General features: G+C 44.4%; 54 protein-coding genes and 1 riboswitch (2 of these 55 cut by a window edge). Of the genes, 22 read left to right on the top strand and 32 right to left on the bottom strand.

Annotated elements, in window-relative coordinates:
* The 4 genes from phnW to MSG35_RS11750 all read left to right on the top strand — a co-directional run.
* Positions 1 to 80 carry the 3' portion of a 2-aminoethylphosphonate--pyruvate transaminase gene (gene phnW, locus MSG35_RS11765; RefSeq protein ID WP_048608835.1) on the top strand. 1024 nt of this gene lie to the left of the window's left edge, so the window shows 80 of its 1104 coding nt (coding positions 1025–1104); its start codon lies beyond the left edge, outside the window; its stop codon occupies positions 78 to 80.
* Positions 80 to 1501, top strand: a complete 1422-nt coding sequence (locus MSG35_RS11760) for an aspartate aminotransferase family protein (protein WP_248384000.1) — start codon at positions 80 to 82, stop codon at positions 1499 to 1501. Before phnW ends, MSG35_RS11760 begins: the two co-directional genes overlap by 1 nt.
* Before the next feature lie 84 nt (positions 1502 to 1585).
* Positions 1586 to 2404, top strand: coding sequence for a phosphonoacetaldehyde hydrolase (phnX, locus tag MSG35_RS11755; protein WP_048608839.1), 819 nt, complete (start codon positions 1586 to 1588; stop codon positions 2402 to 2404).
* Positions 2405 to 2744: 340 nt separating this feature from the next.
* The gene (locus tag MSG35_RS11750; RefSeq protein WP_248383999.1) at positions 2745 to 3812 is read left to right on the top strand and encodes an OmpA family protein; all 1068 of its coding nucleotides are present in this window, start codon (positions 2745 to 2747) and stop codon (positions 3810 to 3812) included.
* 134 nt (positions 3813 to 3946) lie between these two features.
* On the opposite strand, the gene MSG35_RS11745 is transcribed toward MSG35_RS11750, so the two are convergent.
* Positions 3947 to 4345 (bottom strand): OsmC family protein, encoded by a 399-nt coding sequence (locus MSG35_RS11745; RefSeq protein WP_017068628.1) that lies wholly within the window; start codon positions 4343 to 4345, stop codon positions 3947 to 3949.
* Positions 4346 to 4546: 201 nt separating this feature from the next.
* Here MSG35_RS11745 and msrB point away from each other — a divergent pair, with 201 nt between their 5' ends.
* The gene (gene msrB, locus MSG35_RS11740; protein WP_248383998.1) at positions 4547 to 5689 is read left to right on the top strand and encodes a peptide-methionine (R)-S-oxide reductase MsrB; all 1143 of its coding nucleotides are present in this window, start codon (positions 4547 to 4549) and stop codon (positions 5687 to 5689) included.
* A 112-nt stretch (positions 5690 to 5801) separates the two neighbouring features.
* Here msrB and MSG35_RS11735 read toward each other — a convergent pair whose 3' ends face one another.
* Positions 5802 to 7169, bottom strand: a complete 1368-nt coding sequence (locus tag MSG35_RS11735; protein ID WP_248383997.1) for a TrkH family potassium uptake protein — start codon at positions 7167 to 7169, stop codon at positions 5802 to 5804.
* A gap of 19 nt (positions 7170 to 7188) precedes the next feature.
* On the bottom strand, positions 7189 to 7845 hold the full coding sequence (locus MSG35_RS11730; RefSeq protein ID WP_048612923.1) for a TrkA family potassium uptake protein: 657 nt from the start codon (positions 7843 to 7845) through the stop codon (positions 7189 to 7191).
* Between the two features lie 186 nt (positions 7846 to 8031).
* Here MSG35_RS11730 and MSG35_RS11725 point away from each other — a divergent pair, with 186 nt between their 5' ends.
* The 3 genes from MSG35_RS11725 (at position 8032) to MSG35_RS11715 (ending at position 12265) form a co-directional block, all read left to right on the top strand.
* Positions 8032 to 9165 carry a mechanosensitive ion channel family protein gene (locus tag MSG35_RS11725; protein WP_050650742.1) on the top strand — a complete coding sequence of 378 codons (1134 nt, stop codon included), beginning with the start codon at positions 8032 to 8034 and terminating at the stop codon, positions 9163 to 9165.
* 124 nt (positions 9166 to 9289) lie between these two features.
* Positions 9290 to 10825 carry a mannose-1-phosphate guanylyltransferase/mannose-6-phosphate isomerase gene (locus MSG35_RS11720; RefSeq protein WP_248384364.1) on the top strand — a complete coding sequence of 512 codons (1536 nt, stop codon included), beginning with the start codon at positions 9290 to 9292 and terminating at the stop codon, positions 10823 to 10825.
* A gap of 15 nt (positions 10826 to 10840) precedes the next feature.
* Positions 10841 to 12265 (top strand): phosphomannomutase CpsG, encoded by a 1425-nt coding sequence (locus MSG35_RS11715; protein ID WP_248383996.1) that lies wholly within the window; start codon positions 10841 to 10843, stop codon positions 12263 to 12265.
* Between the two features lie 109 nt (positions 12266 to 12374).
* Here MSG35_RS11715 and aroG read toward each other — a convergent pair whose 3' ends face one another.
* The 4 genes from aroG to MSG35_RS11695 form a co-directional block, all read right to left on the bottom strand.
* Complete coding sequence (aroG, locus tag MSG35_RS11710) at positions 12375 to 13427, bottom strand: 3-deoxy-7-phosphoheptulonate synthase AroG (RefSeq protein WP_248383995.1); 1053 nt, start codon at positions 13425 to 13427, stop codon at positions 12375 to 12377.
* A 313-nt stretch (positions 13428 to 13740) separates the two neighbouring features.
* The gene (locus MSG35_RS11705; RefSeq protein ID WP_248383994.1) at positions 13741 to 13956 is read right to left on the bottom strand and encodes a DUF3820 family protein; all 216 of its coding nucleotides are present in this window, start codon (positions 13954 to 13956) and stop codon (positions 13741 to 13743) included.
* Between the two features lie 12 nt (positions 13957 to 13968).
* Positions 13969 to 14640: a DUF3313 domain-containing protein gene (locus MSG35_RS11700; RefSeq protein ID WP_248383993.1), complete on the bottom strand. Its 672-nt coding sequence runs from the start codon at positions 14638 to 14640 to the stop codon at positions 13969 to 13971.
* Between the two features lie 100 nt (positions 14641 to 14740).
* Positions 14741 to 15094: a hypothetical protein gene (locus MSG35_RS11695; RefSeq protein ID WP_017061749.1), complete on the bottom strand. Its 354-nt coding sequence runs from the start codon at positions 15092 to 15094 to the stop codon at positions 14741 to 14743.
* 323 nt (positions 15095 to 15417) lie between these two features.
* Positions 15418 to 15507: riboswitch (cyclic di-GMP riboswitch) on the top strand.
* A gap of 72 nt (positions 15508 to 15579) precedes the next feature.
* On the opposite strand from MSG35_RS11695, the gene gbpA reads away from it, so the two are divergent.
* A complete protein-coding gene (gene gbpA, locus MSG35_RS11690) occupies positions 15580 to 17046 on the top strand; it encodes an N-acetylglucosamine-binding protein GbpA (protein WP_248383992.1) in 1467 nt (488 codons plus the stop codon).
* 106 nt (positions 17047 to 17152) lie between these two features.
* Here the strand turns inward: gbpA and cyoE are convergent, their stop codons facing one another.
* Genes cyoE through MSG35_RS11670 form a run of 4 tightly spaced genes read right to left on the bottom strand, consistent with a single transcriptional unit; the run spans position 17153 to position 20667 of the window.
* Positions 17153 to 18130 carry a heme o synthase gene (gene cyoE, locus MSG35_RS11685; protein ID WP_248383991.1) on the bottom strand — a complete coding sequence of 326 codons (978 nt, stop codon included), beginning with the start codon at positions 18128 to 18130 and terminating at the stop codon, positions 17153 to 17155.
* Positions 18120 to 19172: a COX15/CtaA family protein gene (locus tag MSG35_RS11680; protein WP_248383990.1), complete on the bottom strand. Its 1053-nt coding sequence runs from the start codon at positions 19170 to 19172 to the stop codon at positions 18120 to 18122. Before MSG35_RS11680 ends, cyoE begins: the two co-directional genes overlap by 11 nt.
* 60 nt (positions 19173 to 19232) lie before the next feature.
* Positions 19233 to 19841: a hypothetical protein gene (locus MSG35_RS11675; RefSeq protein WP_248383989.1), complete on the bottom strand. Its 609-nt coding sequence runs from the start codon at positions 19839 to 19841 to the stop codon at positions 19233 to 19235.
* Positions 19834 to 20667, bottom strand: a complete 834-nt coding sequence (locus MSG35_RS11670) for an SURF1 family protein (RefSeq protein ID WP_248383988.1) — start codon at positions 20665 to 20667, stop codon at positions 19834 to 19836. The genes MSG35_RS11675 and MSG35_RS11670 overlap by 8 nt, the downstream gene beginning before the upstream one ends.
* 1 nt (position 20668) lies before the next feature.
* Here MSG35_RS11670 and MSG35_RS11665 point away from each other — a divergent pair, with 1 nt between their 5' ends.
* Complete coding sequence (locus MSG35_RS11665) at positions 20669 to 20899, top strand: DUF2909 family protein (protein WP_017064837.1); 231 nt, start codon at positions 20669 to 20671, stop codon at positions 20897 to 20899.
* A gap of 19 nt (positions 20900 to 20918) precedes the next feature.
* On the opposite strand, the gene MSG35_RS11660 is transcribed toward MSG35_RS11665, so the two are convergent.
* From MSG35_RS11660 to coxB, 4 genes are read right to left on the bottom strand one after another with little or no spacing between them, the layout of a single operon-like run.
* Positions 20919 to 21803, bottom strand: coding sequence for a cytochrome c oxidase subunit 3 (locus MSG35_RS11660; protein ID WP_248383987.1), 885 nt, complete (start codon positions 21801 to 21803; stop codon positions 20919 to 20921).
* Between the two features lie 38 nt (positions 21804 to 21841).
* The gene (locus MSG35_RS11655; protein WP_248383986.1) at positions 21842 to 22516 is read right to left on the bottom strand and encodes a cytochrome c oxidase assembly protein; all 675 of its coding nucleotides are present in this window, start codon (positions 22514 to 22516) and stop codon (positions 21842 to 21844) included.
* Positions 22517 to 22527: 11 nt separating this feature from the next.
* Entirely contained in the window at positions 22528 to 24189 is a 1662-nt protein-coding gene (gene ctaD / locus MSG35_RS11650; RefSeq protein WP_248383985.1) for a cytochrome c oxidase subunit I, read from the bottom strand.
* On the bottom strand, positions 24186 to 25403 hold the full coding sequence (gene coxB / locus MSG35_RS11645) for a cytochrome c oxidase subunit II (protein ID WP_248383984.1): 1218 nt from the start codon (positions 25401 to 25403) through the stop codon (positions 24186 to 24188). The genes ctaD and coxB overlap by 4 nt, the downstream gene beginning before the upstream one ends.
* Before the next feature lie 452 nt (positions 25404 to 25855).
* On the opposite strand from coxB, the gene MSG35_RS11640 reads away from it, so the two are divergent.
* Positions 25856 to 27562, top strand: coding sequence for a phospho-sugar mutase (locus MSG35_RS11640; RefSeq protein WP_248383983.1), 1707 nt, complete (start codon positions 25856 to 25858; stop codon positions 27560 to 27562).
* A gap of 107 nt (positions 27563 to 27669) precedes the next feature.
* On the opposite strand, the gene MSG35_RS11635 is transcribed toward MSG35_RS11640, so the two are convergent.
* From MSG35_RS11635 to yegD, 4 genes are all read right to left on the bottom strand, one after another.
* Positions 27670 to 28302 (bottom strand): LysE family translocator, encoded by a 633-nt coding sequence (locus MSG35_RS11635; RefSeq protein WP_193842099.1) that lies wholly within the window; start codon positions 28300 to 28302, stop codon positions 27670 to 27672.
* A 150-nt stretch (positions 28303 to 28452) separates the two neighbouring features.
* Positions 28453 to 29085, bottom strand: coding sequence for a fumarylacetoacetate hydrolase family protein (locus MSG35_RS11630; protein ID WP_248383982.1), 633 nt, complete (start codon positions 29083 to 29085; stop codon positions 28453 to 28455).
* Positions 29086 to 29445: 360 nt separating this feature from the next.
* Positions 29446 to 30567, bottom strand: a complete 1122-nt coding sequence (locus MSG35_RS11625) for a porin (protein ID WP_248383981.1) — start codon at positions 30565 to 30567, stop codon at positions 29446 to 29448.
* Positions 30568 to 31057: 490 nt separating this feature from the next.
* Complete coding sequence (gene yegD, locus MSG35_RS11620; RefSeq protein ID WP_248383980.1) at positions 31058 to 32410, bottom strand: molecular chaperone; 1353 nt, start codon at positions 32408 to 32410, stop codon at positions 31058 to 31060.
* Positions 32411 to 32569: 159 nt separating this feature from the next.
* Here yegD and MSG35_RS11615 point away from each other — a divergent pair, with 159 nt between their 5' ends.
* Positions 32570 to 32878 (top strand): DUF1289 domain-containing protein, encoded by a 309-nt coding sequence (locus MSG35_RS11615; RefSeq protein ID WP_248383979.1) that lies wholly within the window; start codon positions 32570 to 32572, stop codon positions 32876 to 32878.
* 116 nt (positions 32879 to 32994) lie between these two features.
* Here MSG35_RS11615 and MSG35_RS11610 read toward each other — a convergent pair whose 3' ends face one another.
* Entirely contained in the window at positions 32995 to 33345 is a 351-nt protein-coding gene (locus MSG35_RS11610; RefSeq protein WP_248383978.1) for a HopJ type III effector protein, read from the bottom strand.
* 193 nt (positions 33346 to 33538) lie between these two features.
* Here MSG35_RS11610 and MSG35_RS11605 point away from each other — a divergent pair, with 193 nt between their 5' ends.
* Positions 33539 to 34198 (top strand): PilZ domain-containing protein, encoded by a 660-nt coding sequence (locus MSG35_RS11605; RefSeq protein WP_050650724.1) that lies wholly within the window; start codon positions 33539 to 33541, stop codon positions 34196 to 34198.
* A 118-nt stretch (positions 34199 to 34316) separates the two neighbouring features.
* Here the strand turns inward: MSG35_RS11605 and luxQ are convergent, their stop codons facing one another.
* The 5 genes from luxQ to MSG35_RS11580 all read right to left on the bottom strand — a co-directional run bounded on the left by luxQ (position 34317) and on the right by MSG35_RS11580 (position 39521).
* Positions 34317 to 36890 carry a quorum-sensing autoinducer 2 sensor kinase/phosphatase LuxQ gene (gene luxQ / locus MSG35_RS11600; protein WP_248383977.1) on the bottom strand — a complete coding sequence of 858 codons (2574 nt, stop codon included), beginning with the start codon at positions 36888 to 36890 and terminating at the stop codon, positions 34317 to 34319.
* Positions 36890 to 37984, bottom strand: a complete 1095-nt coding sequence (locus tag MSG35_RS11595; protein ID WP_122082712.1) for an autoinducer 2-binding periplasmic protein LuxP — start codon at positions 37982 to 37984, stop codon at positions 36890 to 36892. Before MSG35_RS11595 ends, luxQ begins: the two co-directional genes overlap by 1 nt.
* Before the next feature lie 308 nt (positions 37985 to 38292).
* Positions 38293 to 38607, bottom strand: a complete 315-nt coding sequence (locus tag MSG35_RS11590; RefSeq protein WP_050621727.1) for a GIY-YIG nuclease family protein — start codon at positions 38605 to 38607, stop codon at positions 38293 to 38295.
* Positions 38608 to 39264: a YceH family protein gene (locus MSG35_RS11585; RefSeq protein WP_248383976.1), complete on the bottom strand. Its 657-nt coding sequence runs from the start codon at positions 39262 to 39264 to the stop codon at positions 38608 to 38610.
* Positions 39265 to 39320: 56 nt separating this feature from the next.
* A complete protein-coding gene (locus tag MSG35_RS11580; RefSeq protein WP_048659067.1) occupies positions 39321 to 39521 on the bottom strand; it encodes a hypothetical protein in 201 nt (66 codons plus the stop codon).
* Positions 39522 to 39716: 195 nt separating this feature from the next.
* Between MSG35_RS11580 and MSG35_RS11575 the strand changes: the two genes are divergently transcribed.
* The 3 genes from MSG35_RS11575 to MSG35_RS11565 all read left to right on the top strand — a co-directional run bounded on the left by MSG35_RS11575 (position 39717) and on the right by MSG35_RS11565 (position 41257).
* Positions 39717 to 40031: a DUF496 family protein gene (locus MSG35_RS11575; RefSeq protein ID WP_004730049.1), complete on the top strand. Its 315-nt coding sequence runs from the start codon at positions 39717 to 39719 to the stop codon at positions 40029 to 40031.
* Positions 40032 to 40229: 198 nt separating this feature from the next.
* Positions 40230 to 40856 (top strand): D-Ala-D-Ala carboxypeptidase family metallohydrolase, encoded by a 627-nt coding sequence (locus MSG35_RS11570; RefSeq protein ID WP_050052414.1) that lies wholly within the window; start codon positions 40230 to 40232, stop codon positions 40854 to 40856.
* Between the two features lie 164 nt (positions 40857 to 41020).
* Complete coding sequence (locus MSG35_RS11565; RefSeq protein WP_048608901.1) at positions 41021 to 41257, top strand: hypothetical protein; 237 nt, start codon at positions 41021 to 41023, stop codon at positions 41255 to 41257.
* A gap of 32 nt (positions 41258 to 41289) precedes the next feature.
* Here MSG35_RS11565 and MSG35_RS11560 read toward each other — a convergent pair whose 3' ends face one another.
* Positions 41290 to 43854: an ATP-binding protein gene (locus MSG35_RS11560; RefSeq protein ID WP_248384363.1), complete on the bottom strand. Its 2565-nt coding sequence runs from the start codon at positions 43852 to 43854 to the stop codon at positions 41290 to 41292.
* Between the two features lie 893 nt (positions 43855 to 44747).
* Here MSG35_RS11560 and MSG35_RS11555 point away from each other — a divergent pair.
* Positions 44748 to 46184 carry a glyceraldehyde-3-phosphate dehydrogenase gene (locus tag MSG35_RS11555; RefSeq protein ID WP_050621730.1) on the top strand — a complete coding sequence of 479 codons (1437 nt, stop codon included), beginning with the start codon at positions 44748 to 44750 and terminating at the stop codon, positions 46182 to 46184.
* 239 nt (positions 46185 to 46423) lie between these two features.
* On the opposite strand, the gene MSG35_RS11550 is transcribed toward MSG35_RS11555, so the two are convergent.
* Together MSG35_RS11550 and hcp are read right to left on the bottom strand one after the other, a co-directional pair.
* The gene (locus MSG35_RS11550) at positions 46424 to 47479 is read right to left on the bottom strand and encodes a hybrid-cluster NAD(P)-dependent oxidoreductase (protein ID WP_248383975.1); all 1056 of its coding nucleotides are present in this window, start codon (positions 47477 to 47479) and stop codon (positions 46424 to 46426) included.
* A 120-nt stretch (positions 47480 to 47599) separates the two neighbouring features.
* Complete coding sequence (gene hcp, locus MSG35_RS11545) at positions 47600 to 49261, bottom strand: hydroxylamine reductase (protein ID WP_248338596.1); 1662 nt, start codon at positions 49259 to 49261, stop codon at positions 47600 to 47602.
* Between the two features lie 273 nt (positions 49262 to 49534).
* Here hcp and MSG35_RS11540 point away from each other — a divergent pair, with 273 nt between their 5' ends.
* Positions 49535 to 49765, top strand: a complete 231-nt coding sequence (locus MSG35_RS11540; RefSeq protein WP_248383974.1) for a hypothetical protein — start codon at positions 49535 to 49537, stop codon at positions 49763 to 49765.
* 53 nt (positions 49766 to 49818) lie between these two features.
* Entirely contained in the window at positions 49819 to 50982 is a 1164-nt protein-coding gene (locus MSG35_RS11535) for an alpha/beta fold hydrolase (RefSeq protein ID WP_248383973.1), read from the top strand.
* 392 nt (positions 50983 to 51374) lie between these two features.
* Here the strand turns inward: MSG35_RS11535 and MSG35_RS11530 are convergent, their stop codons facing one another.
* From MSG35_RS11530 to MSG35_RS11520, 3 genes are all read right to left on the bottom strand, one after another.
* Positions 51375 to 51989 (bottom strand): LysE family translocator, encoded by a 615-nt coding sequence (locus MSG35_RS11530; RefSeq protein WP_017061779.1) that lies wholly within the window; start codon positions 51987 to 51989, stop codon positions 51375 to 51377.
* Between the two features lie 126 nt (positions 51990 to 52115).
* The gene (locus MSG35_RS11525; protein ID WP_017070979.1) at positions 52116 to 53036 is read right to left on the bottom strand and encodes a LysR family transcriptional regulator; all 921 of its coding nucleotides are present in this window, start codon (positions 53034 to 53036) and stop codon (positions 52116 to 52118) included.
* Complete coding sequence (locus MSG35_RS11520; RefSeq protein WP_248383972.1) at positions 53030 to 53491, bottom strand: Lrp/AsnC family transcriptional regulator; 462 nt, start codon at positions 53489 to 53491, stop codon at positions 53030 to 53032. The genes MSG35_RS11525 and MSG35_RS11520 overlap by 7 nt, the downstream gene beginning before the upstream one ends.
* 254 nt (positions 53492 to 53745) lie before the next feature.
* Here MSG35_RS11520 and yjeH point away from each other — a divergent pair, with 254 nt between their 5' ends.
* Complete coding sequence (gene yjeH / locus MSG35_RS11515; protein WP_248383971.1) at positions 53746 to 55011, top strand: L-methionine/branched-chain amino acid transporter; 1266 nt, start codon at positions 53746 to 53748, stop codon at positions 55009 to 55011.
* 16 nt (positions 55012 to 55027) lie between these two features.
* Here the strand turns inward: yjeH and MSG35_RS11510 are convergent, their stop codons facing one another.
* Positions 55028 to 56485 carry a PLP-dependent aminotransferase family protein gene (locus MSG35_RS11510; protein WP_248383970.1) on the bottom strand — a complete coding sequence of 486 codons (1458 nt, stop codon included), beginning with the start codon at positions 56483 to 56485 and terminating at the stop codon, positions 55028 to 55030.
* Between the two features lie 90 nt (positions 56486 to 56575).
* Between MSG35_RS11510 and MSG35_RS11505 the strand changes: the two genes are divergently transcribed.
* Positions 56576 to 57235, top strand: a complete 660-nt coding sequence (locus tag MSG35_RS11505) for a pyridoxamine 5'-phosphate oxidase family protein (protein WP_248383969.1) — start codon at positions 56576 to 56578, stop codon at positions 57233 to 57235.
* An 82-nt stretch (positions 57236 to 57317) separates the two neighbouring features.
* Positions 57318 to 57394, top strand: partial view of an urea transporter gene (locus MSG35_RS11500; protein WP_248383968.1) — the start only. 880 nt of this gene lie beyond the right edge of the window; the window shows 77 of its 957 coding nt (coding positions 1–77); its start codon is at positions 57318 to 57320; the stop codon falls past the right edge of the window.

The following is a 57394-nucleotide window of genomic DNA, read 5'->3' as shown; positions in this document are numbered from 1 at the left end:
ACATCGGTGAAGTGTACCCGTCAGACATTGAAGCTCTCATTGGCGCAGTGAAAAACGCTATGTACTGGGACATCAAATAATGACGACGACCAATCAAGAGCCGATTCTAAAGGCCACACACTTTCGAAGCGAAGGCGATGTGAACACCACGCCAGCACGCGAAAAATGGAACGAATCGCTAAACGATGATGCGACTCAAGCGATGTTAAAACGTGACTCTGACGTGTTTCTTCATCAAGCCATGTCAACGCCTTGCCTAGACACACTTGAAGCAGCCGAAGGCATCTACATTCAAGATGCGACGGGCAAAAAGTACATGGACTTTCACGGGAATAATGTTCATCAACTAGGCTATGGTAATCCCCACATCATCAATAAAGTGACTCAGCAAATGGCGTCGTTGCCATTTTCACCACGTCGCTTCACCAATGAAACTGCGGTTCAGTGTGCTGAGAAACTCACACAGATCTGCGGTGGTGATTTGAATCGCGTGTTGTTTGCTCCCGGTGGCACATCAGTGATCAGCATGGCGCTAAAACTTGCTCGACATGTCACCAACAATTTCAAAGTAGTGTCATTGTGGGACTCATTCCATGGCGCGTCACTCGATGCCATTTCAGTGGGTGGCGAAGCTTGTTTCCGCGAAGGCATGGGGCCATTAATGGCTGGCGTAGAACGCATTCCACCAGCGGTTTCCTATCGTGGTGCTTTTCCGCTTCGCGGGCAAAGCGCAGGCGGTGAAAGTGAGGCTGCATGTGATGTGCACTACGCCGATTACCTTGAGTATGTGATTGAAAAAGAAGGTGGCATTGGTGCCTTCATTGCCGAAGCAGTGCGTAACACAGACGTTCAAGTACCAAGCAAAGCTTACTGGAAGCGCATCCGTGAGATCTGCGATAAGCATAACGTCATGTTGATCATCGACGATATTCCAAACGGTATGGGTCGCAGTGGCGAATGGTTCACTCACCAAGCTTTTGATATCGAGCCTGACATTCTTTGTATCGGTAAAGGTTTTGGCGGCGGCTTAGTACCAATCGCAGCCATGATCACTAAAGACAAATACAACACGGCAGCGCAAGTTTCTCTTGGGCACTACACCCATGAAAAAAGCCCAATTGGTTGCGCGGCAGCACTCGCCACCATGGAAGTGATTGAGCAAGAAAACCTACTTGAAAAAGTACAAGCGGACAGCGCATTCGTGCGTGAACAACTGCTTCAAATGAAAGTGAAGTACCCAGTCATTGGTGACGTTCGCGGCATCGGCCTGCTCTGGGGGGTGGAATTGGTCACCGATCATATCACCAAAACCCGAGCTTTCGATGAAGCGGAAGCAGTACTTTACCAATGTCTAAACGATGGCCTGAGTTTCAAGGTGTCACAAGGTAATGTGATTCAGTTGAGCCCACCATTGATCATCAGTCGAAGCGAACTAGAAGTCGCTCTGTCTGTATTTGAAAAAGCGATAGCAAAAGTCTGCAAAGACTTCGAGTACCTTTAAACCATCATCTAACCAATAACTTAAAACAATCATTCATCTCCCAGAACAACTTGAGCTGGGAGAGAACAGAAATAGGACACGACTATGAACACAACATCACCTATCCAAGCGGTTATCTTTGACTGGGCTGGCACTATCGTTGATTTTGGATCATTTGCTCCAACCAGTATTTTCGTTGAAGCATTCAGACAAGGTTTCGACTTTGATATCGACTTAGCAGAAGCGCGTGAACCTATGGGGATCGGAAAATGGGACCACATCCAAGCAGTGGGTCGAATTCCAGCTGTTGACGCTCGTTGGAAGGCTCAGTTCGGACGCTCGATGACAAGTGAAGACGTTGACGCGATCTACGCGGCATTCATGCCTCTTCAAAAAGCGAAAGTAGCCGATCACGCAGCACCTATTTTGAATGCGATAGAAGTGGTCAATAACCTTAAAGAGAAGAACGTGAAGATCGGCTCTTGTTCAGGTTATCCACGTGAAGTGATGGATGTTTTAATTCCTGCCGCTGCAGATTACGGTTACCGACCAGATAACGTGGTAGCGACCGATGACTTACCTCAAGGTGGTCGCCCTGCTCCATTTATGGCACTGAAAAACGTAATCGACCTAGGTGTAACTAGCGTTGCTGCGTGTGTAAAAGTAGACGACGCAGCACCGGGGATCGATGAAGGTCACAACGCAGGCATGTGGACAGTTGGACTTGTATTATCGGGGAACGAAGCAGGGTTAACGTATCAAGAATATTTAGATGCAGACGAGACAACACTTGCGGCTGCACGTGAAAAAGCAAGCGTTAAGCTAAACAAATCAAACCCACACTACCTAATCGATACCATTGCAGACCTACCTGGTGTCATTGCAGACATTGAAAAACGTTTGTTAGCCGGAGAGCGCCCATAACTCCTGTAACTTCCGCAAATCAGGGCCTATAGCCCAATAATCCGCACACATAAAAAGAAACCTCGTATCACCTAAAAATGATACGAGGTTTCTTCGTTTCCAATATTTGAGACAACAATTAATTGACAAAAACCTCTGTAAATAGCACCTTAAATATATAAATTTCAACAACTTCATTGACTCCAATAAGCAACTACACTAACAATGTAACAACAGTTCCAAGATAGGTTCGACCTGAATCTACGCCTTGAACGACTTACTGCTGCAGTGTCCCAATCAGTAAGTCGTCGCTTTAAAGGCTCATTCAGATAACAATAAGAGTTAATCCAAGGATAAGATTATGAAAAGACTGTCAAAAATCATGTGTGCAGTAATAGCTGCTTCAGGTTTCGCTGCTGCTCCATCAATTGCCGCAACGACATACGTAGGCGCAAAAGTTGGCATGGGTTGGCTAGATAGCGCTTGTGTCGACAACGTTGATTGTGAAGATGATTCAGTTGCTGGCGGTATTTACGGTGGTTACAACTTTACCGATAACATTGCTCTAGAATTGAATGCAGATTATTTAGGTGATTATGACACCAGCTTTAACAACAACGGAACGCCTAAAACATACAGCGATTCTATCGTAGCCATTTCTTTGAGCCCAATGTATCGATTAGCGATTAAGCAAGAATTTGATATTTTCTTCAAAGCCGGTCCAGCTTACATCATGCACGATAACGAGGACGACGTTGTATTGGCCTTAGGTATCGGCGCAGAGAAGCAGCTATCAGACGACTGGGCCCTGAGAGTTGAGTACCAATACTTCGATGATTTTGATGATAAGATCATTCAAAACCTTAACTCCAACCTTGTGACTGTTGGCCTTAGCTACAACTTCGGTACAGGCAACACAACCGCAGCAGCGGCTGAAGCTTCTGCGGCGGCAGTGACTCAAGCACCTTCTGAGCCAATCACCGAGCCAGAAACTGTGGTTATTGAAGAAGAAGCAGCGGTAGTTGTTACTAAAGCGCAAACCGAGAGCTTCTCTCAAGGTACATTTGCGACTAACAGCACAGAGCTTTCAGAAGAAGGTAAAACAGCTGTACAGCCAATTGTTGAAGTCTTACAAGCGCACCCTCAATCGACCGTTAACATCGTTGGCCACACTGACTCAACTGGTGCGGCAGAATACAACATGATGATATCTAAGAAACGTGCAGCTGCGGTTGCCGCATACATCGAAGAGCAAGGCATTGAAGCAGAGCGTATTACGGCTTCTGGTGAAGGGGAAGAAAACCCAATCGCATCAAACGCTACCGCTGAAGGCCGTGCACAAAACCGCCGTGTGGAAGCAACTATCCCAAGCTTCGAATATCAAGAAGAAGTTCAAGTTGAAGAAGTTATCGTAGAAACAGCTGAATAATCGCACTCTACCTTGACCAAACTAATAAGGGCGGAGCACTTTAAGTGAGCCGCCCTTTTCTTTCCCTGGCTCTACTCATACGCCGTAAGCCGTAAGCCATAAAAATAGCCTAACTCAAACTGTAAACCAGAAGATTAGACAATTTCCCAGCTGTGAGTCATCTCTACACCAGCACCTAGCATTAGACATACTGAACAGTATTTTTCTAATGAATCCGCACAGACTTTAGCAACAAGCTCAGGATCAAGGTTGTCACCCGATACTTCAAAATGAATATTAATCACGGTAAAGATTTTTGGTGCGGTTTCACGACGTGTTGTTTCAAGTTTTGCATTACAGCCTGTGATGTTCTGGCCTGCAGATTTCAAACCATCAACCACATCAACAGAGCTACAACCACCAGCCGCCATTAACACCATTTCCATCGGGCTTGGCGCAGTTGCACCACCACTTCCATCCATCACGACAGAGTGACCTGATTGAGATTGACCTAGGAATTTAAAGCCTTCGACCCATTTAACTTCTGCTTGCATACTGTTCCTTAGATGACCGATAACCGCCATCACTGTCTATTATTTATTGTTAGTACCGACACCCTACTACTGGCGACATTTATGAGCAAGATTTTCTCAATGACATATTTTTTTCATGAATGATGCAATTTTTTCCATCTAAAACCTGTCTCTATTCGTACATTCAAAATCGAATGAGAAGAACGTCAAGATGAGGTATCTATGAATAAATTATCTAAAATATTGGTATCACTCGTGGTTGCGCTACCACTGATTTCGCTGTTTGTGAGCCAGACTGGCACTGCCAATACAATGGATAAAACAGCTAATTCAGGTAAAAGTGAAATCGCGACACTAGCTGGTGGTTGTTTTTGGTGTACAGAATCCGACCTAGAAAAGCTGACAGGCGTCACCGACGTTATCTCTGGGTATTCTGGTGGTGAACTAGAAAATCCAACCTACAAACAAGTATCCTCAGGCAAGTCTGGTCACATCGAAGTGATCAACGTGACTTACAACCCTGATGTTGTTAGCTATGAACAGGTTCTTGACCAATTCTTCAGACACATCGACCCAACCGATGACAAAGGCTCTTTTGTAGACCGAGGCCGTCATTATCGACCAGCTATTTTCTATCATAACCAAGCACAAAAAGATGTTGCTCAGAACTTCATGATGGAGATCGACAAAGCTAATATCTTTGGTGAACCACTAAAAACAGAACTGATTGAATTTGAAAAATTCTGGCCAGCGGAAGACTATCACCAAGACTATTACAAGAAGAGTAAAGTTCGTTATAACTACTACCGCTATGCTTCTGGCCGCGATCAGTACCTAGATAAGATCTTCGGTGACGATAGAAAAGAGAATCCGCAAACACTCCGTCAGATCATCGACAGAAAAAATGCGACAGCCAATGCTAAGACCTACGTTAAACCGTCTGATGCTGAGATTAAAGCCAAGCTAACGGCACTTCAATACGATGTAACGCAAGATGATGCGACAGAACGTCCGTTTGATAACAAATACTGGGATAACAAACAGGAAGGTATCTACGTTGATATCGTAACTGGAGAGCCATTGTTCTCTTCAAAAGACAAATACAAATCAGGTACAGGCTGGCCGAGCTTTACACAGCCAATCAGCGAGGCTTATGTCGTCACAACTACTGATTACAAACTGCTTTACCCAAGAACAGAGGTTCGCAGTAAGTTTGGCGATTCTCACCTGGGACATGTATTTAAAGATGGTCCAAAACCAACAGGGTTACGTTACTGCATGAACTCAGCCGCAATGCGCTTTATCCCAGCGGATAAATTAGCAGAAGAAGGCTATGAGGAATACGTTGAGATGTTTGAGGGATAAGCATTCAGCAATTAACGATAAGCCTATGACAACAAAGCCAGCATATCGCTGGCTTTGTTTTTATTGACAGAGCTTCATTTACAGAGCTTTATTTATTAGCCTGTTCATCTTATTAACCCGTTAACACCGTGTCTTCTGGGTATTTCAACAAGGAAGGTTCTGGGCGAGCTAACATATAAGCCAAGGTCAATGGACCGATACGTCCAATCACCATAACGACAATCATGATGTATTTACCAGGCTCAGTCAGGTTTGCGGTTAAGCCAGCTGTTAAACCAACCGTTGCAAATGCTGAAATCACCTCAAACATGACTCGATCAAACGCTGCCTTTTCAGTAAGCATTAACAAAAACATCGCGGTGGTTAATAACGCCCCACTTACCACAATAATGGCCAATGACTTTGTTACCGCTTGCCAAGTTACGGTTCGCTTAAACATCACTACATGCTTTTTCTGACGTAGGAACGTCCACGTTGCGACAAAGGCGACTGCAAAGGTCGAAACCTTAATACCACCACCTGTTGAGGTAGAACCTGCACCAATCAACATCAGTACAATCATTACCAGCAACGCAGGCTGTGTGTACTGAGACAAATCCACACTATTAAAGCCAGCAGTACGAGCACTTGCCGACTGAAAAAATGCGGCTAGCCACTGTCCTTGAGTCGATAACCCTTCCATGGTTGCTGAGTTATTTCTTTCCAACAGCCAGAACAATACCGTACCTACCAACAATAGAGTCGGAGTGGCGGTTAGCATAATCTTGGTGTGTAAATGAAGATGTCGAAAACCTTTACGCCAGTTACTCGATAGGTCGCCGACGACTGTGAAGCCTAGCCCGCCGAAAATAAACAAGCCAGCTAAGGTAAAGGTCACCAATGGATCATCAACAAAACTCATCATACTGTCTGAAAACAGTGCAAAACCTGCGTTGTTGAATGCAGATATCGCGTGAAAAAGTGCATAAAAGCTGCCCGTTGACCATCCCATCTCAGGCACCCAGCGGAAACAGAGCAATACAAAACCGATAAATTCAGCCACTAATGCAAAGATGATGATCTTCTTAACTAATTTACGAAGGTTAATCTTACGATCTTGGCCAAGCGCTTCTTTCGCGAGTGCTTGTTGTTTAAGGCTTAACCTAACACCAAACATGTAAAGCAGTACCGCAGATAGCGTCATCTGCCCTAACCCGCCGACTTGCATCAAGAACATCAGTAAGATTTTGCCCGCCAGGGTGAAATGCTCACCGGTATCGACAACACCTAATCCTGTCACGCTGATCGCCGAGGTTGCTGTAAACAGTGCATCCGTAAAACTTAGGCCTGTCACAGAGAATACAGGCATCGTCAACAATATTGCAGAGGGGATAAGTACGCCTAAGAAGCTCGTAAGGATAATCTTAGGTTCTGAGCCTTTACGTGGCTTTTTATCACTCTTAAGCGTGTAGAAAGTACCTTTTCGTTTTAACGAATTCATACTGTTACCTTATTGCCAATTACCAATTGCGTAGCTTTCTAGATAAGGTCTCTTTCGGCCCAGCGATGATCACCACATCCCCAATTTCTAAACTCACATCCAGTTCTGGTGCTTTAGTGAGGTTCGGTCCTCGCTTGAAGCCAAGTACCTCAACACCATTTTCTTTACACAGCTTAAGGTCACCAAGTTTCTTACCTAGCAACTTGGCACCGATAACAATCTCCGTCATCGCTAAACCGCTGCCAAGATCGATAAACTCAAGAACGCGTCTATCCAACATTTTACGCGCAACACGAATGCCCATATCTCGTTCAGGCATGATGATATGGTCAGCACCAATCTTAGAGAGAATCTTGCCGTGAAACTTATCGTTCGCCTTTACCCAAACAGCTTTTGCGCCTGACTCTTTTACCACCAGAGTAGTCAGAATACTGGAGTTCACATCAGAGCCAATCGACACCATCACCATGTCGTAATCGTCGAGTCTTAACTCTTTAACTGTCTCTTCGCTTGTACAGTTCGCAACAATCGCTTGTGAAACAAAAGCCGCTGCTTCTTTCACTCGCTCTTCATCAATATCGACGGCGAGTACCTGCGCCCCTGAACTTTGCAGCTCTTTGCAAACAGATAAACCAAATCGCCCTAAACCGATAACTGCATATTGTTTGTCGCTCATTTGAAATCCTGTTTAGAAATTTTAATTACACGGGATAGCCAAACCTACATTAGTTTCTATCTCAAAAAAAGTTAGTTCTGCAAGAATAAGGTTATACTATTGTCATAATCGCTTGATTTATAAAGGTAGAGAACAACTCGAGTTTCTGCTAATTTCCAATTCATAATTTCTGCGGCAGCACACACAATGAATGAATTCATAACCCAAGTACAAACCTACATCAACCAGAGCCATAGTGATTGGGCAAACAGCGTCCTATTCATCACTATTGCGAGTTTTCTCGCTTGGGTAGCTTGGCGAATTATCCATAATCGCTTAGAAATTCTGGTTCAAAAAACCCCATTTCACTGGGACGATCTACTGCTAGAAGCACTCAAAACCCCTGTCAGCACGTTACTTTGGTGTTGGCCTGCTACAGTATCCGTAGGGCTAATCCTTCAAGACCAGTTTGGCAATGAAATCAACTGGTTAAAAACACTTAAGCACATATTGATTATCTGTACCTTCGTTTGGTTTACCTTACGAATGATCACTAACACTGAAGCCTATGTCTTAGAGCAAAAAACCAGAGACGAAACCACAGTGCAAGCGATAGCGAAAGTCGCTCGCTTGTTCTTTATGGTGATGGGCGGCCTCACCATTATGCAGGCATTTGGGCTCAGTCTTTCCGGCTTACTCACCTTTGGTGGTGTTGGTGGCTTGATCGTCGGTTTAGCGGCTAAGGACTTACTGTCGAACTTCTTCGGTGGCATGATGATTTACTTCGACCGCCCTTTTAAAGTCGGTGATTGGATACGCTCTCCCGATCGTCAAATCGAAGGCACTGTCGAACGCATTGGTTGGCGCATGACCATCATTCGCACCTTTGATAAGCGTCCTTTGTACGTGCCGAATTCTGTGTTCAGTAACATTGTGGTCGAGAACCCATCAAGAATGTTGAACCGCAGAATCAATGAGACTTTTGGGCTGCGTTACCAAGATGCAAACAAACTGGCTCTGATTGTGGATGACGTAAAAGCCATGCTTGAAACGCACCCTGATATTGATGCCAAACAGACGCTGATCGTTAACTTTGATAAGTTTGGGCCGTCAACACTTAACTTCTTTATCTACACCTTCACAAAAACAGTCAACTGGGTGAGATACCACGAAGTTAAACAAGATGTCCTGTTGCAAGTGTTAGCGATTATTCATAAGCACAATGCAGATATCGCCTTCCCAACGCAAACGCTCAAAATCGATCCTCAGGGCTTTGGTGAAACTCACGCTTTTGGTGAGGCTCAAAGTATGATCACTTCCGCCCCGGAAGGTCATCAATAGCCAAGCCCATATTAATTGTCGAGAAGTAAGCTGGTTAATAATAAGTAAACTGGTTATCGATAAATAAACAGAGTGAAGCGTGGTAACATGGCGCAAGTATTCAAATGCACCTAATTACCACGCTATGATTTTACCTGTCATTCTAGCCGGCGGCTCCGGAAGTCGTCTCTGGCCACTGTCTCGCGAGCTTTACCCTAAGCAATTTCTCAATATTGCCGGTGAACAGTCAATGCTTCAGCAAACGCTTCAACGCCTGCAAGGTCTTGAAGAGCACTTGATGGATAGTAAATGCCGTGCCCCATTCATTATCTGTAATGAAGAACATCGCTTTATTGCCGCTGAACAAGCTCGGGCATCCAATATCCAACACAGTGGAATACTGTTAGAGCCAGTCGGTAGAAACACAGCCCCAGCTATTGCGCTTGCCGCCCTAAAGGCTTTAAGTAAACCACCGCTTAATGAACAAAGCACATCCGACCCTATCTTGTTAGTACTGGCTGCTGATCATCACATCGCGAAAACCTCTGAATTCCAACAAGCGATTAGTCGTGGTGTTGATTATGCAAAACAAGGCAAACTGGTGACATTCGGCATAACACCTGACGCCCCAGAGACTGGTTATGGCTATATCAAGCAGGGAGAGTCTCTTTCCTCCAGTATTAAAACTGATACTAATGGGATAAAGCAGCCAATCAATCACGCCTACGCCATAGAATGCTTTGTAGAAAAGCCAGACCTAGCAACTGCAGAGCAGTACATTGATTCGGGACAATACCTATGGAACAGTGGCATGTTCATGTTTAAGGCATCACGCTATGTTGAAGAACTCGCCGAACACCACCCTGAGATATTAGCGGCTTGTAAACTCGCTCTTGCAAAGCAAAATACCGACCTCGACTTTATCCGTATAGACGCTGAAGCATTCAAAAGCAGTCCGAGTGATTCAATCGATTACGCCGTGATGGAAAAGACCTCACACGCCGCGGTGATCCCGATGGATGTCGGTTGGAACGACATTGGCTCATGGTCCGCGATCTGGGATGTAAGCGAAAAAGATCAGTACAATAACGTCATTGAAGGTGATGTGTTGACCGTCGACTCTCAACACAACTACATCCATGCTGAAAATAAGCTGGTTGCTACGGTAGGCGTCGATAACCTGATTATTGTCGAAACCAAAGACGCTATATTGGTTGCGAAAAAAAACAAGGTTCAGGGTGTTAAATCGATTGTCAGCCAGCTGAATCAAGCAGATCGCACAGAACATCTTCATCACCGCGAAGTGTTTAGACCTTGGGGTAAATACGATGTAATCGATCTAGGCAAACGCGACAAAGTTAAACGTATCACCGTAAAACCCGGTCACAAGTTGTCGTTACAAATGCATCACCATAGAGCGGAACATTGGGTCGTAGTGGCGGGTACTGCGAAAGTGACCAACGATGAAAAAACCTATCTGGTTGAAGAAGATCAATCCACTTACATCCCTTTAGGCCATATTCACAGCCTAGAGAACCCAGGGGATCTCCCACTCGAGATGATTGAAGTACAAACAGGCAGTCATTTAAGTGAAGACGACATCATTCGATATCAAGACAGCTATGGGCGAGACGTGCGCAAGCAACAAGTCCACTCATCAAAGCACAACCAAACGAAATAAAACAGCGACAAATCGATGAAACCAACATTAGACCTGAGCTGCTTTAAGAACAACGATATCCGCGGCGTCATTGGTAAACAAATCAATGAGCCACTCGCCTACCTGCTCGGTAAGGCATTTGGCGAATACGTCCTGTCCGCTACGCCTGAAACCCCATTCGATGGCTTGGCGCAGGTAGTGATTGGTCGTGATAACCGCGAAACCTCCCTGTCATTACAAGAAACCATGACCAAAGGCTTGATCGAGTCAGGGATTACCGTGATTGACCTAGGTATGACTGGTACTGAAGAAGTTTACTTTGCGACTCGTCACCTAAAAGCGATTGGCGGAATACAAATTACAGCTAGCCACAACCCAATCAATTACAACGGTATGAAATTGGTCGGTGTAGACGCTAGCCCCATCAGTAAAGACAACGGCTTAGATCAAATTAAACAACGCATTGAGGTTCTAGAGCAAGAACCAGTCAACGATCTACCGATCAGCCATGTACAACCCTCTGATTCTTGTCGAACAGCCAGTATTCTTGCTCCGTACGTCGAGCACCTACTCTCGTACATAACCCCATCAAAGCTGTCACCGATGAAGATTGTGGTTAATGCTGGTAACGGTGTTGCAGGGCATGTTATCGATGATTTAGAGAAGCGATTCAACGAACTCCATGCTCCAATCACATTCATCAAGGTTCATCACTCTCCAGATGGAAAGTTCCCAAACGGTATTCCAAACCCCTTAATCAAAGAAAACCAGATTGCGACACGCGATGCCGTGTTGGCACACTCCGCAGATCTTGGCATCGCATGGGATGGAGACTTCGACCGATGCTTTTTCTTTGATGAGAAAGGTAATTACATCGAGGGTTATTACATTGTCGGGTTGCTTGCTGAAGCGTTCTTGGTCAAACAGTCTAACGCGACGGTATTACACGATATGCGCATGACATGGAACACGATTGAAGTCGCTAACACGCATGGTGGAAAAGCGATTGGAATTAAAGCGGGACACGCACTTATTAAAGAGAAGATGCGTGAAACAAATGCCGTCTATGGGGGTGAAATGAGTGCGCACCATTATTTTCGTGATTTTGGATATTGCGATTCAGGTATGATTCCTTGGCTATTGGTTATCGAGCTGATGTCGAAAACTCAACAATCGCTTCACCAGTTGACGAGTGCCAGTATGCATAGATTCCCCTCGTCGGGAGAGATCAATCGCAGAGTTTCAGACCCAGAGCAAGTCATGGCTTGTGTGTTATCGCACTACCGAGATAATGCCGTTGAGATAGATCACACAGACGGGATCAGCATCAATATGGGCACATGGCGCTTCAACTTGAGAAAGTCCAATACCGAGCCATTAATACGCCTCAACGTGGAAACCAAGCACGATAGAACTTTACTGTCACTTAAAGTCGACGAGTTACTGTCTTTTCTCATTTAAGAAAACTGACACTTTCAGTTTATAACTAAGAATTATAAAAAAGCCCTTACTAGCGATTACTAATAAGGGCTTTGAGTTTTCAATAGCTTAATCGCTGACTGTAATTAGTCTATTTGTTACGGCGAGCTTCAACAGCGTCTGCCAACTGGCGAAGTACTGTTTCAGTATCTGCCCAACCAATACATGCATCAGTAACAGATTGGCCGTAAGTTGCAGCTTTACCATCAACAAGATCTTGGCGACCTTCAACGAGGTGAGATTCAATCATCACACCAAAGATAGCTTTGTCACCGCCTGAGATTTGAGCACTAACATCATCAGATACGTTCATTTGACGCTTAAACTGCTTAGAACTGTTTGCGTGGCTGAAATCAATCATTACCTTTTGTGGAAGACCAGAAGCTGCTAGCTCTTCTTTAATCTTACCAACATGTTCTACGCTGTAGTTTGGCTCTTTACCACCACGTAGGATGATATGACAATCAGGGTTACCTGCTGTTTCAACGATAGCTGAGTGACCGTACTTAGTTACCGATAAGAAGTGGTGAGAAGCGCTAGCAGAGCGAATAGCATCTGTTGCAATCTTGATGTTGCCATCAGTACCATTCTTAAATCCAACTGGGCAAGATAAGCCAGAAGCCAGTTCGCGGTGAACTTGAGATTCTGTAGTACGTGCGCCGATTGCACCCCAGCTGATTAGGTCAGCAACGTATTGAGGCGTGATCATATCTAGGAATTCGCTTGCCGTTGGCATGCCCATGTCAGTTAGGTCCAGCAGTAGCTTACGTCCTAGACGAAGGCCATCATTTAGCTTGAACGTATCGTTCATGTACGGGTCATTAATTAGACCTTTCCAACCAACAGTTGTACGTGGCTTTTCAAAGTAAACACGCATTACGATTTCAAGGTTATCACCAAGTTCGTCGCGCAACACTTTCAAACGCTTACCGTACTCAAGCGCAGCTTCTGTGTCATGAATAGAACATGGACCTACAATAACAAGCAAGCGGTCATCGCTTTCATCTAAAATATTGTGGATCGCTTTGCGGCTTTCAAAGGTTGTAGAAGAAGCAACTTCTGTTGCTGGAAACTTTTCTAAAACAGCAACAGGGGGTAATAACTCTTTTACTTTGTTAATTCTTACATCATCAGTCTGGAACATTGCTTACTTCTTCCTTTTTTCTATCCTTGAGCTGAATGTACGTTGTCTCACGTCACTTTCTATCAGCACTAATCTTCTTGTTCCCTGTAACTTAACTAGTAAAAACTCTAGTTTCAATCACTAATTAAAAATAAACGCAATTTTTTTTGTGTTTTATATTTAAAACACCCTGTATACCATTATTTACACGCTATCGATTGCGTATTTTATAGCAAGGTAAGAAGAGCCGTCCTTCAAGCTTCATCATGCATGTGAAATTATGTCGAACTTAAAAACAAAAAAGCTCACGTGATCAGCGTGAGCTTTTATTTAATTACATTCTTTTCAATGGCTTGAGGACACTATCAAGCCCTTCAATTTTCAGAGCAAGGCACAGTTTTAATAAATCGCCGAGTTCGCCAGACGGGAATCCCTTTTTATCGAACCACAGCAAATATTCTTCAGGTAAGTCAATCAGTGTACGACCTGCGTACTTTCCAAATGGCATCTGCATTCGAGCCAACTTAATCAGGTTCTCTTTCTCTAGCATTATTCGCTCTTTCTATGCGTCATCTATGTTGTGTAGAGTATCACCTAAACGTTCAACCCAATAGTTGATCGCGTCTTTGGCATCATCCAGCGAATCAATCATGGTTGAAAAGTCTTTATTACCCGCTTCACGATCTATGGCTGCAAACAGTGGTGTGCCCTCTTGAGCATCACTGACCAATAACTCTACACTCGCACTCCCAACATTGGTGTGCTCACCAGTCGTGACCTTAGATATGGTTGACATCGCAAGGCCAAACGGCAGAACGCTGCTCGTTACAGCTAAGATCGGATTGGGCGTTTCAACGTTACTCAGAGCGATACTCAAGCGCAGCGTTTTTCCTGTCGGTTCATCGACAATCGTTTTATGAGGCGATATTTTCTCTTCCAAGCGTTCAACCATGTGCTCAGTGAGTTCCTGAATCTCTTCCTGATCCAACGAACCTTCTTCTGCTAAAACAAAAATTTGGTCGATCACTACGGAGTCATAATCATCTAACTTGGATTTCAAACGCTGTGCGTCACGTAGCCCAACCCTTGCCCAAATCAAGTCGACGCCTCCGTCAGGCCCAGCCTGAAAATCTTCGTAGCTGGTAAATTGAGTAGCGGTTCTAATTGGGCCGCCTGCACAACCAAGCAAGAAAATGCTGGTTGCAACAAGCAAAAGGACTTTTAAAGGGTTCATAACGCACTTAGTTAAAATTAAGGAATCTAACTAAGTATGCCATACCCTATGTGAAAAGGTTGTAGAAAAAGGGGGTTAAAAATCAGAGCTAACTCTAAAATTAATCATGTTGAACAGTGTGTGCGTACTCTACAATTACCTGATTTCCTTCGATATAAGCATTTTGGATCTCACCATCAACACTCATTCTACTTTTCAGATAGACCACTTTAGGCCCCGATTCATTACCCTCTTTTAGCGAAGGGAATACATTCCTTGGTTCCAAATGAAGTAAACGACAAAAGTGACTAATGAAAGACATGGTTAATGGCGTCTCCCCTCTTAGCACTCTAGAGAAATCAAGCTGGTTCATGCCTAGCTTTTTTGAAAACTCCATCTGCGTAATTCGCATTCTCGATTTTTGTGACATCCACGTTTGATACAACGCGTCTCTGTCTAGTTCTGTGAATTCCATACCGACTCCTTTATATAATTCATACCAATCAATTGTCCGGTTTTTCATACATGGCGTGTCAGGGTTCGGTTAGTGGAAACCAAAGGTTTGGTTTTGATATGCGTACAATTGTTGTACAGAGCAAAACGGAACAAGCCAAATTCATTCACAAAAACGATTAGAGCAAATACTTTCTTATTTTATATCAATAATTTATACATTAACGAACTAAACATATAGCAAGTTAATTTGTATTAAGAATTAAAAGTTCGAGATTAGCATTCCACATTTAAATCGATTGATTCGCATTTATAAAACTGGTTGGCTACATTTCGGTTGCTCAAACGCACTTCTGGCAAACTATTTGAAAGAATAGGACGCAAAGCCACCGGTCTGTCGACAAATATTCTGTCTATGATAGCGGGGCCGCCACTTAATAGGATTTAAGTGTAAATGCATGCCGGAGTGTTCTCTTTTTTGTCGGCCAAATACAGTAAGGACAAATAATGAAACAACTCCCAAAAAAATCACTCATCGCGCTATCGCTTCTTAGCGTAAGCGGTGCAAGCTTCGGTCACGGTTATGTCTCGGCATACAACAATGGCGTAGCTGAGAGCCGTGTTGCCCTATGTAAGTTCCCTGCGAGTGATACGCAAGAGAAAAACACCAACTGTGGTGGTATCCAATACGAACCACAAAGTGTAGAAGGCCCTGAAGGCTTCCCAGAAGTTGGCCCTGTTGATGGGAAAATCGCCAGTGCGCAATCTTCTTTAGCAGCAGCACTAGACGAACAAAAGGCAGACCGCTGGGTTAAACGCCCTATCAAGTCTGGTTCTCAATACTTCGAGTGGACATTCACAGCTAACCACAAGACTCGCAATTGGAAATATTACATTACTCAACCCAACTGGAATCCAAACCAGCCGTTGGCTCGCAGCTCTTTTGACTTAACGCCATTCTGTGTTGTTGAAGGCAATATGGAACAGCCACCGATGCAAGTCAGTCACTTGTGTAATGTGCCAGAGCGTGAAGGTTATCAAGTGATCCTTGCCGTATGGGATGTAGGTGACACTGCAGCGGCTTTCTACAACGTTATCGATGTGAAATTTGATGGCGACGGCCCTATCATTCCTGATTGGGATCAAGGCGGTCAAATCAACCCAACACAAGACCTGAATGTTGGTGACGCTGTTTATACGCGTGTATTCGACCAGTCTGGTGAGAACGCTTCATACAGCACTGAGCTTGTGATTGAAACTTCTGAACAAGGCAAAGCCAATAACTGGTCTTACGCGCTTGCTTCTAAGATCAACCAAGAGCAGACGCAAATCAAAGCAGGTCAATTGAATGACCAAGGCGATTTCGCACCCGTTTACGGCACGAATCCTGTTTATCTAAAAGCAGGCTCTGGCTTTAACAGTGTCGAAATCGGCTACAAGATTGATACTCCAGAACCCGAGCATGATCTTGAAATCTCGGGCTTAGAATCAGAGTACATTATCGATGAGAGCCAACCTACTCAGCTTGATCTTACGTTAGCGGCAACAGGCGATATCCAAGCTGAGCTTACCGTGTACAACCATCACCGTGAAGCACTTGCATCTCAGAAATCGGACCTAACAGACGGACAAGTTGAAGATGTTCAACTGACTCTTTCTAAGTCAGAAGCTGGCCACCACATGCTTGTGGTTGTGACGAAAGATGACCAAGGTAACTTAGTGGATCAGAATACGCTTGATTTCCATCTAATGGATGAGCAAACACCGCCACCAGCGGGCGATTACGACTTTGTGTTCCCAGAAAGCATTGAATCTTACACTGCAGGAACAAAGGTTCTGAGCAGCGATGGTGGTGTGTATCAGTGTAAAGAGTTCCCATACTCTGGCTACTGTGTTCAATGGGCTCCAACAGCAACTCAGTACGAACCAGGTGTAGGTTCACACTGGCAAGATGCTTGGAACAAAGTGGACTAATTGTTAGCGAGTTACTTACTTTCAAGTATGTGGCTTGTGTAATTAGCCAAACAAAAACGGATGCCCAGAGCATCCGTTTTCTTATTCAGCAACAGCAGAAATGCGATTACCAAAGTAGATAGTGGTCTGCCAACAGAGCCACAAACAAGATCATGAGATGATAGATGGAGAACTTAAAGGTCTTCATCGCCATATTAGGCTCATCACGATATTTCAGTACCCAAGCGTGATAAACAAACCCGCCGTTGAGCACCAAAGAAGCGCTCAGATATATCCAGCTGCTCATGCCAACCAATACAGGCAATATACACACGATGCTAAGCAACAAGGTATAGAGCAGAATTGATGTTTTGGTGTAGGCGATCCCATGCGTCACAGGCAACATCGGGATGTTCACCTTAGCGTATTCATCACGACGATGAATCGCCAACGCCCAAAAGTGCGGAGGTGTCCAAATAAAGATGATCATCACCAACAACCAAGCGTTTGAATGCAGCTCATTGGTGACCGCCGTCCAGCCCAATAACGGAGGCATTGCACCTGCGATCCCTGCAATCACGATGTTTTGCGGCGTAGCCCGCTTCAAGTACATGGTATAAATCACCGCATAGCCTAATAAGCTCGCAAAGGTTAACCAAGCGGTCAGTTGATTAACCCACACCACTAATGTGACAAAGCCAAGTAAACCAATGCCTGCAGCAAAGCTGAACACCCGTACGCTGCTGAGTTCTCCTGACGGCAAAGGGCGTCGGTTTGTGCGAGTCATTTGCCCATCGATCTTTTTGTCGATCAAATGGTTAAATGCCGCTGCCGAGCCCGCCATCAACCCTATTCCGATCATTCCAAACAGAGTTTGCTGTAAAGGTAATCCGTTAGGCACCGCTAAACACATACCAACCAGTGCCGTCAGCAACATCAAAGCCACTACCTTGGGTTTGGTCAGCGTTAAATAAACTTTCCAAGTGGCTTTGTTTTTTGCAGCCATTTCGTTACCTAAAGCTGTGTCATTGTTGGCTGCTATCTTATGAGTTAAGTCTGCGTCTTGAACCACCACTTCATACTGTGTTGACGTTCTACTGACCATGATTACCTCCTTGTAATACACTGTTCTTCACCAAGCTCTCACTCGGTTTGCGTTGCCACACCACAAAATTGGTTACAACCATGCTGATGAGCAACATCGCTGCGACTAGGTTATGCAAAACCGCGACTGAGATTGGCAGATGAAACCATACATTACTGATCCCAAGGCTGATTTGAGTAAACAACACTATTGCGACAATCGCGCTCAGCTTTTGGTGAGGTGCTTGGCCAAACTTCCATAGCTGGTACACGACCATCAGCACAGTTAATGTCGCCACAATAGCCCCGAACCTGTGCATGACATGTATGGTGAGCCTCGCGGGATACTCCAACACGCCAAACTCATAGTTATCGTGTCCGTGTTGAGCAAAATCGAACGCATTTTTGAAATCGAGGTAGCTCATCCAGTTACCTTCACAAATAGGCAATTGGGTACACACCAAAGCGGCATAGTTTGACGATGTCCAACCACCAAGCAGTATCTGCCCAACCACAATAAGTAACCCAAACAGCGCCCAAAATTTAAGTGTTGGAGAATAAGCCTCGCCAAAACGGCTTTGGAATTGAGACAAACGACAATAGAGCAGACACAACAGTGACAGCAACGTGAAGCCCCCCATCAAATGCGCCATAACCACAACGGGCATCAACTTGAGAGTCACCGTCCACATTCCAAGCAAAGCCTGAAAGATCACAGTGGCTGAAATAAGCAAAGGAAGCCCAATCGAAGTAATATTCTTTTTAATACACCAAGCGACTACAACAAAGATAAGCAGCCCTAATGTTCCTGCAAAGTAGCGATGTATCATCTCTATCCACGCTTTGTCTGCTTCAAGAGCTCGCTCTGGAAATTGCAGATTGGCTTGACTCACCGCTTGGGTATCAGACGGAACGGTGATCTTACCGTAACAACCCGGCCAGTCAGGACAGCCAAGGCCAGCATCAGACAGGCGTGTATAAGCTCCGAGAACAATCACGGTAAGGGTTAACAAGATAGTTAATCTCATCACAAGCATCAGTAAATCAGGGGCTTTATTCTGCATCACTTATCTCCCTATACTTATTCCCTTTCGCTGCTTAAGCTCAAGCATTTGCGCCATCAACTACCCAACTCGTGACAGCTTAAGTAGCTTTCTTAAATCATGAATCATACCTTTGGATTGCCCGACTAACTGCGACGGTTCCGAAACGCTTTTGTACTCCATAACCAGCTGTCCTAACGGGTCAATAATGACAATGGAAGCCGGCGCAAACTCGGTACTTAACTGATCTCCACCAGCTAACAAAGACAAATCCGGCTTATCAAGCGAACCCGATAACGAGTTACCCTCAGATACAAAAACAACGGCCGTCACTCGCTCTTTGTTTTTCCCTAACGCTAAATAACTTTGATTCAAATAATGGAGTTGTTGTTCACACAAGCTTTCGCACTCCATCGGTGCGATATAGCCCACTAACCATCCCTCTCCAGTCATGGGTACCGTTACGCCGAAATCCGCTAGTGTAGTTCTTGGTTCGACCAATTCGCCCGAGTTAGTGACACCTGATGTGTACCAATTCTGGTCCAGCACAGCTTTGGCGATAATGGCTGGCAAAGCGAAAATTAAAACAAGTCCAATTAATACCAAGCGCCCTTTAGTACGACGGCTTCTGAGCTCAGCCATGTTTGCCTCGGTAATTTCCCTGTTCACTTGTGCTTGAGATTTATCCATCCTTATTCCTCGTGATAGGTGTTGCTTTTAGGTACCGATAGCCAATCAACATCGTCAAAAACAAAAGTACCGCAGCCATAACAAACCATTGAAATGAGTAACCAAAGTGCTTCTCAGATTTCATCGCCGTCGGTCGCCATAACAACTCATAAGGCCAGGAATCTAAGCTCTGAGGTTGGAAGACAAAAGGCAGCACTTCTTGTCCTGTGTACTCTGATAACGCTGTTATGTTGATGTTTTGAATTCTTTTAGGCGTTGTGTTTTCTAAACCCAACTCATGACTTAGAGGATTCACTGAACGAGTGTACAAACGCCCTGACATATTGGTTGGTAGTGTTATGTTTCCTAGTTGTGGAAGCTCTCTTCTGTCATTACTTGCCGCAACGAACCCCAGATCGATCAATAACTGCTTTTCAGCCACTAAGGAATTGTTTTCATCTTTAAAGCGAACCTCACCCAACATGTAAATCACATAGCCTACCGTTCCTTGATTAATCTGGTTGTCTAACAAAACCACTAAACCACTGGGTGTTTCCAGCTCCACGTCAACTCTCAAACCATTTAAAGACGGCAGTTCAGATGAGCCTTGCGCTTGTGTACGCGAGTCCTTCCATTCAGAGATAACCGTGTCCAATGACCTAGGCGATTGCTGCGCTCTTTCTGATAGCTTTTGTTCATAACGTAATTTCTCGTTACCACGATCGAGTTGCCACAAACCTAACTTGATTAAAGCGCCGACTGAAACCACAGTTAAAACAACCGCTATCCAAAAACCTTTACTGCGGAACTTGTGTTCATCATCAATCAATCGGTTTGGAGTTATCACTATGGCGTCATCTACCTTTGTTCTGTTATTTAAAGTCGTCTTGGTCGCTTTGCTGTTTTTTATCGCTTTCAATTTGATGAAAGGTCTAATCCAAATCGCCTCGGGCAAACACAATGGAAAAAGGCTCAGTCACTTCTTGGGGCGTCGTGTCATGTGGTCAGCCGTTGTCGTGCTACTTTTATTACTTGCTCTGGGATCAGGAGTGATAACTCCCAACCCTCGCCCCTATTAATCCCCTATAGGCTCAATCGTTAAAGCACATAAACAAACACAAACAGGCCTAACCAAACCACATCAACAAAGTGCCAATACCAACTGCCCGCTTGGAACGCAAAGTGGTCTTTCGGAGTGAAGTGGTCTTTCGCAACTCTTGCCAGTAACACAATCAAAAAAATCGTTCCCAAACAGACATGCAAACCATGGAATCCTGTCAATAAGAAGAAGGTATTGCCATAGATACCGGATTGAAGTGTCAGCCCCATCTCTTGATAAGCATGAAGGTACTCTTCAACTTGGAAGAACAGGAAGAAGCCAGCCAGAACGATGGTTATCTCTAGCCACACGATCAAAGCCATACGCTTATTTTGTTCAAGACTAATATGTGCCATGTGCAGCGTCACAGAGGAGAGCAGTAAAATAATAGTGTTCTTAAGAGGGATACCTTGCCAAGGCATGGCTTGTGTCGTTACGCCATCAGGGGTAATCGTTAGTGGCCATATTGATTGGAACATCGGCCACAATACTTCATGGGTCATTTCATTATTGCCCGCGCCACCAATCCAAGGCACAGAAATCATGCGAGCATAGAAAAGCGCGCCAAAGAAAGCGCCAAAGAACATGATTTCGGAGAAAATAAACCAACTCATTCCTTGTCTAAAAGAACGAGAAATCTGCTCAGAATAAACGCCACTTAATGATTCCGTGATCACATTACTAAACCAACCTGCGAGCATGTAAAGCAACACACAAAATCCGACTAACAGAACTGCTTTGCCAAACACGCCGCCAGCAGCGTCGGTGCCCATGTTTTGCACCGTCAAGCCAGCGCCAACCGCGACCAAAAACAGCGCGACGGCACCCACCAATGGCCAGTGGCTTTGATGTGGAACGAAATAAACTTCCTTTTTAGAACTCATCGCTCAACTCCTTATGTTGATACTGGTTCTGTAAATCCCTAGTTACTTGCGAGTGTGCTCGCTTTTGGTGAGCCAGATTGTAGTGTGGTCAATGTTGATGTGCTCACTTCAGGCTTACTTGCCTCTCCACTCACCTGACTCGTGATGTTAAACAGCGTATAAGAGAGCGTAAGCGTATGTATCGATTCTGGAACATCTGGCTCAATGTAAAATATCAACCCCATTTCTGCGCTCTTGTGCCCGTCCAATGGCTGCTGATTAAAGCAAAAGCATTCCATCTTATTGAAGTAGGTTGCCCCCATACCTGGAGAAACCGACGGTACGGCTTGGCCAACCAATGAGGCTCCAGAAAGGTTTTTGGCAATGTAGTTAGTTTGAACCACCTCACCAGGATGAACCTCTAACACTCGAACTTCAGGCGAAAACTGCCATGGCATATCTGGCTTGATGTGGGACATGAATTCGACTCGAACCGTACGAGAGTAGTCTGGCTGCATTCCCTGAGGTTGCACCGCTGAAACAGTATTAGTTTTACCATTGATGCCTAAGGCCTCACACATCACATCGTAGAGCGGCACCAAAGCGAAACCGAAGCCAAACATCGCAACCACGCTCAACACCAAGTAGCCCGTCAGCTTTTTGGTCGATCGCTTATTAGACAGGCGCTTAGGTTGTTTTTTATCTTGATTGGGATCGCTTTGCTTATCACTCATGGTTCTGCCCTCTAATCCACTTTCGGCGGATGAGTAAAGGTGTGGTGAGGCGCAGGGCTTGGTACTGTCCATTCAAGACCTTCAGCTCTATCCCAAGGCTTACTTGGCGCAGGCTCTCCCCCTCTTACGCATTTAATCGCTAGCCATAAGAAAATCAGCTGAGACAACCCAAACGCAAAACCACCAATCGACACGACTTGGTTAACGTCAGCAAACTGAATCGCATAATCAGGAATACGACGCGGCATACCCGCTAACCCTAAAAAGTGCATCGGGAAGAACAGTACATTGACTGAAATCACCGACGTCCAGAAATGCCACAGGCTGAGCTTGTGGTCGTACATATGTCCGGTCCACTTAGGCAGCCAATAATAGGCAGCAGCCATAATCGAGAACACGGCACCGGTTACCAGAACATAATGGAAGTGAGCCACAACAAAATAAGTATCGTGGTATTGGAAATCAGCTGGCACGATAGCGAGCATCAATCCAGATAACCCGCCAATCGTAAACAAAACAATGAAGGCAATCGCAAACAGCATTGGTGTTTCAAAGGTCAAAGCACCCCGCCACATGGTCGCCACCCAGTTGAAGACTTTCACACCGGTCGGCACCGCTATCAACATGGTGCAATACATGAAGAACAGTTCGGCAAATACTGGCATACCCGTGGTGAACATGTGGTGTGCCCAAACCAAGAATGACAACAGTGCGATACTACAGGTCGCATAAACCATCGAGTGATAACCAAACAGGCGCTTACCACTGAATGCAGGGATGATGGCTGAGACAATACCAAAAGATGGCAAGATCATGATGTACACTTCGGGGTGCCCAAAGAACCAGAATATGTGCTGGAACATCACTGGGTCCCCACCACCAGCGGCATCAAAGAAGCTAGTCCCAAAATACTTGTCAGTCAGTACCATAGTCACAGCCCCCGCGAGAACGGGCATCACGGCTATCAGCAAGAAAGCGGTAATTAACCATGTCCATACGAACATCGGTAGCTTGAACCAAGTCATACCCGGCGCTCTCATGTTCACTATGGTTACGATCACGTTAATCGCCCCCATGATCGAACTGATCCCCATAATATGAACTGAGAATACGAATAGCGCGGTACTGTCTGGGCCATAAGTTGTCGAGAGTGGCGCATAAAAGGTCCAACCAAAGCTCGGGCCGCCCCCTTCTGTAAACAAAGATCCGATTAAGATTAGAAACGCAAAAGGCAAGATCCAGAAACTGAGGTTGTTCATTCTCGGCAGCGCCATATCTGGTGCACCGATCATCATCGGAATCATCCAGTTAGCCAAACCCGTAAATGCAGGCATTACGGCACCGAATACCATGATTAAACCATGGACTGTAGTCATCTGATTGAAGAAATCTGGCTCAACAAGTTGTAAACCCGGTTGGAATAGCTCCGCACGGATCACCATTGCCATCGCGCCGCCAGTTAAGAACATCGCAAAGCTGAACCACAGGTATAATGTGCCTATGTCTTTATGATTGGTTGAATACAGCCAACGTGCCCACCCTTTTGGAGCGGCGTGAGAATCGTGATCATCCAGAGACAAGTCATTGCTGTCCAATGTGCCTTCCACAGAATGGCTCAAGGCCTGATCTTCTGCAGGCGCCGATTTCACCGGCTTATTGATTGGTGAACTCATAGCTGCTCCTTAGCATCACTTTGTGCTTCATCCGTTGAGCCCTGTTCGTCAGGTGCTTGGGCTCCGCCTTCTTGTTTAACCTTGTAAGCGTTAATATCTGAAGCCTGAACAATATCGCCCGTGTCATTACCCCATGCATTTCTTTGATAAGTCACTACCGCTGCGATCTCTTTCTCGGTTAACTGGTTATCGAAGGCTTGCATTGCCGAGCCTCCACGACCATAAACAATGGTGTCGATATGCACATCGACATCTCCTAGAGCAACTGGGCTACCTTTAATAGCTGGGAATGCACCAGGAATACCCTCACCGTTCGCTTGGTGGCAGACCGCGCATCGAGTTTTGTAAACCTCTTCACCGATGGTGTTCAGCTCTTCCAAAGAAAGTGACGCGTCTAATGCATCTTGAGCCGCCTGTTGTGCGGCTATCGCCAATTCTTTCTGTTCCGCCAGCCATGCATCAAACTCGTCTTCTTCCATGGCATGCACCACTATCGGCATAAAGCCATGTGCTCGGCCACACAGTTCAGCACACTGGCCACGATACACACCGGGTTCATCTATTTTTGTCCACGCTTCGTTAATGAACCCCGGGATAGTGTCTTTCTTAACGGCAAAGGCAGGAACCCACCACGAGTGAATCACATCGTCAGAGGTCATCAAGAAGCGAACTTTTCTATCAATAGGAAGAACTAATGGCTTATCAACCTCTAGCAGGTAATGAGCCCCTTTCACTTCAATGCCTTCGATTTCTTTGTCACTGGTCGCTAGAAGGCTGAAAAATTCGACGTCTTCACCAAAATAGCTGTAATGCCATTTCCATTGTGATCCAGTGATTTTAACGGTCAGATCTGATTGAGAGGTGTCTTCCATCGCTATTAAGGTTTTTGTGGCGGGTATCGCCATAGCGATGAGGATGATGATAGGGATGATGGTCCAAAGAATTTCGACTTTCGTGCTTTCGTGAAAATGGGCAGCAACTGCGCCCTTCGATTTCCTGTGCCTCAAAATCGAATAAAACATCACACCAAAAACAACAAAGGCAATCGCACAGCAGATGTAGAAGATCAGCATATGAAGTTCATACACCTTACCACTGATCTCAGTGACGCCTTGAGTCATATTGTAATCACTGCTTGCGTGCACTAAAGGCGATACTAAAAGCACAACAAAACTCTTCAAAAGCCACGCTAGCCTAACCAGTAATCTTTTCAAAAGATCTCTCCTTATCCTTCCTAATTGGATACTTGCGACCTAAATGTCGTTGCGAGCTGGACAACATTCATTGTTATTCCGGCTACACATGAAAAGGCTGAATCTCAATCTACAACTCACATGGAACTAGCCTGAGAGCAGGCTACTGACCTCATATATCCTAAGAACTAATACGGTTCAAAAGCGTTGGAGGTTTCCATGAAAGATTCAAAAACGGCGAATTTGTTAAATTTTGTTATATTTATGTAAAAGGCTAGTTAGTGATATCCAATTGTTCAAGGTAAGTTTACTTACTAAACAGTCAATTATTTGAAGTGGCTTAATCTACATGCCCTCTGCCGTTGGAATTTATTTTATATCGAGTTTTACGATTGCTTTCATGGAAATGATAATCAATATCACTTAAATTAAATCAACAGTAAGTCATACAGACATTAAAAGGTTTAGTGATTATGCAAGATGCAATGAATTGGTTAGCGAGAGACCCAGACCCAAGAACTCGTGAAGAACTTCAACACCTCATCGATGAGGGAATGCACAACGAACTTGAAGACCGTTTTACCCAACGATTAGAGTTCGGAACGGCAGGACTTAGAGGTAAAGTTGGATGCGGGCCAAATCGAATGAATCGTTTAGTCATACAGGAAACCGCAACCGGGCTCGGCCACTACTTAATCGAACATGTCGCTAATGCGACCATTCGCGGTGTGGTCGTCGGTTATGACGGCCGTTTAGATTCAAAGCAGTTCGCGATTGATACCGCTTCCGTACTCACGGCTTTAGGCATTAAGGTTTATCTAACCTCGAATGTCGCAGCGACCCCTATCGTTGCCTTTGGTATTGAGCACTTCAACGCCGCAGCTGCCGTTGTGGTGACGGCCAGCCACAACCCACCGGAATACAATGGTTTTAAGGTGTACTGGGAGAATGGCGCTCAAATCATTCCTCCTCACGATGCAGGCATTGCCGCTGAAATCGATATCGCATCAACTAAGCCGCTCCCTTTAATGAGCTTAAGTGATGCTGAAACACAAGGTAAGTTGGTGTGGTTGACTGAAGGCTACTATCAAACGTACCGCGCTGCGATCAATCAGAGCCCATACGTGAGTAAAGAGATCGAATCGGCGAACACCACCATCACCTATACCGCAATGCATGGTGTCGGCGCACAAATGGCTGAAGATCTACTTCATGATTCTGGTTTCCATAAGGTGTTCAGCGTCTCCGAGCAAAGAGAGCCCGATGGTAACTTCCCGACCGTCAACTTCCCGAATCCAGAAGAAAAAGGCGCGATGGATCTGGTGGTTAACTTAGCAAAAAGTGTCGATGCCGACATTGCTTGTGCCAATGATCCAGATGCAGACCGATTTGCCGTTGCAGTGAGAACAGATGGTGGCTCATACAAAATGCTAACAGGTGACCAAGTCGGCGTTCTATTCGCTCATTACTTATTGTCAAAACCTCACACCAAAAACCAATTAGTTGGTAACAGCATCGTCTCATCCACCTTGCTAGAAAAAGTGGCTCAATCCCATAGTGCGACTTATTTCCAAACGCTGACAGGTTTTAAATGGTTAGCGAATATTGGCATGCAATTGGAAGATGATCAGAACGAGTTCTTGTTCGCCTATGAAGAAGCATTAGGCTACACAATTGGTACTCAGGTACGAGACAAAGATGGGCTGTCTGCTATCGTCGTGTTTGCTCAATTGGTTGAGGAGTTAAAATCTCAAGGTCGAACGGTTTGGGATCTTCTCGCTCAGATTTCATTTGAACATGGGGTTCATACCAACGCTCAGCGAAGTATTGCACTAGACCCAGATTCACCATCGATTGGTTCTAAGCTCCGCTCGGCACAGCCTAAAGCAATCAACGGTGTCGCTATCTCTGTAATTGAAGATTTGCAGTCTTCTTTACGTTTCGTCATTGGAGGCAATACTGAAGCCATTAACCTGCCTGCAAGTGACGTACTCATCTATCACCTCGAGGATGGTTCACGCATTATCGTAAGACCTTCAGGCACAGAACCAAAAGTTAAGGTTTATTATGAGACGGTAACAAAGTTCGAAGGGACAGAAACCTATGACGACACTCGCCTACGCGGTGAGCAGTACATGGAGAAACTGATTGAACAACACCAACAAGAGTTGAATTCATAGCGATTTAGCGCGTTCAACATGTAACGGTTAAATATAAAAAATGGACGCTCGTAGCGTCCATTTTTTTCTCAGTAGCTAACCACGAGAAGATGTCTGATTTGATTCATCTACGAAGTAAAGAAAGAAGACAACATCCAGATAGCTAACACGATGAAAACTCCGCCCATCACTTTCTGTTGATAGGTACGAAACTTCGCGTTTTCTACGAGAGATTTACCAATCGTACCCACTAACGCCACCAACAAAAAGTTAAACGTTAAGCCGAGAACATTCAGTAATAAACCCAGAACAAGCATCTGCTGACCGGAAGTCGCTTCAATATTCGTCGACACAAACTGTGGTAAGAACATCACAAAGAAAACCAAGGCTTTTGGATTAAGCAGGTTACTGATTAGCGCTCTTTGGTAATAGGCTTTTGCAGCAAAATTATCGTTTAGCTCCGGCGCACTTCCCTGCTCTGTTCGCAGGCAGTCCCATCCCATCTTCAACAAGTACGCGCCGCCTAACAAATGTAGAGCTTTAAGCGCTATTGGGCTCATTGCGATCAACGCTGAAACACCCATTGCTGCCAATACTGTCAGAATGATTCCAGAAGTCGCGTTGCCTAAACTTGCGAACACACCAACCTTGCGGCCATAGCTCATACTTGAGCTCGCGATGAGTAACATATCAGGGCCAGGTAAAAGGAGAAGTGCAACAACGGCTGTCAGGTAAACAGGTAAGATGGCTAAGTCGATCATGGGTTTCAGTATTGATAAAAACGGAGACGGATTTTATATCAATTACTAACACCCTTCCAGATGCAATTGGTTGTAAGGTGGTAAACTGTACGAATTAAAAACTAACTTTAACCATTTAAACCAATTTATTAACTAAACATAGAGTATTAATTAACTCGCTACCCACTCAATCTCAATCAATGTCGTTTCACCACACTTTAGACGGCCAAGGAAGATATCACCTCGATGCACCTCACCAACACCTTTAGGTGTGCCTGTCATAACAACATCACCATCAAGCAAAGTCGTATAAGAAGATAACTCTTCGAGGATAGTTTGTGGAGAATAAAGCATCTGCTCTACGTGCCCTTTTTGAACGCGAACACAGTTAATAAATAGCTCTAGATTTAAGTCAGAGAGATCTAAGTTATCAATGGGTACAAAACGGCTCAAGACAGCGGAACCATCAAACGCCTTGGCGCGCTCCCAAGGTAGGCCTTTCGCTTTTAAGCTACTTTGTAATTCACGTTTGGTGAGATCTAGTCCTAAACCCACAGCGGAGTACTGGCCATTTTCAACGATAAAACAGATTTCTGCTTCGTAGTGCAGCGCTTCTTGATGAAAAGAAGACAGAGATGACGTAACACTGGTGCTCGGTTTATTGAAAACCACCATATAGTCTGGAATTGCGTTATTGAGTTCTTCGATGTGATCGACATAGTTACGCCCAACACACAGCACCTTAGTTGGGGTTGCTGTTCGTTTCGAATTCATCAACTGTTCCTGATCGACAACACTGCTCATAGTTTATCCCTGAACTATTTTTTGGAGTGAAGAGTTTAACGCATCATAAAATGAGAGTCTTCGACAAGATGGTTACCAATATCTAAATTCTGATCTTTAGCTCAATTAAATGATTTAAATACTTTTATCCGAAGATCGCAGCATATAAGAACTGATGACAAGCCCCATAGCTTCGTAGATCATAGCTACGTAGACAAGATGAATAGCAGGGGAACATGAAGGAAAAGCTAAAACAGGTGTGTATAGAACGAAAGAAGCCCTCTCAAACCAAAAGGCTCGAGAGGGCTTAGCATGGTGTCTAGGACAGTATCCTAAAAGGTAAACTTAAGGAGTAAACACTATGCTAAATAAGTCTTCGACTTATAGGTAGTAACGACCACCGATAGTCCACTTGTCATCAGTATTACGACCGTTGTCGTCGTTTAGGTCGAACTGGTAAGCAGCGTAACCAACAAACTTAGGAGTGAAGTTGTACTCAGTTTGAAGAGCCAGCTCTTCACGAGCTGTTTCTTTTGACTCGCCTGTAGCTACACGACCTTCAACCATCTCGTAGTTGACGATGAAGTTTAGGCTGTTGTCTAGTGCGTATGCAGCCAATAGCTCGTATGCGTCACTTTCAGCTAGAAGGCCAGACGCAGTGATCTTATCAGTGCCGACTGTTTCAGATGCTGATGTAGAGTTCATGAACTCGTTAGAAGCGTATACACCTGCTAGGTAAAGACCTTTACCATAAGAGCCGTATGCAGCAGAGAATACGTGAGATGATGCAGTTTCCGTCTCACCCATCATCTTGATGTCACCAGTGTTGTAACCGTAGCCAAGTTTAGCACCCATGATCTCGTAACCTAGAGTTACTTGAGTACGATCCTTAACTTCAGTGTTTAAACCGTATGTGTAAGATTCATCAGTAATGCCTGTAGCATCTGATTCTGTTACTGAGTAGATATCCGAAACAGTTTGAGTACCCTGCCAACCTAGACCGATAGTAACTTTACCAGCTTCACCTAGTTCAAAACCATTGCGGTAAGAAACCATTTTGTCTGCACGACCAGTACCGAACGCACCGTGGTTGTCGTAGATAAATTCGTTCGCGAATGCGATTGGCATATCAGCAACACCAGCTACGTCGTAGTAAGGAGCCCATTGAGTACCTACTACTGCGCGACCGAAGTCATCGTGAGTAAGACCGACGTAACCTAGACGAGTTGTAAACGTCTCTTCACCACCTTCAAGGTAGTTAAGTGCCCATTCGCCTTTAGCGTCAGCAGTAAAGCCGTTACTCAGTTCTTGAGTAGCGTTAAAGTTGATACGTGGTGAGTTAGCACCTACATCTGTATCGCCGTTCTCAGAACCATTTAGGTTTACTGAAACGTGGCCGCCAACTGAGAATGTTGTACCGTCTTCGTTGTAAAGTTCTACTGCAACTGCCTGTGTACCAAATACTGCACCAGAAATTGCTAGCGCTAAAAGTTTCTTATTCATTGTCATATCCATTATGTAACTGGGTGAGTTATTCACTAACAACCTCGTGCTTACGGAGAAGTTGTTACCTGCATTTAACAAGTAGCGAAACCCTAATATACGAATGACAAGAAAGTTGCATTAAAATATATAAAATAAAAAAAATCGCACTATAAAAAACAAAAATCTCTTTTAAAACAATTATGTAACACGGAAATTACTAGGATCTCTTTTCATTCTTTGAGATAAATACTTTGATTATTTTTGATTTTATAATCACTAAAAAAGCATTAAAAATCTAAACCCAAAGTAACTCATCAGACCATCGAGAGGCTCGCCTTTTTCTTTGAAACACTTTGTAACATGTAGAACTCAACTGAAATATTTAGCTTTGTGAAACAAATCCCAATATGAGCTAGAAAAAATCGTTCAATAGAAAGTTCATTAGAGAAAAACAAAAAAGGGCAACCAATCAGCGACTGGTTGCCCTTCATAACTCATCATTGAACTCTTATTTGAAGTAAACCTCAGCCCAACGAGCTAAACCTGCAGTTACTGAACCGAAGTAATTCCCACTCACAATCGGTACATTCGGCACAGCTTGTTGTACGGCTTCACGAAGTATCGGTGAACGAGCGGAACCACCCGTCATGTAGATTACGTCTGGCTTTTTCTGGCCTTGTTGAATCGCTTCTTTAACCAACTCAATCATCTTAGACTTTGGTGTTTCAATCGCTTCAACCATCTGTTCGACTGAGATATCTACCTCGACCAGTTCAGAGGCAACATTAATCGCAGCACGATATTGAGAGGATTCTGCCAGCGCAATCTTGGCCTCTTCCGCTCTACGCACAATACCGTAGCCCAAGGTATCGTGATAAACCTTCATCAAACGTTCTAGCTTTTGAGGCTCTGACGCTTCTTTACGAAGTAATTTCAATGCCGCTAAGTTTTCTCTTGAATAGAAATTCTTTTGAGCTTCAACATTATTAATCGCAATTGGATTCCAGAATTGCGTCAATGGCATATCGATACCCGAAATGCCTTTGCTGCCCATACCAAAAGGTGACATCAGTTGTTTGAACGCAAGATAGATATCGAGGTCATTACCCCCTACCCTTTGTCCACTGTGTGCCAACAAGCTCTGGGTACGGTCTGCTTTACCAGACCAACTAGGTCCCATTTCTAATAATGAGCAGTCAGTGGTACCACCGCCAATATCAACAACCAATACTGTTTGGTTTTCAGTTAATGTGCTTTCGTAATCAAGACCTGCGGCTACTGGCTCAAATTGAAAAGCGATATCAAGGAAACCAGCACGCTTAGCTGCGCGGGTGAGGATGTCTTCAGCTTGTCTGTTTGCTTCTTCACCACCTCGACCATGGAAGTTAATTGGTCGACCGATAACAGCTTGTTTGATCTGCTCTTGAGTCGTGAGTTCTGCTTGGTGTTTAATATTTGCCATCATGGCGCACACTAAATCTTCGAAGAAACTCACCTGCACATCATGCAGTCCACTCGCGCCAAGGAAAGACTTAGGGGATTTTACATAATAAACATCGCGAGGGTCTTCTAAATATAAGTCCAACGCAGCCTGACCAAATGCCATGTCTTCTGGCACTAAGTCGATACTCTCTTCTCTGTTCAGCGCAATCGCACGTCGTAATACTTGCTCACCGATCGCATCACTCGGCTTGATATTCAAATGGCGGAATAAATGTTCAGAAACACTCTCACGAGTAGGCGCAAGCACGGTTGAGGGAATATAGTGGTTGTTACCTTCGAGCGGTAACAGGCTTGGCTCTCCATTAACCATCGCCGCGACAGAACAGTTCGCTGTTCCATAATCAAATCCAATAAACATAATATCCCCCACTCAACAAAAGGGGCGAGATGCTACATGAAAAGCCTAAAAATTACGAGGTCATTTCTAAATTTAACTGAGTATTTTCTTAGCTTAACGGCTCTTCAAGAAGAAACAAATATGCTACATTTCAGCCCAAATGAATCACGGGTTAGAGAAATGAAAACACCTTGCCGAGCGGCTTGTAAAAATAATGGCGGAATGTGTAGTGGCTGCTTTCGAACAATGGATGAGATTATAGGCTGGAAAGGCTTATCTGAAGATGAACGAACGTCAGTCATGGATAACCTTACTTGTGCGAGTTCGACTCACCAATGTCCACAGTGTAATGAGCCAGCTCAATGTGATATTAGTGCAGGTAAAGATACGTGTTGGTGTTTTGACCTAGAAAAACGAGATACTAGCAATATTCCAAAGGCTGGAGTTTGTATGTGTCGTAAGTGCTTGTCTGCTTTGCCTGTTCAGTAGTTTAGAGCCCATTTAGTAAGTTACTAGATAGCAAGTTACTAGCCAGTTCAACATAGACAAAAAAAGCGAGAGGTTATTTTCTCGCTTCAAAATACTGAGATTTATTTGGTTAGTGTCTACTTCGCTTTTGCAATAAGCGCAGGTTGAGAAAACTGGATACCATTCCAGCCATGAACCATGAAGTTACGAATGTTTTGATGGTCGCTGTTCTCTGGAAAACCTAGCACGTCGTTACGATAAAATTGACCAAAACAAGCAAGTGTTTGCTCTGCTGACAGGCCTTGCTCTAAACCAAAAGCAAAAATCTTACACGAACCATTATTCTGCCCTGCAGCGTTCACTACCTCACCATTGCGAAATTCGCTCTCAGAAAAATCATAGTGAGCTTCGATCACTTGCATTGTATCTTCAAATTGCACGGTTTCTGGGGTTTCTGCCAGAGTATTCAACAACGTTTCCAGTTCCATTTACTATTTCTCCATCAAGTATATATCTGTCAGCAGTGTATCTTGTTTTACGACAAGAGTAAGCCGTTGTTTACTTGAGATAACGATTCCTTTTTTGTTGTACGCTGCTAATTACTTCAATGAAACTAATGACATAGTTTTATCAGGACGTTATATTATTTTATCAAACGATTAACATTGTTCAGTAACGAATATGCATAAAGATAAAAACTTAGAACTGTTCAGATACCTAAAGCCAGGTACAAAAACAGCAGGTGTATTGGAATTTGGCCCAGACGACTCAATCCAGATCAGTACGCTTTATATCGGACACAAAGAAGATCAGTACCTTATCCTAGAGCTTACGCAAAAAGCGACAGAAGCACTGACGCTGAGAAAGCTCACAAACGTTGATATTATTGTTCGTGCGATTACCGACACCGAACTTGGGCACATTGTCGCGTTCAAAACCAATGTACTGGCTCATATCACCTCTCCAGCACATCTAATCTTCCTTCGCCCACCCTCAAACTTTGCAACCAAGCCTATTCGTGAACACGAAAGGTATAAAGTACGTCTCAGCTGTGAAGTCACTTTTGATACCTTGTCGCTGGATGCCACACTGGTCGACTTTTCAGCGTCAGGCTGCGGTATCTATCTTACCCAGCAATCAGATATTGATGTCGGCTGGAAGATAAAAGTTAATTCTGACTTAAATGAGTACTTAGGTGACGATCTTGTCTACAAAGTGGTGAGTAAGAAAAGGCAAAGACAAGGCTGGCTGTTAGGTATCCAATTCCCTGAACACCTAGATATGAGTGATGAGTTAAAAACGCTACTGTTGGAACAAGCCTTTGTCTCAGGATCTATATAAAGATAGACTCGATATAAAGACAGACTCCATAGAAAGACAGACTCATCAAGGTTTGTGTGGTGACAACCAGTTAGCCACGCCTATTTAATAGAGTCCGTTCAGAGCACTAAGTTAAAGCCTAGTGCTCTGTGTCATTCCAGTATGAGTTTTTAAAATGAACAAACGCTTGGTGGAGCGACTCTTCTTTAATCGGTTTTACAATCACGTAATTCGCCCCTGCTGCCATAAAGCTGTCCCTTGTTGACTCTTGAGCATCAGCGGTACACGCATAAATTGGAGCTGACACACCAATCTCATCTCTAAGTTGCTGAGTGGTTTCAACACCACCGAGATTTGGAAGTTGGTTATCCATCAAGATCAAGTCATAGGTTATCGTCTTAGCCATCTCAATCGCTTCTAAGCCATCTTTTGCCCAAGTGACGACCATGCCATATTTCTTACAGAAAGCCTGCGCAATAAAGGCGTTGGTGTGATTGTCTTCCACCAGCAACACATTCAAAGGTCGACTAAACAACGCCTCTGGCTCAACCTCAGCTTGTTGCTTAGCATCGACTAATAGCGGCTTGGCGTGTACGACCACTGGAATTTCTATCGTGAACTCTGAGCCTTGACCTATAACGCTGCGAACTTGAATGTCCCCTTCCAGCATATCGACCAGATTTTTTACAATCGTAAGCCCTAAACCAGTACCGCCATATTCACGTGTCGTGGTCTCTTCAGCTTGAACAAAAGGTTCAAAAATAGCATCAATTTTGCTTTCATCAATACCAATTCCGGAATCTTGCACTCGAACGATTAAGCTGGCGTGATCAGAGTTAAAGATACTCTCGAGCTCAAAGCTGACAGAGATACCGCCTTGATGAGTGAATTTAAGGGCGTTGCTCAACAGATTAAACATGATCTGGTTGAGGCGTACCTGATCGGTGTTGATTTCGATGTCATCAACCAAGTGATTCACAATGGTAAATTCGACGGATTTATCTTCACACAGTGGGCGATAGATGCTGTCTAAGGTATTAACTAACTCCCCCAAACGGAAGTCTTTCTTTTGAATATTAAACTGCCCTTGCTCAATTTTTGAGAAGTCCAAGATATCGTTAAGTACCGCCAGTAAATGTTCCGCACTATTACATAGTACATCCACCTGCTCGCGGTTATCTTCATTGTGCATAGAGCGCTTGAGCAGCTGAGACACACCGAGGATACCGTTGAGCGGCGTGCGAATCTCGTGACTCATCTTAGCTAGGAAGTCTGCTCGCACGTTCGCAAGATGCTCAGCTTCTTCTCTTGCTCGATCGGCCTGTCTTTCCGCCTCGATAAGCTTAGTAATATCTTGCCCTTGTACCACCACACCTGTGATGCCGTGTTCCACACGAATAGCAGACATGTTCCAACGAAACACCTTTTCACCAATGGGTACGTTGATACCCGTCAGTTTAGAGCCTTGAACCACCATTTGAATATTAGGCAGCATACGATGCTCAAACTCTTGAGCGATTGGACCATAGTTGTCATCAGCATCGAACAGCGCCATACGAGCGGCGGGGTTCATCTGAATTAAGTCGCCTTTTTCAGACCAAACCAAGATAGGTGAATGAGCAAAGTTAAAGAGATCTTGGAACTTTTGATTCTGTTCCGATAAGCGCTCAAAGGTGTCTTCAAGGGTGCAACCAATATGGTGGAATTCGAAAATGTTAGAGCCATCAAACTTGTTGTACTCTTCGCCGTCACTTGCAGAGCGAGTGAAATCCATCAGCTTATCTAGCTCAGCAGCGACCCTTCTTTGAATCCAAGTTCGCGCAAAGAAAGACATCAATATGATCACCACAATCACCACGATGATCGCGCGCTGATAATTCTCTTCTAACGCAATGAAGTTATTGTTCTTTTGAACAGCTCGAATGATTAAAGGAGTTTCAACCGCGTTGATCTTAATGGTTGCGATGGTGACGAAATGACGCGGCAACTGTTCGTACATTTGATAATTGAGGATGTCAGTAATGGTGTAGCTTTCATCCCCACTGAATGTCGATGTCACCGGTGTACCGTGTGCTTCAATAACGATATTTTCGCAGTTACTGCCTTGTTGAATTGACTCAGCCAAAGAGAAGTTATTATCAAGCACAATGGCGATATAGAGCTGTCCAAGCACTTCCCCAGTAGCGTTATCAACAATGGGGGTACGGCGAGCCAACAAGTGACGCTTACCTATATCTGTCCTCAGTTTAATAAAATGCCAATTACTGCTGAACGAAACCTCATCAGAAATATGCTTTAAGTTAGACTCATCTAAACCATAGAATTGACCGTTGCCGTCTTCCCAAGCCAAACCATCGTGGGTAGAGACAAAGCGTAAATCTGGCGCATGGTCCGGTTCACGTTGGTCAACACCAAAGAAAAAGTAGCTCAGAGTCTCGTCATTACCCGTATCAAAATACTCTCTGAGAGTTTCACTGTGTGAGCTACTGTCTTGATGGATTTGCAGCACCGACAAACGATAATCAAACATGTTTTGGATCAGGCTTGAGGTTTGCTGAACCGTTCGATTCGTCTCTTGCTGTACGATGTTACTGCTGGTTTCATAATTATGAATAAGCACGCCAAGTGCCATCACGCCTATCACCAAAATAACGATACGCGTAATGAGTCTAGCTAAAGTGTTTCTAGGTGTACTGGCGTAGCTTTTCTTCATTATTGACCTGAGTACCTAAATGCTCGCTGTTTAAGTTCTGAAATACGTTCTGGGGAATCTTCCTTGGTCACAATTTCAAATTCACCAGAGTAAACGGTAGGTACTTCCAAACCGGCTAGATCCCACTTGATCGCCTCTGCCATCGCAATGCCCGTATCGTCGTTCATACGCATGACAGTGACATCTAAGTCTCCCCTTGCAATGGCTTCAAGTTCAGCAGAGCCGCCTCCCCAACCATTCACTAAGATGTCTTGGCCCGATTCGCGAATCGCTTCCATTGCACCGAGAGCGACATCCGTTGAGCATGCATAGATAAAGTCTAGATCCTTATCGTTCTCTATGCTGATTTTAGCCGCTTGGTAGCCACTTTCTTTGTTTGATTTTGTGTAAAACGAAGACTTAAGGGTAAAGTTGGTATCCGAATTCACTTCATGGATAAAAGTATCTCCACGCGCATCACTGATATAACCTTGTGAGTAATACAAAACAGAATACTTACTGTCTGGTGGGCTTACTTGTTTAAAATAGTCCGCCAGTTTTAAGCTGCCTGTCGCATGGTCAAAGCCCACATACATAAATGGCTGTCTATCTGCCCAAGCTCGCACTGGCGTAGTGATATTTTGAAGAATCAGTTTGGTGTCCGTAGAGGTCAACACGTGCTCAATAAACTTGCGGTGGCGCGTAGTATCTAACGTGAAAATCAAATAATCCGTCTTGTTTTCAATCGCTTCTTGCAATGAAATGCTCTGCTGCGCGAGATCGGCATTAATACGGGTAAACACTTGATTTATTTGGTAGCGGATCTTCAGCCTATCGAGACGCTTCTCAAAAGCTTGAATATTGCGAACCCAGTAATCCGAGATCTGTTGACCCGGATACACCACGGAAATCGTGATCGGCTCGTCTTGGATTCTTCTCAATGGCACAGGGTGATTTTGTACAGCCTCGACCATTTTATCGGTCAATGCTTTTTGTTCTGGAAAAGTGGAAAGATAATCTTGGTATTCCCAGTACCCATTGAGGACATGAGTACCATGGGAGAGAGCGGACGCAGAAAATACGGCAAGTCCAAACAACATCAGTAAACGTTTCATATTTTTCTCGTTTTGTATGAGCTACTTTGGCTCATTTTTTAACCTAGCATGACACCATCTCTTTGTATGGCTAATGGATATTATGTAGGACAACGATGATAAATGATAGCGTCTAACACTAATTAGAACGACATTCTAAATGAGCGATATGTTAATTTGGAATGGAGATTAACAACAACGTGTTCATTCATAATTTCAGACCATTCATGGTAAGAGTAATTACCATTTAAATTCATAATCTTAGCTAGAATTATTATAGCCCCTTACATTATTAAGATTTAATCAATAACAAACATTTTGGCTATGAATTATGAGACTTCGATATATTGAATTTTGTCTTTTTGCCACTCAATAATCAGTTTGAGTGATACCAGTTTTTCTTTGCGGGATTTGGGCAATTGCTTGATCGCGTATTCGGTTTTCAATGCTTCACTTTTTGAGCCGACATCAAAACTCCAAACCAACTTAAGCGGGCCTTTACCTTTTAAAGCTTTGGCGCCTTTACCGGTTTGATGTTGTTCAAATCGACGTTCTAGATTGTTCGTTACGCCACAATAAAGGGCATTGTGGCGATTGCGGATCAAATACACGACCCAATCCGCATTTTTATCAACGTCTGACATTTAAAGCAGTGATTCAACCAGAGCCTTAAGCTCTGCCACTTCTGCTCGTAGGCTTGCTACTTCAGACTCAAGCTCTTCAAACTTTTCACTCGTTGCAGAGGGTGCAGCCGCACTTATTGATGCCGTCGCAAACGCTTCAACATCCACTTCACCGCTCAACAAGTGCTGGTAGCGTGATTCACGTTTACCCGCTTCACGTGGTAGTTTGACCACCAAGGCACCTGCTTCTCTTGCAGCGAGTTTATCTAATGTTACTTCTACTTCTTTCACATCACTAAAGTTTGCAAGGCGACCCGTGCGAGTACGAAGTTCACCAGGTGTTTGCGCGCCGCGCAGTAACATACAACAGATGATTGCGCGCTCTTGCTCTGTAAATTGCAGATCACCGAACTCAGTGTTGCAGAAACGATGCTGATACTTATTAACACGGCTATTGAAGCTGCTCTCATCGCTCACCATGCGACGTCCGATTAAGCCATCAACCGCATCTAAAACATCTGACTCAGAAAGAGAGAGAACAGGTTCACGGTTACTCTTTTGATTACATGCCGTGGTTAAACTGTTCAGTGTCAGTGGGTAATGATCGGGAGTAGTAACTTCTTTCTCGATCAAACAACCGATAATTCTCGCTTCAATTGGGGAAAGTACTGTGTTCATCGTTTTTCCTTTTTATTATTTTGATAATTCCATCTCAACACCTAACAATGCAGTAACTAGTGTTCAGACAAAATTGGTACTCGTTTCTTTCTGCCCTGTTCATCAATCATTATGATCTTAGAACGGTTTAGCTCTATTTCCACGACTTCCAAATAAGTACGCTCTTGTACATACGCATCACGAAGCTTGTTCTGCTCTGCCGAAGATTCAGTAACATCGTCACCCAAATCTTCTGTTTCCAATTGTTGTTGATTCATTTCACATATCGTATCAATGCAGTATCTACATAGGATACTAACTTGAACCGCGAGATAAAAACAATCACACGTTAGAGAGAGTGACGAATAATTAAACAACCTTACTTTTGCTTTGATCTAAAGACTGTTACATCATCAATTGATGTGCTTTAATCAGAACCAGACAACGTATTTGACGAATAGGAAAAGGAATCTATGAGCAGCGTATTTGAAATTGTTAACCAAGCACGACGTAAGAACAAACTTAAGCGTGAACTTTTAGACAACGAAAAGAAAGTTCGTGACAACCGTAAGCGTGTCGACCTTCTTGATAACCTACTTGATTACATCAAGCCAGAGATGACTCACGACGAGATCCTGGGCATTATCAAAAATATGAAAGCTGACTACGAAGACCGTGTTGATGACCACATCATCAAGAGCGCTGAGATTTCTAAAGCTCGCCGTGACATCAGCCGTCGCATTCGTGAACTGACAGAAGAAGACAAGCAAACTCAAGGTAAGAAGTAATCTAACCTCGCTAATTTACTTGTAACAATGTTAGTAACCCACTCTTAGTAGTGGGTTTTTTTGTACCTAAACTCCAGCGTCTATACTTAAGCATCTAAACCTAACCGTCTAGACTTAAGCGTACCTAAGCAAAATGAATGAAACTCAACAGCAGTATCAAACTAAATAACGAGTGTACACTAGCGATGGAGAGACTTTATGTACGGAAGTATTCTGATTACCTTGGCGTTATCAACGACACAACCTTACCCTGAAAAATTTGAGAAACTTTATACCGAAGAAACCGAAATCACTTATGACGATCTCGTGGTCGATGTTCATGGCTACAAGGTTCCGACCCGATCAGCATTTCGAGGTTGGATGCTCCTTAACCACGCCCAAGATCAAGTCAAAGCGATCGGTCAACAACTCAAAGACAACGGCATCACTCAGAGCATGCCTCTGCATTTAGTCTTGTTGCAAGGCACGGATTGGGCAATGAGTAATACGACCCTGTTCACCCTTCCCAATAAGAAACATGTGCCAAACATGATCAATACCCTTAAGTACATACAACAATATATTGAGCCTGAAATTGGCGTTGTTATCCCTGTGTCCGGAGAGCGAACCAATATCTACAATCAACAAGCTGGCGGCGCACTGCGAAGTAAACACTTGGAATTCTGCGCCTTAGACTTAGTTCCTGCGAATGATATTACTCGCGAAGATCTGCACGTGAAACTTAAAAAAGTTCATGCTGAATTTGGGCAAAAAAATAACGTTGGGCTGGGGTTGTATTCTGGTGTTCGATTCCACATCGATACTTGCGGATTCAGACAGTGGTAATCACACCAGAGAGTCATAAAGACACAACAATCACTAAGGTCATTATGACTCATACAGTTAACAGGACACTTTAACTAGTTGATTTAATGATTAAAATAAAACTGGAACGCTAATTGCTATTGATAACGAGTATCATAATTATTAATAGCAATTAGGAATTCAATATGAAGACGATGACTCAACGCTTTCAAACTCTGCTTTCTGTTTCAAACTTTAGTCTAGCGATCACAACCTTGCTTATGCTTCTCAGTATTATCGTTGCTTATCCAATGGCCGATCACTTCTCACTGCCAATTCAAATCGTCGCCCACATCAGCACCATCTTAGTCGCGGCCTTGTTGAAAATCAGCTATGTCGGTCGTTGCCTTGCACAATACAACCTTGGATTGGAAGTTCGTTAAGTAGCGTCGCGTTAGCCTTGATAAAGGAGCCCTTAAACAATATCAAGGCTACTGAAAAGATCGTACAACTGATGAGATTTATAGGGTTTCGGTAAGTAGGCGTTCATACCGGCTTCAAAACAGTCTTTGATGTCTTCTTCTAGAACACTGGCGGTTAAAGCTATGATGGGTAATGGTGTGACTTGTTGATCGGCTTCCCACTGACGAATCGCACGAGTCGCCGTTATACCATCCATAACAGGCATCATGCAGTCCATCAAAATGGCATCAAACTGAGCTCCTTGGGTGATGACATCCACCGCTTCTTGGCCATTACTGGCAATCAAATATTCATAACCCGCTTGCTCAAGGAAGAAGCTCGCTATTTTTTGATTCATCAGATTGTCTTCTACGATCAAAATGCATCGATTCAGAGAGCGAACCTCTTCATCTTTTGCTACCACTTGAGGCGTTTGCTCTTCGCCCACATCGAGAGATTGTAAGCTGGTTAAGAAACGTCGGCCCAAAAATGGCAAGGTATGAGTCGAGTGGACTGTTTCTCTGATTAGGTTCGTTTTAAATAGGTGATGCTGACACACGATGACTCGAGCAAGAGGATATATCGCCTTCAACGTCGCAAGATCTTTTTCCATAGAGTGGTGCAAGGTATGACAATAGAGTATGAAGTCGCTTTCTTTGACACTTTCACTAAGGGCAGCAATGGATGACACCACATTGGCTCGAACATTCAAACGCTCACACTCTTTGACAAGCTGATCGAGGTAATTGAAAGAGTTCGAGATGATGGTCGCTCGGTTCAGGTTATCAAAAGTTTGAACAGGCGCTTCTACAACATCGACATACAAACAAAACGTGAATGTAGAACCTTCTCCTTTCACTGAACGCGCGGTAATGTAGCCCCCCATCAAATCAACAAGCTGTCGACAAATCGCAAGCCCTAGCCCCGTACCACCAAATTGGCGGGTAATGCTGCCATCTTCTTGAGTGAAAGGTTCAAATATGGACTCTAGCTTCTCTGGCTCAATCCCAATTCCAGTATCAGACACACTGCATTCAAGCTTGCCTCTACCCAAAGACATAGGTGTGTATGCAATGTCCGTCGTAATCGTGCCCTTGGACGTAAATTTGATGGCGTTAGACAGCAAATTGGTCAGCACCTGCCTCACACGGTACTCATCGAAAAACAGCTGCGGTGGAGTTTGGGAATCGATATTGATGTCGAGTTCGATATCCTTACTTATCGCTTTGGATAAAATCACACTTACTGAGTCGTAAACCGCCTCTCTCAGATCAGCGTTGTGTGGCGATAGCATTAAGTTGCCCGACTCGATTTTGGACAGGTCAAGAATGTCATTAAGCAGAACCAGTAATGAGTGAGAAGACGATTCGATATCTCCTAACACTTCTTGTTGATTTGGGCTCAGTTGACTTTGAGATAAGATCTCAGCCATGCCAATGATCCCGTTGAGTGGTGTACGTATCTCATGGGACATATTGGCTAAGAATGCGCTTTTGGCTTTGTTAGCCGAAATCGCGTCTTCTTTTGCTGTTATCAACTCTTTGTTGTGCAGATAGTTGCGTTCCATCACTCGATTTAGGGTTTCAGTGAACTCGGCAAGCTCATCGTTCCCTTGGATACGAATCACCTTTGGCTGGCCGTAGCTATCAGCGCATTCCGACACACCTTTCAAGATAATCGACAGGTTTCTGTTTAAGCGCAGAGATGTCGCCCCCCCAAGCCACATCAAAACACCAGATGCGATGAGTATAAGCAACGTCATGACCAAGGTTTGCCTTTTCTGCAACGCGATATTCTTGGTCAGTTCAAACTGTATTTGATTGGTGTAAGCGCCAATCGCTTTTGAAATCGCCCGTTTTTTAAGCTCTAAGCTTTTCAAGTGTTGATATATTTCGGGTGATGAAAAGTCCCCTTTGAGGATCCGAGATGTGAACTTGTCTTGGAATTCATCTTTGGCGACAGCGTTTAGCAACTGTCTAATGTTTGGAGAACGCGTATCCGAACGGAAAAAGGTATCTAATAGCTGTTGCTGCCTCTCTAGTGCACCGACATAGCTCAGCAAGTATTGGTTTTTAAACTCTGGCGAGCGATACAAACTGAAACTTAACCACGCTTCTCTCTGAGTCCAAAACACGTAATGCGTAAGATTGATGAACATCGCATCCGCTTGACCAATATTTTCATCGACTAAGGCCATGCGATATTCAGACAGATCCATTAGCACGTCTTTTAATAAGTCGAAAGCGCGCTCTGTCGATTGTCTGCTGTCTCTGGTTTCAGATGTACTAGCTAGGGTCATCAACAGCTTTTTCAATTCAGCTAACTGAGGATCAATACTCCAATTGCTGTCGAACTGTTGAAGTCGCATTCCATACTGAGTCAGTCTATCCAGTTCTGATTGCAACGTTAAAAGTAACTGACCTTTCTCAGGGGAGTCATTAGACAGCACCAACCATCGATAAGCATCACTTGATACCGTATTAAAAGATTGAAGCGCTTCGACCTTAATACGCGTTGTTTCAAGGTGATTCATCTTCTCATCGTTCTTAAGCACTTCATTCACTGTAAACCCGAACATAATGAGTACAGAAACCGTGGAAAGAAAAATAAGACGCCATCTAATTGACATATTTATCATTTTTATAACTACTCCCTTCCCGAAAGTAATTTACCTAACCCAAATTAAGAATAGGACATTAACAGGGGGTTATTGATCAAATTGGATATGAACAAACGATACTCTGAGCCCAGAACGAAAAATTAAAGCCAACTGGTATCCAGAAAAGAGCTTTAAAGCGGAAAGGCGTGCTTTTATTAAGACTGGTTTAAACAAGCGAGGTTTCAGAGAGCAAAATGTAAACAAAAGATGTTTTCTCCAGTTATTATCACGCGCATAACAAGTGAACGGCCACATTTCGCGGCTCAACTAGACTGTGAATAATGACTCTGCGCGCTAACAAAGCGGATAGTTAGGTTAAAATTGTGACATCCAATCGTTTGCGTAATGCACTTTTCACGCTCAAACTAGACTTATTAAAAGGTCGAACAACAATACTCGCTGATTCCCTTATTTGTCGTTTACTGTTTACGTGTAACTTGAGTTAGCGATCACACCTTTAATGTTCAATATGACCTGTATTACATATTATCTTTTGAATTGAGTATTTTTTGACGAAAAATAAGTGCTACAGATTGTTAAAGTCAATAGTCTTTATTGACGTTCAAATCTTGATTTATGGCTAATATAAAGCCAATTTACAGATATTTTGTCTGCGTTTATTTTTCCTAGCAGAATAACCCGTCGTACCTTACAATCCTGCCACATAAAAATTACAAGTTACACACAAGGTATATCAGCACATTTAAGTGGCAATAAAGACCACAGCCTGATGCCTCAAATCCCCTATGCTGATTGGCTTCCCTACAACCGCCATGAATGCAGAAACTTAACGTGAAAGGTCCCGAGTAAAGATGAGTCCCGAAAAGCACCTCCTAGATTGGCAAACTAGTCAAACCATTGCTGAATCCATCGCTCCAACTTTAGGTCAGTTATACCGTCAAAAAGGCGTAGAAGTTATCCTCTTTGGTAAGACCTTAGTTAACGCGACAACTATCGACATCATCAAAGCTCACCGCATCGCAAAACGTTACACTGGTTCTCCTCTTACAGCAGAACAGACTCAACCTATCATTCAACACCTTCTCTCTATGGACTTGTCTCCATGTCGTATTGATGTTGGTCGCCTTGCGCATTCATTCTGGCAAGATCGCGAAGACACACACGGGTTGGATGATTTCCTACAAACTGCGCTTATCGAATCGCTTGAAGGCGATGCGATGACAGAGCCTCGTGACGTTGTATTGTACGGTTTTGGTCGTATTGGCCGACTGCTCACTCGTCTGTTGATCGAGAAAAGTGGCCCGGGTTACCCACTGCGTTTACGTGCAATCGTTGTACGTGGCGGCAAAGATGGCGACCTAGAAAAACGTGCAAGCCTGCTTCGTCGTGACTCTGTACACGGCCAATTCAACGGCAGCATTGTTGTAGACCAAGAACGCAAAGCGATCATCGTTAACGGCAACTTCATCCAAGTTATCTACGCAAACAAACCAGAAGAAGTGGATTACACGACTTACGGAATTGAAAACGCACTTGTGGTTGATAACACAGGCGTATGGCGTGACGCGGAAGGCCTGAGCCAGCACGTTGCGTGTAACGGTGCGAAGAAAGTGCTACTGACTGCGCCTGGTAAAGGCGACATCAAGAACGTGGTATTTGGTGTAAATGAAAATGTTATTCAGCCAGAAGACACCATCATCTCTGCAGCAAGCTGTACTACTAACGCAATCACTCCAGTATTGAAAGCGGTTCACGACAAGTTTGGCGTGCTGTCTGGTCACATCGAAACGGTGCACTCATTTACCAATGATCAAAACCTAATCGATAACTTCCACTCGGGTGATCGTCGTGGTCGTGCTGCATCATTGAACATGGTTTTGACATCGACTGGCGCTGCTAAAGCAGTATCAAAAGCGATGCCGGAAATGGAAGGTAAGCTAACAGGTAATGCGATTCGCGTACCTACGCCAAACGTTTCAATGGCAGTAGCGAACCTAAACCTTGAGAAAGGCACAAACAAAGAAGAGTTGAACGAGTACCTGCGTGAAATGGCGCTGTCTTCTGCTTTGTCTGCACAAATTGATTACACAGACTCGACTGAGATTGTATCTACCGACTTGGTTGGCTCTCGTCACCCAGGTGTGGTTGACGGTGTGGCGACTATCGCACAAGACAACCGTGCCGTGCTGTACATTTGGTACGATAACGAGTTTGGCTACAGCTGCCAAGTTGTTCACTGTATGGAACAGATGATGGGTGTACGCTACAAGACATACCCAGAAGTTTAATTAACTTCGCTCTTGTAGATACGTCCATCGCAACAAGCTCCACAACATAATAACTATATCTGCGAAGTCTGTATGGGCTTCGCAACCCCTTTTGTTTTACTCCCCCGTATAAACAAAAGGGTTGCCACTTAGATCTGCTCTCTCTAACTGATCTAGGTGGCCTTTTTACATCTAGCACTCTAACTTTTATCTCGATGACAAGACCTTGTCTTCATCACTCTTGCACAGCTTCACGTCTGTTATAACTCAACCTCAACATCTGACTGAATCGAACTTGAACATGCGAGCACGTAGCCCTGTTCAATCTGTTCTGGCGTCAATGTTTCTTGGCTGCTTGATTCCACAGACCCTTTGGTCACTTTGCATTTACACGAGCCACAAATCCCGCTGCGACAAGCGATAATAATTGGAACGCCTGCTTTTTCTAATGAATCCGCCAATGGTGTGCCAGTTTCCGCTTCAACTTCAGCCCCGAACGCAGGCACTAATACCTTAACTGCACTATTCGTATCGTCAGCAACTTCGGCGTTTGACGCTTCTGATTGAGCATTCTGAGTAGCAGGAGTAAAGCTTTCTTGATAGAAGTTATCCATGTTGAACTCAAGCTCTTTCAGATAGCTCTCAATATCTTGCATGAAGCCGACAGGTCCACACAGGTAAACGGTTCTCTCTAAGATATCTGGGCTCAGTTTCACCAACCAGTTTTTATCTAAACGACCTTGAGGGGCGGTTGTTCCTTCGTTGTCTTTTAACAGAAGTTTTAAGTTGAAATTCGCATGTGATTCATCGAGCTGATGAAGTTCTTGAAAGTAGATAGTCTCAAGCTTGTTGCGTGCCATGTGGACGAAATCAATCTCGATGTCACTGTCTTGAGACAACCAATACTTTGCCATCGCCATCACTGGAGTGATACCGCAGCCTGCACTCACTAGCGTTACTTTCTTTGTTGCCGTTGGCATGCAATCAATACAGTTAAACGAGCCTGCCGGCTTCAACACTGAAACCTCATCACCTTCATCAAGCTCATCAACAATAAAGTTCGAAACCAAGCCACCTTCCACACGCTTGACCGTCAACTTCAGACGGTTATCTTCCGGGCAAGAAGCCACTGAATAAGCACGGTAATCCGTTTTCGTCGGCATATCTAAACCCAGAGTAATAAATTGCCCTGGCTTAAAATTAAAATGTAAGTCTTGTGGAATGCTGCCAAGCTCAAAGCTGACCGTATCTGGCGTCTCATGCCATTTCTTTAAACACACTAAATTGATTGAATCGCTATCCGACCATGCATACATAGTTCGTGTACCTTGCTAATGACTAGATGATTAAATGACTAAGGATTTAAATCGAAAAAGCCCCGCCGTTGTCTGTTTTTGAAAAACGTCACAACAACGGGGCTTAGGAGTTGGCTTAGATTAAGCCGCTAAGATTGTTTTAAGATCTTGCTCTGGCGTTGAGATAGAACGCATGTCGAACTCGTCTTGAATAATCTTTAGTAGGTTCTCTGTTAAGAAAGCCGGTGCTGTTGGGCCGGTGTAGATGCCTTTCACACCAAGAGCAAACAGAGTAAGCAGGATAACGATCGCTTTTTGCTCGAACCAAGAAAGAACAAGTGTTAGCGGTAGTTCGTTGATGCCACAATCAAACTCTTGAGACAGCGCAAGAGCTAGCTGAATCGCTGAATAAGCATCGTTACATTGACCAACATCGAGCAGACGTGGAATACCGTTAATGTCGCCGAATTGGTTTTTGTTGAAACGGAATTTACCACACGCCAATGTCAGAATTACTGAGTCTTCTGGCGCTTGCGCTGTGAAATCTGTGTAGTAGCTACGCTCAGATTTGTCGCCGTCACAACCACCCACTAGGAAGAAGTGTTTGATGTTGCCTTCTTTCACTTGTTCAACAACCGCTGGTGCAGCTTCCATCAAGGCGTTACGACCAAAACCGACAGTGATCATTTGCTCGATCTCGTCATGCTTAAAGCCTTCTTGCGCAAGAGCACAATCGATTACTGCACTGAAATCGTCACCTTCAAGGTGAGCAACACCCGGCCAGCCTACGATGCTACGCGTAAATAGGCGGTCAGCGTACGAGCCCACATCAGGGTTAAGCAGACAGTTAGATGTCATTACGATCGCACCAGGGAAGTTCGCAAATTCTTTTTGCTGGTTCTGCCAAGCGCTGCCGTAGTTACCCGCAAGGTGTGGGTACTTGTTCAGTTCAGGGTAACCGTGTGCAGGTAGCATCTCACCGTTGGTATAAACATTAATGCCCTTGCCTTCCGTTTGTTGAAGGATCTTTTCTAGATCATGCAGGTCGTGACCAGAAACAAGGATACAGTGACCTTTCTTCGTCTTCACATTCACGGTTGTTGGTTGAGGGTGACCAAATGTATCTGTCTCGCCTTTATCCAGCATTTCCATGACTTTGTAGTTCATTAAGCCAATCTGCATAGACGTATCTAGTAGTTGTTTTAGGTCTGATGGATCCGTACCTAGGAAAGCCATGATTTCATGGTATTCAGCAAAGATGGCATTGTCAGTTTGACCAAGAACACGTGCGTGCTCCATGTATGCTGCCGCACCTTTTAGCCCGTAAAGACAAAGTAGGCGAAGACCAATCACATCTTCGTGTTGAGAGTCGTGACCACGGTTTACCGCCGCTTGAGGGGCTAGTGCCAATAACTCAGAAGAATCCGTTGGAAGATCGAATTGAGCAGCAGCAGAAAGCGCTGGGATCTCAAAACCAATCAACGTCGCTGCTGCGCGAACCTGTTGTTCTAAGCGCTGCTTAAACTCATGAGATTGCTGTGCAAATTCGATGATACGAGCAGGATCGAAGTTAACGTTGGTTAATGTTGCGAAAAACGCTTTTGGCGCCCACTCGTCGATTTCAGTATCAATAACATCACACGCACGGCCTAAATTGGCCCAAAAAGAAACACCTTGAAGAGAATGCACCAACACGTCTTGAAGGTCGGATACTTCCGAAGTTTTACCACACATACCTTGTGCGAAAGAACAGCCTTTTACGGTTGGGGTTTGAATTGTTTGTTCACATTGAATACAGAACATATAAGGGCTCCAGTAATTTTTGTTAACTGTAAGTACTTTGCTTACAGTGACTTATTCCAAACCCTATAGAGCATCAAGCGTGCCAACTTTTAACTCATTGATTTTATTGACCTTTACTTTATCCCCTTATTTTAGTGCGTGATTATGACTACATATAAACTCTCAATCCACACACACCTGTGTCATAGTGACTCTCTAGAATTATTTGGTGGTGTTCATGTTTCGTTCAGAATAGAAGCGATATAGTAACAACATAGAAAAAGAGGAATGAATATGAAAAATATATTAGTTACGATTGTTGCATTGTTTACTGGCCTTTTGGCGTTATTCACAAGCTTGATCCTTGCTATTCCTTTAGCTATTGCAGCTTTAATTACTGGCAAGCGCATTCAGAATCAAATGAAGAAACAAGGTTTCGCAGCACATATGAACACTCGTCAGTCATCAGCCAATGATGCCGGTGTTATTGAAGGTGAATACGAAGACCTTTCAAGCAAAAAGTAACCTAAACTTTAGTTTCAGACATAGTGAAAGCACAACAGAGACAAAATTACATAATGCAAAGAAAGCCCCTCCTAGCACTACTGGCCTTAACGACTTTAAGTCTCGTTGGTTGTTCCAACGAGACAACTATACCCGCTTACGAAACATCTCCAGACTTACCTGGCTATCAGCAAGACAGCTTTGATGCCTACGTCAATGACACCCAAGATTGGTTATCGAAAAACCGCGTGTTCATGACAGAAGACAAGCAACTCGAGATCCAACTCAATTCACCAACCGAGTATCAACCAACCTCGCCAAACGGCAAGGCGGTGTTATTGGTTCATGGATTAGGTGATTCACCCTATTCGTTTAAAGACATCGCTACCCATTTGGCTGAGCAAGGTTACTTAGTGAGAACTGTATTGCTTCCGGGTCACGGCAGTCGTGTGGGTGACCTAATGCAACCGAGCCTAGAAGATTGGCAAGGGGTGGTGGCTCACCATACCAAGTTACTTGAGCAAGAGTATGATTCTGTTTGGCTTGGCGGCTATTCAACAGGCGCAAATCTCGTCACTTCACAAGCGATGAACGATCCAAAGATCTCCGGATTACTGCTGTTTTCTCCTGCGTTTCAACCGAGCTCGTCTGCTGTTCAATACGCAGGGCTAGCAAGCTACTTTGTCACTTGGGCTGATCAAGATCCTGAAGACAATGTTTTACGTTATAACTCATTGCCTATGAACGGTGCCTCGGTTTACTACGAGACATCAGAAGTCGTACGTGATGACTTACAAGATAAGCACTTCGACAAACCAGTGTTTATTATGATGAGTGAAGGCGACAGCGTGATTGACACCAACTACGTTCAGCAAGCCTTTACTGAATCAATGCCGAATCCAAATAATGTGTTGGTTTGGCAAGGAGAGACGACTCTCGAGGATCCTCGCGCTGTTCAGTACAGCATGAAAATTCCAGAGCAACGTATCTCGAATGGCTCTCACATGGGCTTACTGTTCTCACCAAACAACCCTTATTACGGAATCAATGGTAGCGAGAAGATCTGCTCCAATGGTCAGGCAGAAGGCTTTGAAGAGCAATGCAACGCAACCAGTGAGGTTTGGTACTCAGCTTGGGGCTATCGTGAAGAAGGGAAGAACCATGCGCGTTTGACCTACAACCCCTACTTCTCAGACTCGATGGCGAAGCTAGATGCCGTGCTGAACTCTGAAGGCTAATACGCTCAAGCCTTTCGAAACCAATCCATAGATCTCAAAAAGGCTCACTAGATAACGTCTAGTGAGCCTTTTTTAATGAGTGTCGTTTCTGGTGAACGTCTAGGGTCTGTTGACCTTTAGAGCTGATTTTTGCAGCACTTTGTGGGAAATTTCTACAAGGCAGAGGCTTTGAAGTGTAGCTAGCCTACATGAGAAGCCGATAACGCAGTAGAAATGAACCACAAAGGCTGCCCGAAGGGTTCGGCTAGAATCGTTTTATGCTTTGTTAAGAAGTATTAACTTAGAATGACTAGGCTACATACTTCTTGCCGCGCCTAAAACGATTCTATCTCGAACAAAATTCAACCACTAAAAGTTAACAGACCCTAGTTACTTATTCTTATCGCGCACTGCTATATCGTCCACACTACGCGAACAGCCAGCAAGATCAAAACCACGCCAGATAGTCGATCAATCAACTGAGCTTTCGAGCGAATACGTTCAACAATCAACGGGCTAGACAGTACCAAGGTGATAAAGGTGTACCAAAGGCCGTCGACAATCAGCGGCGTTGAAACAATGATAACCTGATTGGTCAGTTCATTTCCTAACGCTACAAATTGACTAAACAAAGCGATGAAGAACAGCGCGATCTTTGGGCTCAAGATAGAGATCAAGAAAGCCTCACGAGCAGACTGCATGTAACTCATCTTCTCACCCGCTTCTAATTTCGCGGCAACACCACCTTTCGAACGCAACGCATTAACGCCAAGATAAAGCAGATAAGCAGCACCCGCTAAGCTAATACCTTTGAACAACATTGGGGATTGCTCAAGCACAACGGCTAAACCAACAATGGTTGCGAACGCATAAATACCGATACCAGCAGCGTGTGACCAAGCTGCGATAAGCCCGTTCATACGGCCACCAGCCAAACTGTGTTTAGCGATCATCGCCAAACTTGGGCCCGGAGACATCGCCCCCAACAAGCAAATCGCTAATAAAGAAAACCAAATTGTTACTGTCATCATTCCATTCCTAATAAATAAAGCGTTCCAGCTGAACGCTCTACGCTTAATACTCAATACTTGGCACTTACCATAATCCGCAGGAGGTATTATTTGAAATCAAAGATTATCATCATACTTATGATTTCAAGTCATACTGATATTGTAACTCGACTTTTGCATGGCTTGGAATGCTTTTTCTCGCGCCCATTTGTGGGCAGAATCGTTGTCATATTTAGGGTGCCACATTAACCAATAGGTATGCATTTCCGTATCAAATGGCAACGAAAAGTAGGTAGTATCGAGGTGTCGACCTAGGTTGTAAGCGATATGTTCTGGCACGATCATCAAGTAGTCGTCTTGCATTAGCACAGTGCCAGCGGATGAAAAGAACGGAACCTGTAAAGCCACTCTTCGCTTCAGCCCTTGCTTCTTCAATGCTATGTCCGCGTAGCTGTCTTTATCTCCACCACCCGTCACTTTGATGTGAGAGTAGTGAACAATATCTTCTGCACTCAAAACCGCTTGTTGAGCCAATGGGTGCGACTTGCGCATCAAACACACCGACTTATCTTCGCCAAGTTTGATGCTTGAGACATGTTCAGGCTTTGTGGGAAACATACTGGAAGCCAAATGAATCCCCGACTCGTTCAGTGCTTCAAGGTAGTTGGGCTGCCACAATCGATAAGCCAAATTGATGTTCGGCGCTTCAGCGGACACCTCTGCAACAATCACAGGAAGAATATACTGAGCCACATAATCACTCGAAGACAACACCAATTCACCTTGCCAGTCTTGCGGTTCGAAGGGTTTGTCATCTAACAGGTGATCAAACTCGCCAAGTAGGTCGTCGAGTTTACCTTTGAGTAGCAGTGCACGGTTGGTCGGCACCAGTTTGTTGCCGTCACGGACCAGCAAAGGGTCACCACATAAATCTCGTAACTGACTGAGCTGGCGGCTCACCGCGGATTGTGTGATATGCAAACGTTGGGCGGCACGGCTCACATGACACTCTTCAAGAAGTACATGCAGTGAACGCAGCAGGTTTAAGTTGATATTGCCTAACATGAATGCACCGTCGCATTCTGCTTGTTGAAAAACTCGGTCAAAACCGTATGAGTCATTAAGTGACGCAGATCTGGGTAGCTTTGCAGCTGATCGCGAACTCGGTTCAGGCTCTCCATGCTTTCCACTTCCACGTACAACATCATATCTGTCTCACCGCTAATCGAGTGACACCATTGCACCTCACCGATACTCTGAATTCGTTTCGCGTAAGACTCACAACTATGGTCACTACTCGACATGTCGAACTTCAACAAGATATAAGCGCACACATTCTTCGTTTGGTTAGGCTCTGTCACTTGAGCGCAGTAGCCCGTAATCACTTTGTCGCTTTCCAGTTTCTTGATTCTGGCGTTCACTGCCGAGCGCGAGAGACTGACATCTCGGGCGATATCGCTCACTGAGCATCGTGCATTGGTTTTGAGAATATCCAAAATCTGGCGATCAAATTTATCCATGCTTCTGATTCTTTCCATTTATTGTTCTATTTATAACGCCTAATTTGACACAACTTTCCGACTTATAACAGCCATTCTGACAGCCGACACTTTCACGCTGAATCGGATTAATACCGTTAAAATGACGGTGTCTTAAGACGTTTCGCTAGCTGTATTATTGATGTCGACAATGTATGCTCTCAATCATAACTTCACACACACCAAAAGAAAGTTACTGGAAGACCGTGACCAGAATCAAATAGCTAGGAGAGCGAATGACACAACTCAAACAAGAAATCACGCTTATTTCAGGAATCGGACAGCTCTCGACGACCTTGCTAGGCACGGGATTATTTATGATCCCTGCAATCGCGGCAGGCATTGCAGGGCAGTTATCGCTACTAGCATGGTTAATCCTGTTTATCGCTATTTGCCCGATTGCACTAACCTTCGCAGCATTAGGGAAACGCTACCCCAATGCAGGAGGCACGGCCTATTTTGTGCGCCAAGCATTCAGCGAGCGATTAGAAACCAGTGTGGCTTGGTTGTTTGTGAGTGTTATTCCTGTCGGTATTCCCGCAGCGATTGCACTGGCAGGTGGCTTTGCTCAACAATTGTTACCCGCACCTCTCGACACCCCACTGGGTGCTCAATCCTTTACCGTCGCCCTGCTTATTGCCGTCAATTTGATGGGCAGTAAATCTTCTGGCCGACTGCAAACCGTGATCGCATTGTCGATTTTTGCCTTGGTTAGTGCTTTTGTGTGGAAAGCCGACATCACGGTAGCCGATGTTGCTCTTCCATCCATCTCGTCCGATTCGATCTGGTCTATCGGCGCTGCGTTGGCTGTCATGTTTTGGTGCTTTGTCGGAATAGAAGCTTTTGCTCACATGGGAGAGGAGTTCAAAAATCCACAACGTGACTTCCCAATCGCGATCATTGCAGGCTGTTTTGTTGCGGGGTTAGTGTACTGGGCTTGTTCAGTGGTGATTCTTAAACTAGATGCTTACGGTTCACCTGAATTCGACGCTGCATCCATCCCTTGGGTAACAGAACAACTATTTGGCAATGGCTTCAAAACTGTCATCAGCGTGCTGGGATTCTTTGCTTGCTTTGCCAGCCTCAACCTTTACACACAAAGCCTGTCTCGGATGATCTGGGCTCAGGCTCGTCAACACAGTCCTACAAGTCGAATGGCTCAACTGAACAGCCGCGGCGTACCGCTTTACCCAACGATAGCAATTGGCTTTGTCGTGCTTATCTCGTGTGTGATTGGTGAACTGTCTAACTTGGACCTTGAGTTCTTTCTCAAGCTCGCCAACGGTATTTTTGTTCTGGTTTATCTGCTCGCGATGTTAGCCGCTTGCCGATTACTGACAGGCGCATCTAGATACACAGCCATGCTCTCGTTGGTCATCTGTACCTTGGTGTTTATCTGTTTAAGTTGGTCGATGCTCTATGCCGTGATTATTTTTGTGACATTGTCACTCCCTTGGCGAAAGTGGTTGGGTAAACCCACTGTTTCTGTCGACAAGCTGTAAACGATACCTACTAATATCACTGATAAAAAAGCCGAGCGATCTGTTTGATCTTCGGCTTTATCTCAGCCAACCGTATATTTCCAAACCCCAGCACCGCCCCACTCCAATCACGAGCATCACTCGAACCGTATTCATAAAAATCAAACGGACGAATGATGATATTTTGAAGATCAGCTCGTCGACTCCACTCATGTTCAGATATACCTTGATACCACTTCACGGTCACATGTAGCCCCGCCGCTTGGCTGATCACTTCAAGATCGCCATGAAACTCGCTTTCAATCGCTTCTATCATGGCTTCATACTTGAGTTTGTATGACCGACGCATCTTTCTAATATGACGCAGCAAGTCGCCTTCTCGAACAAAATCCGCCAAAGCTTCCTGTGTGTGGGATGCCGTGTCTCCAGTGAGTGCGTCTTTGATCTCAAGACACTTCGCCACCAGACTTTCTGGCACCACTAAGTACCCTAATCGAAGGCCATTGAACATCACCTTACTCAGAGAGCCAACATAGATGATGCGATCATCGAACCCCAACTTTCCCGCCAACCCTTGCATGCTGGTATAAGGGCGATGAGCAAACTGGAACTCACTGTCGTAGTCATCTTCAATGATCCATGACTGATGTTGATTGGCCCAGTCGATCAGTTTAAGGCGTTGCTCAGTATTGAGGGTCGTGCCCATTGGGTATTGGTTACTCGGTGTTACATACAGAGCCTTAGCGTTACTGGGCAACACTTTTTCAATATCTAGCCCCACCTTTTCACGCACACTTACACCATCCAGCTCTAGTCTCAACAGATCGATAATCTTATGCACTTGTCGATAACCGGGTTCCTCCACAAGAATTTTGTCGCCCATCGCTAACGTCGCCATTAATCCGATTGAGATGGCTTGCTGCGCACCTGCAGTGATAATGATTCTGTCGGTATTACAGTGAACTGAACGACTGCTTGCAAGGTACCCGCTCAATGCTTCTCTCAAGGCTAAACTTCCCTGAACCTCTTGATTGCCTGCAATGTTCTGACGTGTAGAGTGGCGTTGCAGCAGCCTCTGCCATTTCGCAAAAGGGAACGCATCTAAGTCAGGGACTCCGGGGGCAAAGCTGCAGTTAATGTCGTTCGGTGTCTCTATGTTTGCACTCGGTTTACTGACTGTTTGTTTGACCTTCGGATCCTGAATACTGTTTGGCTTAGACAAACTTAGAAAGTGTTCTGGTTGTTCAACCGAGACATAAAACCCTGAGCCTTGCTTACTCTCGATATAGCCTTCGGTGACCAGTTGTTCGTACGCGTAAATCACCGTATTTCGACTCACCGATAACTCGACGGCTAGCTTACGAGTTGAAGGTAACTTACTGCCCTTGCTCCATAAATCGTGAACGATCTTCTCTCTTATCGCGTGGAACAAGGCGGTTTGACGCGTGTCGTGTTGTTCGACTAACTGTAGGTCACCGACATCGATAGGTTGCATAACTGGATCCAAATAGTGTTTAAAAGTGGCTCTATTTAATAGACCAGTTAATCGCTACATTAATCAAAAGGCAATGATTAAGGAGCGATTATGTTATCTAACACGAAAAGAACCACGATTAAAAAAGGGGCTCACAAAGCCGTATTTGAGCAAGAGAAACTGCACCAAATTATTGATGAGAGCTTAATCGCACACATTGCATTGCAAGGCGAACAAGGACCAATGGTCATCCCGATGCTCGCGTGGCGAGTGGATGATATGGTCTACATTCATGGGGCTAAAAACAGTCGCCTACTAAAAGGGCTAAAAAAGGGAGAACCAACCTGTTTAACGTTCACCTTGTTCGATGGTTGGGTGTTGGCTCGTTCGGCATTTCATCACAGCGCGCATTATCGTTCTGCTGTGGTGTTGGGGTCATTTTCAGTCATCGATGACAACCAAGAAAAGGATCGCTTGTTGAATATCTTTATTGAGCAAATCGCGCCGGGCAGAACCGATGAAGTCAGGCTCAGTAATGAAAAAGAACTCACCGCAACCGAGTTATTGGCGATCCCTTTGACGGAAGCCTCCGTGAAGATTGGTAAACATGGAGTGAATGATGATAAAGCCGATATGGACATTCCAGTATGGGCTGGCGTATTGCCTTATCGAACGGTCGTTGGGCCATTAGAAACCGTTCCAGAGCAAGAAGGCATCATTGAAACACCAGATTACCAACCAGCTTATGGTGAACGCTGGTATCAGAATTAACACTCGAAGATGGTGAACTTGATAAAATTGTATACAATCTGAGTTACAAAAATTTAACATAACTCAATAATGTAATCAGACAATGAAAACGAACAGGGATATTCTACCATTTCAAGGCTTGCTCAATGGCATCGGGCAAGTCTATTTCACACCGTCTGT

Source organism: Vibrio sp. 1CM23M, from assembly GCF_023161755.1.
Lineage (GTDB): Bacteria > Pseudomonadota > Gammaproteobacteria > Enterobacterales > Vibrionaceae > Vibrio > Vibrio coralliirubri.
Note: the sequence above shows the minus strand (reverse complement) of the source record. Positions and strands in the feature narration are given on the sequence as shown.

What these genes read in the sequence shown, in the direction of transcription:
- msrB (WP_248383998.1), top strand. Translation starts at nt 4,547, where the DNA reads ATGAATAAATTATCTAAAATATTGGTATCACTCGTGGTTGCGCTACCA.
- MSG35_RS11590 (WP_050621727.1), bottom strand. Translation starts at nt 38,607, where the DNA reads ATGTCAGACGTTGATAAAAATGCGGATTGGGTCGTGTATTTGATCCGC.
- MSG35_RS11565 (WP_048608901.1), top strand. Translation starts at nt 41,021, where the DNA reads ATGAAGACGATGACTCAACGCTTTCAAACTCTGCTTTCTGTTTCAAAC.
- MSG35_RS11520 (WP_248383972.1), bottom strand. Translation starts at nt 53,491, where the DNA reads ATGGATAAATTTGATCGCCAGATTTTGGATATTCTCAAAACCAATGCA.
- MSG35_RS11550 (WP_248383975.1), bottom strand. Translation starts at nt 47,479, where the DNA reads ATGTATGCATGGTCGGATAGCGATTCAATCAATTTAGTGTGTTTAAAG.
- MSG35_RS11555 (WP_050621730.1), top strand. Translation starts at nt 44,748, where the DNA reads ATGAGTCCCGAAAAGCACCTCCTAGATTGGCAAACTAGTCAAACCATT.
- aroG (WP_248383995.1), bottom strand. Translation starts at nt 13,427, where the DNA reads ATGTTCCAGACTGATGATGTAAGAATTAACAAAGTAAAAGAGTTATTA.
- cyoE (WP_248383991.1), bottom strand. Translation starts at nt 18,130, where the DNA reads ATGGTCAGTAGAACGTCAACACAGTATGAAGTGGTGGTTCAAGACGCA.
- MSG35_RS11535 (WP_248383973.1), top strand. Translation starts at nt 49,819, where the DNA reads ATGCAAAGAAAGCCCCTCCTAGCACTACTGGCCTTAACGACTTTAAGT.
- MSG35_RS11525 (WP_017070979.1), bottom strand. Translation starts at nt 53,036, where the DNA reads ATGTTAGGCAATATCAACTTAAACCTGCTGCGTTCACTGCATGTACTT.
- MSG35_RS11505 (WP_248383969.1), top strand. Translation starts at nt 56,576, where the DNA reads ATGTTATCTAACACGAAAAGAACCACGATTAAAAAAGGGGCTCACAAA.
- MSG35_RS11630 (WP_248383982.1), bottom strand. Translation starts at nt 29,085, where the DNA reads ATGAGCAGTGTTGTCGATCAGGAACAGTTGATGAATTCGAAACGAACA.
- MSG35_RS11625 (WP_248383981.1), bottom strand. Translation starts at nt 30,567, where the DNA reads ATGAATAAGAAACTTTTAGCGCTAGCAATTTCTGGTGCAGTATTTGGT.
- MSG35_RS11660 (WP_248383987.1), bottom strand. Translation starts at nt 21,803, where the DNA reads ATGAGTTCTAAAAAGGAAGTTTATTTCGTTCCACATCAAAGCCACTGG.
- MSG35_RS11725 (WP_050650742.1), top strand. Translation starts at nt 8,032, where the DNA reads ATGAATGAATTCATAACCCAAGTACAAACCTACATCAACCAGAGCCAT.
- MSG35_RS11720 (WP_248384364.1), top strand. Translation starts at nt 9,290, where the DNA reads ATGATTTTACCTGTCATTCTAGCCGGCGGCTCCGGAAGTCGTCTCTGG.
- MSG35_RS11745 (WP_017068628.1), bottom strand. Translation starts at nt 4,345, where the DNA reads ATGCAAGCAGAAGTTAAATGGGTCGAAGGCTTTAAATTCCTAGGTCAA.
- MSG35_RS11510 (WP_248383970.1), bottom strand. Translation starts at nt 56,485, where the DNA reads ATGCAACCTATCGATGTCGGTGACCTACAGTTAGTCGAACAACACGAC.
- gbpA (WP_248383992.1), top strand. Translation starts at nt 15,580, where the DNA reads ATGAAACAACTCCCAAAAAAATCACTCATCGCGCTATCGCTTCTTAGC.
- luxQ (WP_248383977.1), bottom strand. Translation starts at nt 36,890, where the DNA reads ATGAAGAAAAGCTACGCCAGTACACCTAGAAACACTTTAGCTAGACTC.
- hcp (WP_248338596.1), bottom strand. Translation starts at nt 49,261, where the DNA reads ATGTTCTGTATTCAATGTGAACAAACAATTCAAACCCCAACCGTAAAA.
- MSG35_RS11675 (WP_248383989.1), bottom strand. Translation starts at nt 19,841, where the DNA reads ATGGATAAATCTCAAGCACAAGTGAACAGGGAAATTACCGAGGCAAAC.
- phnX (WP_048608839.1), top strand. Translation starts at nt 1,586, where the DNA reads ATGAACACAACATCACCTATCCAAGCGGTTATCTTTGACTGGGCTGGC.
- MSG35_RS11655 (WP_248383986.1), bottom strand. Translation starts at nt 22,516, where the DNA reads ATGAGTGATAAGCAAAGCGATCCCAATCAAGATAAAAAACAACCTAAG.
- MSG35_RS11750 (WP_248383999.1), top strand. Translation starts at nt 2,745, where the DNA reads ATGAAAAGACTGTCAAAAATCATGTGTGCAGTAATAGCTGCTTCAGGT.
- MSG35_RS11615 (WP_248383979.1), top strand. Translation starts at nt 32,570, where the DNA reads ATGAAAACACCTTGCCGAGCGGCTTGTAAAAATAATGGCGGAATGTGT.
- MSG35_RS11735 (WP_248383997.1), bottom strand. Translation starts at nt 7,169, where the DNA reads ATGAATTCGTTAAAACGAAAAGGTACTTTCTACACGCTTAAGAGTGAT.
- yjeH (WP_248383971.1), top strand. Translation starts at nt 53,746, where the DNA reads ATGACACAACTCAAACAAGAAATCACGCTTATTTCAGGAATCGGACAG.
- MSG35_RS11730 (WP_048612923.1), bottom strand. Translation starts at nt 7,845, where the DNA reads ATGAGCGACAAACAATATGCAGTTATCGGTTTAGGGCGATTTGGTTTA.
- MSG35_RS11585 (WP_248383976.1), bottom strand. Translation starts at nt 39,264, where the DNA reads ATGAACACAGTACTTTCCCCAATTGAAGCGAGAATTATCGGTTGTTTG.
- MSG35_RS11680 (WP_248383990.1), bottom strand. Translation starts at nt 19,172, where the DNA reads ATGCAGAATAAAGCCCCTGATTTACTGATGCTTGTGATGAGATTAACT.
- yegD (WP_248383980.1), bottom strand. Translation starts at nt 32,410, where the DNA reads ATGTTTATTGGATTTGATTATGGAACAGCGAACTGTTCTGTCGCGGCG.
- MSG35_RS11640 (WP_248383983.1), top strand. Translation starts at nt 25,856, where the DNA reads ATGCAAGATGCAATGAATTGGTTAGCGAGAGACCCAGACCCAAGAACT.
- MSG35_RS11540 (WP_248383974.1), top strand. Translation starts at nt 49,535, where the DNA reads ATGAAAAATATATTAGTTACGATTGTTGCATTGTTTACTGGCCTTTTG.
- MSG35_RS11700 (WP_248383993.1), bottom strand. Translation starts at nt 14,640, where the DNA reads ATGAACCCTTTAAAAGTCCTTTTGCTTGTTGCAACCAGCATTTTCTTG.
- MSG35_RS11760 (WP_248384000.1), top strand. Translation starts at nt 80, where the DNA reads ATGACGACGACCAATCAAGAGCCGATTCTAAAGGCCACACACTTTCGA.
- MSG35_RS11705 (WP_248383994.1), bottom strand. Translation starts at nt 13,956, where the DNA reads ATGCTAGAGAAAGAGAACCTGATTAAGTTGGCTCGAATGCAGATGCCA.
- MSG35_RS11530 (WP_017061779.1), bottom strand. Translation starts at nt 51,989, where the DNA reads ATGACAGTAACAATTTGGTTTTCTTTATTAGCGATTTGCTTGTTGGGG.
- MSG35_RS11560 (WP_248384363.1), bottom strand. Translation starts at nt 43,854, where the DNA reads ATGTTCGGGTTTACAGTGAATGAAGTGCTTAAGAACGATGAGAAGATG.
- MSG35_RS11570 (WP_050052414.1), top strand. Translation starts at nt 40,230, where the DNA reads ATGTACGGAAGTATTCTGATTACCTTGGCGTTATCAACGACACAACCT.
- MSG35_RS11635 (WP_193842099.1), bottom strand. Translation starts at nt 28,302, where the DNA reads ATGATCGACTTAGCCATCTTACCTGTTTACCTGACAGCCGTTGTTGCA.
- ctaD (WP_248383985.1), bottom strand. Translation starts at nt 24,189, where the DNA reads ATGAGTTCACCAATCAATAAGCCGGTGAAATCGGCGCCTGCAGAAGAT.
- MSG35_RS11575 (WP_004730049.1), top strand. Translation starts at nt 39,717, where the DNA reads ATGAGCAGCGTATTTGAAATTGTTAACCAAGCACGACGTAAGAACAAA.
- MSG35_RS11715 (WP_248383996.1), top strand. Translation starts at nt 10,841, where the DNA reads ATGAAACCAACATTAGACCTGAGCTGCTTTAAGAACAACGATATCCGC.
- MSG35_RS11605 (WP_050650724.1), top strand. Translation starts at nt 33,539, where the DNA reads ATGCATAAAGATAAAAACTTAGAACTGTTCAGATACCTAAAGCCAGGT.
- MSG35_RS11610 (WP_248383978.1), bottom strand. Translation starts at nt 33,345, where the DNA reads ATGGAACTGGAAACGTTGTTGAATACTCTGGCAGAAACCCCAGAAACC.
- MSG35_RS11695 (WP_017061749.1), bottom strand. Translation starts at nt 15,094, where the DNA reads ATGGAATTCACAGAACTAGACAGAGACGCGTTGTATCAAACGTGGATG.
- MSG35_RS11595 (WP_122082712.1), bottom strand. Translation starts at nt 37,984, where the DNA reads ATGAAACGTTTACTGATGTTGTTTGGACTTGCCGTATTTTCTGCGTCC.
- MSG35_RS11665 (WP_017064837.1), top strand. Translation starts at nt 20,669, where the DNA reads ATGGCGTCATCTACCTTTGTTCTGTTATTTAAAGTCGTCTTGGTCGCT.
- MSG35_RS11580 (WP_048659067.1), bottom strand. Translation starts at nt 39,521, where the DNA reads ATGAATCAACAACAATTGGAAACAGAAGATTTGGGTGACGATGTTACT.